Genomic DNA, 56,118 nt, shown 5'->3' with positions numbered 1-56,118 from the left:
CGCGGCGTCTTCGGCCCGGACTGGGCCCTGGTGCACCTGGAGACGGCGACGCTGACCGCGCTGTTCCCCGGCGGCGAGCGGGACCTGCCCTGCTGGCTGGCGACCGCACGACGCTCGTGACCGGCGACCGCACAACGCTTCTGACCAGCACGGACGACAACGGGAGGAACGAATGATCATCGACCTGGCCGGCAAGAAGGCCCTGGTCACCGGCGGCACCAGAGGCATCGGCCGAGCCGTCGTGCTCGGCCTGGCGGCGGCCGGCGCCGACGTGGTGACCTGCTACCGACAGCAGAGCGAGGCGGTCGAGGCGCTGACCGAGGACCTGGCGAAAACTCCCGGCGACCACCACGTACTCAAGGCGGACGTGAGCCGGGGCGAGGACGTGGACCGACTGCTGGCGCACTGCCAGAGCGTGTACGGGTCGCTGGACGTACTCGTCAACAACGCCGGGGCCATCTCGCACGTACCCTTCGGCGAACTGCCCCGGGACGAGTGGCGCCGGGTGCTGGACACCAACCTGACCGGTGTCTTCACCGTCACCCAGCAGGCGCTGTCGCTGCTCACGCCGCGCGCCTCGATCGTGCTGATCGGGTCGAAGGCGGCCGGGGTGGGCATCCCGCTGCGGGCCCACTACACCGCCTCGAAGGCCGCGCTGACCGGCCTCGCCCGCAGCCTGTGCAAGGAGCTGGGACCGCGCGGCCTGCGGGTCAACGTGGTCGCCCCCGGCATCGTCGACACCGTCGAACTTCCGCCGGAACAGGCGGCCAAGTACTCCTCGATCATCAGCCTCGGCCGGCTGGGCCGGCCCGAGGAGATCGCCAACGTCGTCGCCTTCCTCGCCAGCGACCTGGCCAGTTACGTGACCGGCACCACCATCAACGTGGACGGAGGCACCTGAGATGTCGTACCGCACCCCGGGTTTCCGGGTACTCCTGCGGATGCGGATCCACCCCGGCCTGGAGCAGGGATTCGAGAAGGAGTGGCACACCGTCGCCGAGGCGGTCACCGGGCATCCGGCGAACCTGGGCCACTGGCTGATGCGCGACAGCGGCGCGGACGAGCCGGTCTACTACATCGGCAGCGACTGGGTGGACGAGCAGCAGTTCCGGCAGTTCGAGGCGAGCCCGCAGCACCTCGCGCACCGGGCGCGGCTGCACCCGTACCGGTCGGACGGGTCGATCGCGACGATGCGGGTACTCGACCACATGCCCGGCGCCGCGGCGGACCTCGGATGACCACGACCGGCCGGTCCGCCGCACCCGGCGGACCGGCGGGCCGGGTCCGGGTACTCGTCTGGCACCGGGCGCCGGCCGACGGCATCGCCCCGGTGCTGGCCGCGTACCGGTCGATCAGCCGGGACCTCGCCGACACCCCGGGGCTGCTCGGCAACGAACTGCTGCGCGCTCCCGGCGACCCGGGCAGCGTGGTGGTGGCCAGCGAGTGGAGCAGCCTGGACGCCTTCCTCGCCTGGGAGCGCAGCGCCGGCCACCGGACGACCACGGCACCGCTGCGCCCGTTCCGGGACAGCGACCGCGAGCCGCCGTACGAGGTACTGGAGGTGCTGACCGGCTACTGAGGACGGTCGCCGGTCCCGTCCGAGGTCCGTGCCCTGCCGGGTGTCCGCTCCCCCGGCAGGGCACCGGCGGTCAGCCGACCGGCCCGGACCAGCGGCCGGACCTCCCCGGCCAGCAGCACCAGTACGCCGACCGAGACGCCGGCCGCCAGCACCGATCCCGGCCAGCCGACCGAACCCGGGTCGACGACCGCCCGTTCGAGCAGGATCAGCAGCGCGAGGGCGAGACTGGTCGCCAGGGCGCCGCCGGCCGCCAGCCCGGCCCGGTAGCCGAGCAGGCTGCCCCGGCGCCACGTGACGCCCCGGGCCCGACGGCCACCGAGCAGCACCCCGACCGCCGCGCAGACCGCGCCGAGGGCCAGCAGGGTCATCATCCGGCCGGCGAGCTCGATCTCGATCGGCACGTCGCTCGGCCACGGATCGGGCGGGCCGGACAGCAACGTCAGGCTCCAGGCGGCCACCGCCACCGGTGCCGTGGCGAGTACGGCCACCGAGAGGCGCCGCCCGCCGGAGTGCAGGGACTCGTACGCGAAGTCCCGTACCACCACCGCCGCCGGCCCCCACTCGGTGACCGCCAGCCGCTCCGCCTCGATCCGGGAGCCGCCCAGCGACCGGTGCCGGTCGGCCGCGTCCTCCAGCCCGTACCGCAACTCGTCGAGCACCTGGCTTCGCCACCTCGGCCGGGCTCCGGTCAGGCCGCGCTCGATCTGCCCGAGGTAGTCGTCGATACCGCCGGCGTCCATGCTGGGTCTCCATCCTGCTTCCGACGGATCGGCCCCGGCCGGGATCCATCGACCCGCCGGCCGGGAACCGACCCGGTACGCGGGGTTCAGCGGAACGGCACCCACCAGTCGAGCGGGTCCTCCAGCGGGACCCGGAGGCCCGGTACCGCCCGGTCCGGGTGCAGGGTGCGGTAGGCGCCGCCGTAGTAGACCAGTGGCTCCGCGTCCGGCTCGTCGGCCGCCCACGCCTCGACCACCCGGCCGATGACGATCTCGTGGTCCCCGGCCGGAACCCGGCGCGGCGCCACGCATTCGAGTACCGCCAGCGGGTCGTCGAGCAGCGGTGCGCCGCTGCGGCCGTACCGGGGGGTCAGCTCGCCGAAGCGGTCGAGGCCGGGCCGGGCGAACCGCTGGGACAGGTCCCGGTCCCGCTCCCGCAGCACGTTGACGGCGAAGGCCGGCGCCGAGGCGAACACCGGGAAGAGCCGCGAGTGCCGGTTGACGCAGAACAGCACCAGTGGTGGGTCGAGGGACAGCGACGAGAAGGAGTTCGCCGTCATCCCGGTCGGCCGGCCGTCCGGGGTGACGGCGGTCACCACCACCACGCCGGTGGTGAAGTGACCGAGCACCGTACGTAGTCGGCGCTGGTCGATCGGGTCGGACACCACGGTCTCGGTCACCGCACACTCGCCTCCTCGACGGGGGTGGCCGGCTCCACCGCCGGCCGGAAACGGTCACCGGCCAGCGCCGGGGCACCGGCCGGCCGGGTACGGTTTCCCGGGCTGCCCGGATCCCGGACCGCCGTCGGGCGCACCCCTCGCCATCGCGTACGACATCGACCCGCACGTGGTGTCCCGGACCTGGTCCCACGCTACGGCGGTGGCCGGCGCCGGTCTTCCGCCGCGCTGACGATCCCGCCGCTCCGCCGCTCGGGCGGCGCCTCCTCCCCCGGGCGGAGGCGGACCGGGAACGCCCCCGCCGTCGCGGTTGCCGCCAGGCGGCACCGGCCGGCGTCCAGTCGCCGTCGACACCGCGCCGCCCGGCGGCAGTGGTCACCGCGGTGGACCGGCGACACCGATCAGGTTGCCCTCCGGATCGGTGAAGTGACCGACCGCAATGGCGCCGCCGCTGGTCGGGGCCGGACCCAGGATGCGCTCGCCGCCGAGGCTCTCGGCCCGTTGGAGCGCCGCTTCGACGTCGGGAACACCGACGTAGAACAGCACCCGGGGCCGGTGTCCGGTACCGCCCGCGACACCACCGTTGATCCCGGTGCCGTCGCCGGTGGTGCCGCCGTCGACGAAGCCGTACTCGCCCGGCGCGGAGACGGCGTCGGTGGCGGCGTCACCCACACCGAACGTCCAGCCGAACAGGTCGCCGTAGTAGCTCCGGAGCGCCGCCGGATCCGTACCGATGATCTCGAAGTGCACGACGGGCTGTCCCATGGTTTCCTTCCCAGGTAAGACGTGGCGCCTCGGCGCCGATCGGGGTGGCACCTGACCGGTGCCGTACACCGCAGAGGTCGGAGCCGGATCCCGGCTCTCGACGTCCACGGCGCTGCCCGTCCGGCGGACGCCGGCCGCGACCCGGGCGAGGCATCCGGAGCCGCCAATACCGGCTGGCCAGAGAGTCCGTCAGGTCGTCCCGACGGATCCCGGTGATACAGTCCACCGGCCGGGCTGGCCATCGGCACGCCCGCGACCAGCATTCGGGGAGGGAACGATGGCCATCACGGCCGACGAGAGCAGCCGCTTCGCCGCGTTGCTCGACAGCCACGCGGCGCGGCTGGTTGAGCGCTGGACCGAGGTCACCGCCGCCTCGGTGCGCGGCCGGATGACGGAGGCGGAGCTACGCCAACAGGTGCAGGAGCTGCACCGGGCGCTGCGCGCCGCGCTCGCCGAGGGGCAGTTCGACCTGGCCGCCGACGCGTCCGGCGCGCTGCGGGCCACGCTCTCCGAGATGTCCCGAAGCCGGGCGCAGCAGGGCTTCACCGCCACCGAGACCGCGGTGAGCGTCTTCGCGCTCAAGGACGCGCTTGTCGACGTGCTCGACGTACGCTCCGGCGACCAGCGGGCGCTGGCGGACTACGTCACCGCCTCCGGGGTGGTCGACCAGTTGGGCCTGTTCACCTTCGAGCGGTACGCCAGGTCGCGGGAGGAACTCCTCGCCGACCAGGCCGAGCAGCTTCTCGAACTCTCCACCCCGGTGGTGAAGCTCTGGGAGGGCGTGGTCGCCATCCCGCTCGTCGGCACGCTGGACTCGGCCCGGGCCCAGGTCGTGATGGAGCGGCTGCTGCAGACCCTGGTCGACACCGGCTCGCCGTACGCGATCATCGACATCACCGGCGTGCCGGCGGTGGACACCCAGGTCGCGCAGCACATCCTGAAGACGGTGGTGGCCGCCCGCCTGATGGGCGCCGAGTGCATCGTATCGGGCATCCGGCCGCAGATCGCCCAGACGATCGTGGCGTTGGGCATCGAGTTCGGCGACATCGCCACCAAGGCGACGCTGGCCGACGCGCTCCGGCACGCGCTACGCACGATCGAGCAGTCCCGCCGGGGCAACGGCAGCGCCGCACGCGGCGCGCGGGAGGCCTGATGCACCGGGTACCGGTGCTCAAGATCGGTGACCTGCTGCTGGTCTCGATCCAGGTCGACATGGAGGACCAGACCGCGCTGGCCCTGCAACAGGACCTCTCCGACCGGATCGTGCAGAGCGGCTGCCACGGGGTGATCATCGACATCACCGCGATGGACATCGTCGACTCGTTCGTCGGCCGGATGCTCTCCACGATCGCCGCGATAGCCCGGGTACTCGACGCCGAGACCGTGGTGGTCGGGATGCGGCCGGCTGTCGCGATCACCCTCGTCGAACTGGGCCTGTCGCTGAACGGCATCCGGACCGCGCTGAACGTCGAACGCGGCATGGAACTGCTGGCCCGGTCCCGGCAGGACGACGCGGACCACGTACGCGGGTCGGACTCGGACACGGCGTGGATGCTCGCTCTCGGCCCGGACCCCGACCACCCGACGGCGACCGCGTCTTGACCGGCCGGCCCGACCTGTCCACCCCGCAGGTCGTGACGATCAACTCGGACGCCGACGTGGTGCGGGTACGCCAACTCGTCCGTACCGCCGCCGTCGCGGTCTCGCTCTCCCTGGTCGACCAGACCAAGCTGGTCACCGCCGCGAGCGAGCTGGCCCGGAACACCCTGGTCTACGGCGGTGGCGGCGGCGCCGAGGTCGGTGTCGTGGACAGCGGTCGCCGCAAGGGCATCCGGATCGTCTTCTCCGACGAGGGCCCCGGCATCGCCAACCTGGAGCTGGCGCTGACCGACGGCTACACCTCGGGCGGCGGCCTGGGGCTGGGCCTCGGCGGCGCGCGGCGGCTGGTCGACGAGTTCGAGGTGCAGACCGGCACCGGTCAGGGCACCCGGGTGACGATCACGAAATGGGCGCGATCGATGTGAGCGGCGACGACCGGCTTGTCGACGAGGGCGCGTGGTTCCAGGTCGAGGAGTTGGGTGCGGTCGGCACCGTCCGCCGGGCCGCCGAACTGTTGGCCGGCCGGATGGGTTTCGACGAGGCCCGCGCCGGCGCCGTGGCCATCGTCGCCGTCGAACTGGCCAGCAATCTCGTCAAGCACGCCGACAACGGACTGCTGCTGATCCGGCCGGCCCGAAACGACCGGGTGGCCGGGGTGGAACTGCTCGCCCTCGACTCCGGCCCGGGGATGACCGACGTGGTCTCGTCGACCCGGGACGGTCACTCGACCGCCGGCTCCCTCGGCATCGGGCTCGGCGCGATCGGCCGGCAGTCGAGCTGGTTCGACGTCTTCTCGCTGCCCGGCCGTGGCACGGTGACCGCCGCCCAGGTCTGGCCGGGGGAGGCGCCGGAGCCGGGCCGGGTCGCCGGGGTGAGCCGACCGATGAGCGGCGAGCAGTCCTGCGGCGACGGGTTCGCGGTGCGTACCGTCGAGGGCCGGCGGCAGGTGCTGGTCTGCGACGGGCTCGGGCACGGGCCGCTCGCCGCCGTGGCGGCCCGGGCCGCCGTGCACGCCTTCCACCTGGCTCCGGCGGCGCCGCCGGCAGCGGTGCTCGAACACCTGCACCGGGCGATCAGCCACACCCGGGGCGCTGCCGCCGCCGTCGCCGAACTCGATTCGGCGGCCGGGCTGGTCCGGTACGCCGGGCTCGGCAACATCGCCGGCTCCGTGCACCACGACGCCGACCGGCGTGGCCTGGTCTCCATGCCCGGCATCGTCGGCCACCAGCGGCGGACGGTACGCGAGTTCGACTACCCGTTCCCGGACGGCGCCTGCCTGGTCATGCACAGTGACGGGGTGACCGACCGGTGGCGGCTGACCGACTACGTCGGGTTGGCCGCGCGCTCGCCGCAGGTGATCGCCGGCACCCTGCTGCGGGACGCCGCCGTACGCCGTGACGACGCCTGCGTCCTCGTCGCCCGGACCGCGCCGTGACCGGGCCACGTCTGGACGGGAAGCCGTGACGACCGCGCCACGCCGGGCCGGAGCAGCGGCCGTGACCGGGGAGCGGTCGTGACCGGGCCATCGGCCACCGGTCCGGTGCTGCTGCGGATGACGCTGCGCGCCGAGCCGGACGTGTTCCTGGTCCGCCAGCGCGGCCGCGAGGTGGCCGCCGCCGTCGGCATGGAGCACCAGGACCAGGTACGGCTCGCCACCGCGCTCAGCGAGATCGGCCGCTACCTCGTCGTCACGCTGGCCGTACCGGCGCGAGCCGAGGTGACCTTCGCGGTGACGGTCGACGCCACTCCGCAGGTGCTGGTCACCGAGGTCACCGCCGTACCGCCGGCCGGCACGACGGAACAGACGCTCACCGAAGCCCTGGTGCTGGGCCGGCTGGTCGACACCTTCAGTGTCGCCCGGGACGGTGCGGCGCTCGTACTCCGGATGACCCGCCGGATCCCCGCCCCGACCAGCCCGCTCACCCCGGATCGCCTTGACGTGATACGCGACAACCTGAACGCCTCGGCCGCCAGTACTCCGCTGGAGGAGATGGCCGAGCAGAACGAGCAGCTCCTCGCGGCCCTGGAGCAGACCCGGGCGCAGCGCGACGAGCTCGTCCGGCTCAACGAGGAACTCGCCGAGACCAACCGGGGCGTGCTGGCGCTCTACACGCAGCTCTCCGAGGAACTCGACGAGACCAACCGGGGCGTGGTCGCGCTGCACGCCGAGTTGGAGGAGCGCTCCGTGCAGCTCCGCGCCGCCAGCGAGGCGAAGAGCCGGTTCCTGGCCAACGTCAGCCACGAACTCCGCGCGCCGGTGACCGCGGTGATCGGGCTGACCCGGCTGCTGCTGGACCCGGCCTCCGACCCGCTCACCGCCGAGCAGCGGGAGCAGGCGGAGCTGATCCGGGGCTCGGCCGCCGACCTGCTGTCGCTGGTCAACGAGCTGCTGGACCTCGGCAAGGCGGAGTCCGGGGCGATCGAGCCGAACTGGACCGACGTCGAGCTGCGGACCGTCTTCGGCCAGCTCCGGGGCACCGTACGGGCGATGGCCACCCGGCCCGAGGTGGAGCTGGTGGTGGTCGACCCCGCGCCGCCGGCGCTGATCCGCACCGACGAGGTGCTGCTCACCCAGGTGCTGCGCAACCTGCTGCACAACGGGCTCAAGTTCACCGCGCGGGGCGAGGTCCGGATGACCGCCGAGGTCGACGGCGACTGGTGGGTCGTCCGGGTCAGCGACACCGGAATCGGCGTACCGGCCGAGCTACAGGAGCGGATCTTCGAGGAGTTCTACCAGGTGCCGGGGCGTCCCTCGCCGACCGGCGCCCGGGGCACCGGCCTCGGCCTGCCGTACGCCCGGCGGCTGTCCCGGCTGCTCGGCGGCGACCTGCGGATGACCAGCGAGCCCGGCGCCGGCAGTACGTTCACCGTCCACCTACCGCTGCGGCCGACACCGTGAGCGGCGCGGAACAGGTCGGCTCCGGCGCGACGATCCTGGTCGTCGACGACAGCGCCGCCAAGCGCTACCTGCTGGTCAGTTGGCTCACCAGGGCCGGGTACACGGTCGTCCAGGCGGACAGCGGCGGTGCGGCGCTGGACCGGATGGAGCGGGAGGAGATCGACCTGGTCGTCCTCGACGTACGGCTGGGCGACATGAGCGGCTTCGAGGTGAGCGAGCGGATCAAGGCCGATCCCCGGCACGCCTCACGACCGGTGATCCACGTGTCGGCGCACGCGGTGAGCGTTTCCGACCGGGCGCAGGGCCTGACCCGGGGCGCGGACGCGTACCTCGTGGAACCGATCGAGCCGGACGAACTGATCGCCACCACCCAGGCGGCGCTGCGCTACTACCGGGCCCGGAGCCGCGCCGAACTGCTGGCCGCCCGGCTCGCCTCGCTCGCCGAGACCACGCTGGCGGTGAACGCCGCCCCCTCGTTCACGCCGCTGCTCACCTCGGCGGCGCACGGGGCGTCCCGGATCTTCGGCACCGGGGCGCTGGTGGCCGGGCAGGACGCCGACGGTCGAGGCTGGGCGGCACTGGTCGGCGAACCCGGTGGACCGGTGACGGTCCGGCAGTGGCCGGTCGACCTCCGGGCCGTGCCGGTCGGGGTCGGGATGCACGCCAAGCCGTCGGCCGACTGGCCGGTGCCGGTACGCCCCGGCGAGCAGGTCTGCGTCGCCACCGCCCGGCTCCGGGTGGACCGCCCGGCGGTGCAGGTGGCCGTACCCGAGTCGGCCCTGACCACCGAGTCCGCCGTACTCAGCCAACTGGTGCAGGCGGTGGCGACGGCGGTCGAGGCGCAGCGCTCGTACGACGAGGAGCACCGGATCGCGGTGACCTTGCAGCGCAGTCTGCTCCCCCGCCGGCTGCCCACGGTGCCCGGGCTCGACCTCGCGGTCTGCTACGAGCCGGCGAGCGCGCAGACCGAGGTCGGCGGCGACTTCTACGAACTGGCGATGATCGACGGCCGGCTGGTCGCCGCGATCGGCGACGTCGCGGGCCACTCGCTGCACGCGGCGACCGTGATGGCCGAGCTCCGGCACGCGATCCGGGCGTACGCGGTGGAGCGGCATCCGCCCGGCGCCATCCTGGACCGGGTCGACGAACTGCTGCGTACCCTGTTGCCGGCCGAGTTCGCGACGCTCTGCCTGCTCACCCTGGAACCCGCCACCGGCCGGATCCGGCTGGCCAGTGCCGGGCACCTGCCGCCGCTGGTGGTCACCGCCGACTCGACCGAGTACGTCGAGCACCGCGCCCCGCTGCTCGGGGTCCGCGCGAACCGCCCCGACGACCTCGAATTCGTGCTGCCCCGGGGCGCGACCCTCGTGCTCTACACCGACGGCCTGGTCGAACGCCGGGACGTGGACCTGGACCGGCGGCTGGACGACCTGGCCGGCACGGCGGCAACCGTCGAGCAGGACCTCGACGCGTTCTGTCGGCGGCTGCTGGCCGAACTCAACCCGACGGAGATCACCGACGACATCGCGGTGGTCGCCCTGCGCCGGCACTGAGTCACCGCAGGCCGGGCGAGCCGGACCCCGCACGGCGGGTTCGTAACCGAGAATGCACCATATGTCGACATCTTCCGTGCAACCGGCCGGGTCAGCCGCCCCGCAGCCCGGCTCCGCAGCCGTACGCCGCTCGGAGCCGGCGGGAACGGTCCTGGTCGCCTCCCCGGCGCGGTCGCCGGCCACCGACCACCGGGCGGCGGTCCCGGTACTCGACTACTACCTGATCCACCCGCCCAGGCGCGACGAGCCGGAGCCGAGCCGCCCGGCGGGACTCCTGGTCGAGGAGTTCGGGCTCGGCGCGGACCGTTCGGCGGTCCGACTGGACAGTGCCGGCTGGACGCCGGGCGTTCTGCGCTGGCACGGCGCCTCCGCCTTGAGCCGCGAGCTGCGCGTCGACGCGCACCTGCGCGACCGGGTGGTCGGGGTGTCCCGACAGGAGGCGGCGGTGGTCTACCACCAACTCGCCGGGGCCGTCCTGCCGGACGAGGAGACGCTGCGCGGCTACTTCGACGGCGGCACCGTGCTGCCCACCTCGGCGCCACTGTGGCTGGACACCGCTCGGGTGACGGCCGGATTCGCGCAGACCCGGACGTACCGGATCCTGTTCGCCGCCGGGCCCGACCCGGACAGCCTGGCGAAGCTGCTGAACAACGCGGGGATGACGGTGGTACCCGACCTCGCCGACCCGCAGGCCCGGGTCGTCGCCGTCGCTCGGCGGCGCGTCGGTGGCGACGCCTTCACCTGGAAGTTGCGCCGGATCGGCGCCGGTGCCGCCTGGGGCCTCGACGTCACCGCCGACCTGGTCGGCGGCGGCGACGCCGCCGTCGCACCGATGCTGCGCGAACTGACCACGGCGGCCCGGCTGGCGGGGCTGATCCCGGTGACGATCGAGCGGTTCTGCTGAACCCGGGCCCCGAGCCCTGCCGGTTGGTCGGCCGGTAGCGACCGGGTCGGTCGCCGGAGCCGCCCGGCAGCGACCGGGTCAGCGGGTGGCGGCCGGCGCCGCGTACCGGTGCCGGGCGTGCCAGAGCCAGCCGACGTCCCGGCCGAAGGACCAGCAGAGCAGCGCCAGCGCCAACCCGACCGACGCGTACGCCAGCGGGCCGGGCAGCACCCCGGACGCCGCCACCGCCAGCACGATCCCCTGCATCGCGGCGACGGTCTTCCGGGAGAACCGGTGCGGCAGCGCCGCGTTGAGCCACGGCAGCACCCAGGCGGCGGCGACGAAGACGTACCGGAGGGCGCCGATCGCGAGTACCCAGCCGCCGAGCGACTGTGCGAGATAGGCGCTCAGCACCAGGATCAGGAAGGCGTCGACCTCCATGTCGAACCGGGCACCGAGCGCGGTGGTCGTACCGGTGCGCCGGGCGACCTGGCCGTCCACCCAGTCCAGCGCCAGCGCCACGCTCGCCACGGCGACCAGCAGCCCGACCGGGGCCGGTGACCAGAAGGAGGCCGCCACCAGCGCGGTCACCCCGCCGACCAGGGTGGCCCGGGCCAGCGTGACCTGGTTGGCGGCGCCGAGCATCCGCGCCCCGGAACGGCGCAACGCACGGCCGAGCAGCAGCCAGGTGACCACCGCGTACGCCGAGCCGGCAAGCCAGCCTGCGGGACCGAGCCCGACCGTCGCGCCCAGCGCCGCCAGCAGGACGAACTGGACCGCCAGCCCTACCGCCGGCCCGTCCACCTCCGCCGAGGTACGCCGGTCGACCGGTACGGCGGAACCGCCGTCGCGCGGCACGGGACGTACCCGCAGCCGCGCCGGTCGCAGCCGGACCAGAGATGCCGCCATCGGATGTTCACTGACAGTCAACGTTCCTCCGTCACGGTTTGGCGCGATCAACGCGCCGCGTATCGTTGCCGCTGCCCACCCCCGTGGAAACGGAAAACATCCGCGTTCGGTTCATCGCGCCGGGAAAGGATCTGATGACATTGCGTGCCCGGTCCTTCTGGCTTGCCGCGCCCGGCCGGGGCGAGATCCGGTCGATTCCGCTGGCCCCGCCCGGTGCCGACGAGGTGCTGGTCCGCACGCTGCACTCCGGATTGAGCCGGGGTACCGAGACTCTGGTCTTCGCCGGCAAGGTGCCGCCGAACCAGTACGCGACGATGCGCGCCCCGTTCCAGGACGGCGACTTCCCCGGCCCGGTGAAGTACGGCTACCTCAGCGTCGGCGTCGTCGAGGCGGGGCCGGCGCACCTGCTCGGCCGTACCGTCTTCTGCCTATACCCGCACCAGACCCGGTACGTCGTGCCGGCGTCGGCGGTCACCGTCGTACCCGATCGGGTGCCGGCGGCCCGCGCGGTGCTCGCCGGCACCGTGGAGACCGCGGTGAACGCGCTCTGGGACGCCGTCCCCCTGGTCGGCGACCGGATCGCGGTGGTCGGTGCCGGGATGGTCGGAAGTTGCATGGCCGGGATCCTGGCCCGGTTTCCCGGTGCCCGGGTGCAACTGGTCGACGCGGATCCCGGCCGGGCGGGGATCGCCGCCGCGCTCGGCGTCGACTTCGCACTGCCCCGTGACGCCGACGGCGACCGCGACCTGGTGGTGCACGCCAGTGCCACCTCGGCCGGGCTGACCCGGTCGCTGGAACTGCTCGCCCCGGAGGGCACCGTCGTCGAACTGAGCTGGTACGGCGACCGCCAGGTCAGCGTGCCGCTCGGGGAGAACTTCCACTCCCGCCGACTGGCCATCCGGAGCAGCCAGGTGGGTACGGTGTCACCGAACGTACGCGGACGACGCAGTTACGCGGACCGGCTCGGGCTGGCCCTGGACCTGCTCGCCGATCCCGCGTTCGACGCGCTGATCAGCGGCAGGAACGACTTCGAGGAGTTGCCCGAGGTGCTTCCCCGGCTGGTCAGCGGGGAACTACCCGCCCTGTGCCACCTGGTCGACTACCCCGACCCGGCCACCGACCAGTAGCTCCGAGCCGATCGTCCCGACCGGGACCGACCAGAGGAGAATCCTTGTTCAGCATCACCGTCCGTGATCACATCATGATCGCGCACAGCTTCCGGGGCGAGGTCTTCGGCCCCGCGCAGAAGCTGCACGGCGCGACCTTCGTGGTGGACGCCACGTTCCGCCGGCCGGAACTCGACGACGACAACATCGTGGTCGACATCGGGCTGGCCAGCGGGCAGTTGGCCGAGGTGCTGGGCGAGTTGAACTACCGCAACCTGGACGACGAGCCGTCGCTGGCCGGGATCAACACCTCGACCGAGGCACTCGCGCAGATCATCGCCGACCGGCTGGTCGACCGGGTGCACGCGGGCGCGCTCGGCGAGGGAGCACGCGGGCTGACCGGGATCACCGTCACCCTGCACGAGTCGCACATCGCCTGGGCCAGCTACGAGCGGACCCTGTGATCCGACCGGATCCGGCAGCCTCCGCCGGGTGCCCGACGGTGTCGGCGACCCCGCCGATCCTCGCGCCCCTGCCGATCTCGGCGACCCTGGCGGGCCCGGTGACCCGGGCGGCGCGGTGAGCGCCGGTACCGCGTGGTTGGTGCTGCCCGGGGACATCGACGACCCGGGCACACCGAGCGGTGGCAACGCCTACGACCGGCAGGTCTGCACCGGGCTGACCGACCTCGGCTGGCAGGTGCGGGAACTCGCCGTACCGGGAAACTGGCCCCGGCCGGCCGACGGCGAACGGGCGGCGCTGGCCGGGGCGCTCGCGGGCGTACCCGACGGCGAGGTGGTGCTGCTCGACGGGCTGGTCGCCTGCGGCGTACCCGAGGTCGTCGGTCCGGCCGCCGAGCGGCTCCGGCTGGCGGTGCTGGTGCACCTGCCACTGGCCGACGAGACCGGGCTGTCCCCCGAGGTGGCGGCCCGGCTCGACGACCTGGAACGGCTGACCCTGCGGGCCGTACCGGCGGTGGTCGCCACCAGCGCCGGGACGGGACGCCGGCTGGTCGAACGGCACGGCCTGCCCGTCGCGCGGGTGCACGTCGTACCGCCCGGAGTCGCCGCCGCACCGCTGGCCCCGGGTACCGACGGCGGCGCGGAACTGCTCTGCGTCGCCTCGGTCACCCCGCGCAAGGGGCACGACGTACTGGTCGAGGCGCTGACCACCCTCGCCGACCGGCCGTGGACCTGCCGTTGCGTCGGCCCGGTCGGCCGCGATCCCGGGTACGTCGACGGACTGCGCCGGGTGGCCGAGGCGGCTGGGCTGGCCGACCGGGTCCGGTTCACCGGCCCGCTCACCGGCGCCGACCTGGCCACCGAGTACGCCGCCGCCGACCTGCTGGTGCTGCCCTCCCGGGCCGAGCCGTACGGCATGGTCGTCACCGAGGCGCTGGCCCGGGGCATCCCGGTGCTGGCCAGCGGGGTGGACGGGGTGCCGGAGGCGCTCGGGCGGGCACCCGACGGCACCGTACCCGGTCTGCTGGTGCCGCCCGGCGACCCGACGGCACTGGCCGGGGCGCTGCGGCGCTGGCTCGACGAGCCCGACCTGCGGCACCGGCTCCGGACCGCCGCCCGGGACCGCCGCGCCGTGCTGCCCGGCTGGGACGTCACCGCCGCCGGCCTCGCCGAGCTGCTGAACACGATGCGGAACGGCATGACCGGACGCGGCGCGGGGATGACATGACCGCACCGCCAGGAAGACGAGATGACTGTACGTGGCGAGAGGATGACATGACCGAGCACAGCGGGCGAACCGGCCAACTCGACGGCACGGACGGGGACGACGATTCGCCGTACAGCCTGGCCTGGCTCGGCCTGCGGGAGCCGGCCGACGCCCGGGCCCGCGCGGGTGAGCTGCTCGGGCCGCTGCGCGACCGGCTGCCCGGCACCGGCCCGGCGGTGATCCGGGACCTGGGCTGCGGCAGCGGTTCGATGGGCCGTTGGCTCGCCGGCCAGTTGCCCGGCCCACAGCACTGGGTGCTGTACGACCGCGAAGCCGGGCTGCTCGACCACGCCCGGGAACACCTGCCGGCGACCGCCGCCGACGGCGCACCGGTCAGCGTGCAGACCCGGGAGTGCGACCTCACCCTGCTGACCGCCGACGACCTCGCCGGGGCGTCCCTGGTCACCGCGTCCGCGCTGCTGGACCTGTTCACCCTGGCCGAGGTGGAGCGGCTGGTCGCCGCCTGCGTCTCCAGCGGCGCACCGGCGCTGCTGACCCTCTCCGTGCTCGGCGAGGTGGACCTCTCCCCGGCCGACCCGCTGGACGCCGAGATCGTCGCCGCGTTCAACGCGCACCAGCGACGCGGCAGCGGCGACCAGCGGCTGCTCGGCCCGGACGCGGTCGACGCGACCGCCGAGGCGTTCCGCCGGCTCGGGGCGACCGTGCAGGTCCGGCCCAGCCCGTGGCGGCTCGGCCCGGCCGAGGCGGAGCTGGCCGCGCAGTGGCTGCGCGGCTGGGTCGGTGCCGCCGTCGAGCAGCGACCCGAGCTGGCCGCCCCGGCCGCCGCGTACCTGGAGCGCCGGCTCGCCGCCGCGGCAGCCGGCGAACTACGGGTGGTCGTCGGGCACGCCGACCTGCTCGCCACGTACGGGTGAGCCGGTACCGGGCTGGTCGGCGCGCACGGACCAGCCCGTAGCCAGCAGGTCGGCAGGCACGGTTTCGCCCGTATCGACCCGCTCGGCAGGCCCGGGCGAGCCCGTACCGGGCCGTCCGGCAGGCACGGATGAACCGCAGCCCCGGTTGCCTCGTATAACTGGCGAGAACCGATCGAAGGAGGGTCCGGATGTGCGGGGCGAGGACGTCGCGGCGGGTACCGGCGGACCGGGCGGCGTCGTGAGGCGTACGTTCTGGGCCTGGGCGCGGATACTCGGCGGAGCCGCCATCCTCGGGTTCCTGCTGTGGCGGCTCGGCACCGGGGCGTTCCTGGACGGGCTCCGGGTGATCGACGTCGGTACCCTGCTGGCCGCGCTCGGCATCGGGCTGCTGACCACGGTGTTCAGCGCCTGGCGTTGGTGCCTGGTGGCCCGGGGTCTCGGCATCCGACTGCCGCTGGGCCGGGCGGTCGCGGACTACTACCGGGGGCTCTTCCTCAACGCGGCCCTGCCGGGCGGGGTGCTCGGGGACGTACACCGGGCGGTGCGGCACGGCAAGGACGTGGACGACGTGGGCCGGGGCGTCCGGGCGGTGGTGCTGGAACGGTCCGCCGGGCAGATCGTGCTGTTCGCGGTCGGAGCGGTGGTGCTGCTGCTGGCCTCCCCCGCCCTGCTGCCGGCCGGGTTCGGCCCGACCGGGCGGCTCGCCGCCGTCGTCGCGGCGGCGGCCGGAGTGCTCGGCCTCGCCGGCTGGCTCGTGCTCCGGTCCCGACGGCGCCTCGACCGGTCGCCAGCGGCCAGCACCGAGTCGGGACCTACCGACGTCAGGTCAGCAACGGCCGGCGCCGAATCCGCACCCGGCCTCGCCACAGGAACGGCTGGCATCGCGTCCGGAACGGCCAGCATCGAAGCCGGACCCAGCCGTGCGTCAGGAACGGCCGGCATCGGAGCCGGACCTGTCGGCGTCGGCTCGCGGTGGCGTCGCGGATGGCGGACGGCGGTCTCCGACGTACGGCTCGGGCTGCTCGCCCGGGACACCTGGCCGGGCATCGCGCTCTCCTCCGCCGTGGTGCTGGCCGGACATCTCGGTACGTTCGTCGTCGCGGCCCGGGCCGCCGGTTCGTCGGCGCCGCTCGGCCGGCTGCTACCGCTGATGCTGCTGGCCCTGATCGCGATGGCGCTGCCGCTGAACGTCGGTGGCTGGGGACCTCGGGAGGGGGTCACCGCCTGGGCCTTCGGCGCGGCCGGGCTGGGCGCCTCGCTCGGCCTCACCGTCGCGGTGGTGTACGGCGTGCTCGCCTTCGCCGCGAGCCTGCCCGGGGCGGCGGTACTGGTCGCCCGCTGGCTCGGCGGACTCCGCGCCGTACCCGCCGCCGCGCCGACCGGCGGACCCGGCAGCCGCCTCCCGCTACCCCGAGCGGTCGCGTGACCAGCGTCCGGCTGGATGTCGGAGGGTCAGGCTACGGTGTGAACGCCGCTGCCCAGAGCGCCTCCGGCAGCGGCGAACCGTTCCGAGAGGGCGTAGCGCAGCAGCACCACGTCGCCGATCTGGCACACCTCGGCCAGCTCCGCGCGACGGTCAGGTCCCCACGGAAACCGGCCGTCGCCGACGAAGCGCGGCGCCCGGGAGTCGCCGACGAAGAACGGCGCGATCACCAACTGCAACTCGTCGGCGAGGCCGGCGGTGAGGAACTGGGTATGTATCGTTCCGCCACCCTCGACCATCAGCCGCCGCACACCCCGGGTGTGCAGGTCGGCCAGCACCAGTTCGAGGTCGACGGGGTCGCCGCTGTCCACCACGGTCGCCACCTCGCCGAGCCGCTCGTGCGCGTCGTCGAGGCTCGCGCTCGCGCAGTAGACGAGCTTGTCGATCTCGCCGGTGACGAAGAAGTGGGCGGCCGGGTCCAGGTCGGCCCGGCCGGTCACGGTCACCTTCAGCGGCGTCGGCCGCAGGCCCCGGGCGACCCGTTCGGCCCGGCGGGACGGCGAGCGGACCAGCAGTCGCGGGTTGTCCTGCCGTACGGTGCCGGCGCCGACCAGGATCGCGTCACATTCGGCGCGTACCGCATCGACTCGGTCGAAATCGGCATCGTTGGAGAGCAGCAGCCGGTTTCCGGTGGCGCTGTCCAGGTAACCGTCGATTGACATGCCGCAACTCAGCAGTACGTACGGCCGGTCACTCACTGATCACACCTCTCCGTCGATGAACAGCCCGCGCGGGAGGTCAGTCTTCCGCATCGTCGGCGCCCGTCCCCGCCGACCTCGCCCCGGTGCCGGTCCGGTGACCCCCGCCGGATGACCGCACACCCGTCACCAGCCTCCACGCTCCAACGATGCGGCGGGCAGACCCCCGACAGAGGCACCCTAGATCTTCAGGGCGTACGCACCCGACCCCAAGAGGGAGAACTGATGCCGCACACACCGCCCCAGGTAACCACCGCCGAGGCGCCCGAAACGCTCAACGGCCACGGCCACGGCCACGGGCCGGCTCCGGCCGCGACCGTCCGCCGGCAGGTGACCGTACCGCTCCGCTTCGCCGACGGCTTCACGGCGACCGCGAGCGTGTTCACCTTCGACGGGCTGGTGGACGGCCGGGAGCACCTCGCGCTCGGCCTGGGTGACTGGCGGAACACGGCGGGCTCCGCCGACGGTGGCACGGCTCCGCTGGTACGCCCGCACAGCGAGTGCCTGACCGGCGACGTCTTCGGCAGCCAGCGGTGCGACTGCGGCCCGCAACTGCGGGAGGCGGTGGAACGGATCAGCGAGCACGGCGGCTTCCTGCTCTACCTGCGGCAGGAGGGCCGGGGCATCGGCCTGTACGCCAAGCTCGACGCGTACGCCCTACAGGACGTGGGACTGGACACCTACGAGGCGAACGTGGCACTCGGGCACGGCGAGGACGAGCGCGACTACACCGTCGCGGCGCAGATGCTCCGTACGCTCGGCGCGGACCGGATCGCGCTGCTGAGCAACAACCCGGACAAGGCCGACCAACTCGGTCGGCTCGGCGTGGAGGTCACCGAGCGGGTGCCGACCGGGGTGCACCTCTCCGCCGCCAACGCCCGTTACCTGAAGGCGAAGGCCAGCCACACCGCACACACCATCGAGCTGCCCCTCGCCGACTGAGTGGTGGACGGTGGTCGGCGTTCTCGACCGGGCCGGGCCGATCCCCGCCGGCCGGAATCCGCCGACCCGACCGGGCCGGGCGCGGTCAGACGACCGACGCCCGGTCCAGGTCGGTGATGTCGACGTCGTGCCGTTCGAGGAGTTCCTCGAGCGCCTCCGGGCCGTTCTCCTCGGCGTAGTCCGCCTCGGCCGCGCTGACCGGTACGGCGAGCAGCCAGGCGACCGTCTTGGCGCCGACCACCATCGAGCCGAACTCCCGCTCCCAGAGGTAGGGGTCGGTGAGGAAGAAGTGCGGAAACCGGGTCTCCGGCAGGTGCATCCGGAGCACGTCGCGGAAGCAGGCGCCCGGCTCCGGCTCCCAGCCGTCGTTGATCCAGAAGAACGCGGCGGTGCTCAGCGCCTCGGCGAACTGCGCCTGCACCGCCGAGTCGCTGACGGCGAGCAGCTCGACCCCGAGCGGCGGGTTGACGTCCCGGGGGATGGCCAGGTCCGACAGCCCGATCGTGCAGTACGCCGTCACGTCCGGCCAGGGGTGGTCGGTGGAGTGCAGGATGGCGACCCGGCTGGACCCGTCGGCGTCGAGGTACTCCACCACCCGTGGACTGCCGCCGAAGACCGCCGCGACGGTCTTCGCGATCGCCTTGTTGTCGTTGCTCACGTTCGGCATGTTCACGGTCCCAGGTAGTCGTCGGTAAGGTCCTCACCCGCGTGGCCCCGGTTCGACGATGGTAGCTCCGGCCGGTAGTGCGCCGGGTCGTTGTGCTCGTCGAGGAACTGCTTCCGGCTGATCCGTCGCAGGCGGGCGCTGGCCTGGTGCTTGCGGAACTCGTACCCCGGCTTGTGCCCCATGTCCCAGCGCGTCCACCGACGGATGACCCTGCCGGTCAGCGGGTCCCTGACCTTGCCGTCCGGGCCCTTGTTCGCCTGCCACACCTTGTCCCGTACGCCCCGACGGAAGTTCTTCGGCCGCCGGTAGGGGTCCCGGCGCAGCTTGGCGCGGACGCTCCTGGAGACCGGCGTCAGCTTCTCGCCGTCCTTGACGACCGACCGGAGCGATCGCATGACACCCTTGGCGACGGCGCCGGCCAGCCGGCGCCGGACCCGGCGTCTAACCATTGGCGATCTTCATGATCGCCTCGTTGAGCAGCCAGTCCAGCAGCCGCCGCAACGCCTCGCGGAGCAGCGCGACCCCGGCCGCCGCCAGGCCACCGGTGGCGATCGCCGCCGCGATGGCCAGCACCGTCAGGCTGGCCTGGGCGATGATGTTGAGCTTGAGCGCCAGGACGATGGCGGCACAGGTCAACAGGCCCGCGCCGACGATGTCCGCCCCGGTGGCACCGCCGGCCAGCCGGGACGCCGGGGCGGCGTCCCGGGTCCAGCTCGCCCGGAACACGTCCGCCGTCTCGGCCTGGGTCGCCGTCCAGACTCCGGCCGCCGCGCTGTTGGCGGCCTTCACCTCGGTGTCGAGCTGGCTCGACAGGCCGCCCCAGGCCCGGCCCAGCTCCAGCAGTTTGGTCTCGTCGCTCTCCGGCCAGTGGAAGCCGATGGTGGAGAGGATCTCCACCAGGCTGGCCGGCAACTGGATCCCCATCCGGGTCCCCTTACGGCTGGGGCCACCCCTGGCTGTCCAGGAGGGCGCGGGCTGCTGCCTTGCTGTCCTGATCGGCGGTCTCGAAGAGGAACGCCACGATGTCCAGCCGCTCGACGTACTCGTCGATGGTGTCGAGGTTGGAGGTGTAGCAGTTCATCACCATCGCGTGCGCGCCCTGGTAGACCTCGGCGATGACGCCGCCCAGCTCGTCGTTTCCCCACGGCGAGTCGACGGCGTCCAGCCGCTGCTGGAATGCCTGGAGCAGGGCGTCGGTGCGGTCGACCATCTCGGCGAGCTGGTCGGCGGAGGCGCGCAGTCCCTCCGGGGAGACCTCGGTCGTACTCACCGGGCCCGCCGCTCGATCCGGGCCATGGCATCGGTCAGCGAGTCGGTTATCGCCCGCATGTTCCGGATGCCCTCCTCACGCACCTCGCGGAGCTGTTCCGCCAACGCCGCCGGATCCACCACACCGTCGGCGACCGCCGCCTCGTCGGCGGAACGCGCGGCGAGCCACGCCTGGTTGAACGCCTGCGTGATCCCCTCGGCCAGCTCAGCCGCGCGCAGGTGCATCGCGTCGTCGGCCAGCCGGAGGTCGTCCACCCGCCCGTCGGCGGTCAGCCGGACGCGTACCCGGCCGTCGAGGGCGCTGCCGGTGGCCGGCTCCCGGGTCGCGGGCCGGTCGCGGGCCGCCTCCGCCTCGCGCTGGACGGACTCCATCAACCGGTCGATGTCACCCAACACGTGCCACAGGTCAGACAACCCACGCCTCCCGGTGCCGGCGGCGGAGACCGGGCGCCTGCCGTCTCCGCCGGGACCTCGAACCTAACGGGCCGCCGATACCGGGGCAATCGTCAATCCCGGCGCTTTCCGGCAGAGTCCGACCTGCCGATCCCGACGCGCTTTCCGGCAGAGTCCGAACCGCCGGTCCCGGCGGCTTTCCGGCGGAGTCCGACCGGCAAGGCAGCGCAGGTCGGGACGGGGCCGACCGGCGGACGACGGGCAGCCGCCCGGGCGCTACCCTCCGGCTTCGGGACGCTCCGGCTCGCGGCCGGGGCCGCTCGCCGGGCTGCACCACAGCCGGCGACGACGAGAGGAGACGGCCATGCTTGTCGACTGGCCACTGGACCGGTTGCGCGACTACCTGCCGGAGCGCGACGAACCCGCCGACTTCGACGACTTCTGGGCGAAGACCCTGGGCCAGGCCCGGGACGCCGGCGCCCCGGCCCGGTTCGAGCCGTACGACGCCGGTCTGTCCACGGTGGAGGTCTTCGACGTCACGTTCTCCGGCTTCGCCGGTCAGCCGGTACGCGGCTGGTTCCTGCTCCCCCGGCACAGCACCGGCCGGCTCCCCTGCGTCGTGGAGTACATCGGGTACGGCGGCGGGCGCGGGCTGCCGCACGAGTGGCTGGCCTGGAGCGCCGCCGGCTACGCCCACCTGGTGATGGACACCCGGGGCCAGGGCAGCAACGGCTACCTGGTCGGCGACACCCCTGACCCGGACCCGGTCGGCCTGCCGCAGACCCCCGGCTTCATGACCCGAGGGCTGACCGACCCGCAGTCCTACTACTACCGTCGGGTCTTCACCGACGCGGTCCGGGCGGTGGAGACCGCGCGGGCGCATCCCCGGGTCGACCCGGACCGGGTGGTGGTGGCCGGCACCAGCCAGGGCGGCGGGATCAGCATCGCCGTCTCCGGCCTGGTCGACGGGCTCGCGGCGGTGCTGCCGAACGTGCCGTTCCTCTGCCACTACCGGCGGGCCACCGAGATCAGCGACGCCTACCCGTACCAGGAGTTGGTGACGTATCTCAAGACGCACCGGGGCGACGTCGAGCAGGCGTTCCGCACGCTCGGCTACTTCGACGGGGTCAACTTCGCCAGCCGGGCCACCGCGCCGGCCCTCTTCTCGGTCGCGCTGATGGACGCGGTCTGCCCGCCGTCGACGGTCTACGCCGCCTTCAACCACTACGCGGGCGCGGAGAAGGACATCACGGTGTGGCCGTACAACGGGCACGAGGGTGGGGCCGGCTTCCAGTTCCCCCGGCAGGCCGAACTGCTCCGCCGGCTGTTCGGCGCCCGTGAGTAGCCCGGAACGGAGAACCGCCGGGCCGACCGACGGCTACGGCGCCGCGTTCGACCGGCTCTTCGACCGGGGCCGCGCGGCCGTGCTGTCCGGTACGCACTACCGCGACTCGCCGCCCGTCGACGGCGGCTGGTGGGGCATGTCGGTGGTGCTGCCGCCGGATCCGGGCTGCACCGGCCGGCTGGCGGCGGTCACCGCCGAGGCACTCGCGGTCGCCGGGCCACGGCACTGGCCGACCGGCGCACCGCAGGCGGCGCACTTCACGGTACGGGCGATCGAGGCGCACCGGACCGCGGTGCCGGGGACCGATCCACTGGTACGCCGGGTCCGGTCAGCCCTGCGCCGGGCCGCGACGGCGTGCCGGCCGGTACGCCTGGAACTGCGTGGGCTGACCCTGACCCCGTCCGGCGTGATGGCCTGCGCGTACCCGGTCGACTCGGCGGCGGACGACTTCGCGGCGCGACTCGGTGCCGAACTCGGCGACGACGCCTGGTTCGAGGCCGACTTCTCCCGGGACATCTGGTACGCCACCCTGGTCCACTTCACCGGCCCGCTGCGCGATCCGGCCGCCCTGGTGGACTGGGTGGCCGCCCGTCGCGGGACCGACCTGGGCGAGGCGGCGATCGGGGCGGCCGAACTGCTGCGGTTCCGCTTCGACGGCCGCCAGCCGGTACGGCTGCCGCTGACCAGCGCACCCTTCGGCGCCACCCTGCGCTGAGCCGCGGCAGCACGCCCCCGGATCGTCGGCGAAACGGTCCGGTTCGGCAACGGCACGGCCCGGATCGTCAGCGGGACAGTCCGTCCCGATCGGCAACGGCACGGCCCGGATCGTCGGTGGAACGGTCCGGGTCGTCGGCCGGACGGTCCCCCGCGTACCCGATCGTGGTCATATGATTACCCGGCTCCTCCGGCCCGGTCGCCGCCGACCCGTCCGCAGCACGGTCGACGACGACTGTCAGATCCACGTCCGCCGCTTTCCTCGGGGCGCCCGTGAGGAAACGATGGTCCGGTAGTCACGGGAGGAAGTCATGGACTCCGACAGCGTCGATCCGGGCCGCCCGGCGGAGCCGCTGCCCGCCGAGTTCGGCTCCGCCGAGCAGAACGCCGACGGCGGCGACCGGGCGAGCCCACTCTCGCCGGTACCCGCCTCGCCGAGCCTGGTCACCGACTCGGTGATCGCCCGGCCGTTGCAGGAGCGGATGCGTGAGTCCGGCGACGAGCCGATCGGCGTGGTGATCGAGCTGCGTACCCGTTATCTCGGCGGGGTGCGGCGGGCACAGTCCCGGGTGCAGGCGCTGATCGGGGCGGTCGCCGACCCCGAGACGCCGGTCTGGCCGATCGGCTCGTACGTCAGCACCGCGCTGACCGCCGCGCAGATCCGCGCCCTGGTGGCCGCCGACGCGGAGGAGGCCGAGGAGGTCGCCCAGGAGCAGGCGGAGGCGGAGGCCGGGTTGGCCGAGCAGGCGCCCCGCCCGGGTCCGGCCGCCGAGGACCCGTCGGCGTCGACGGTCGGCGCCGGGCCGGCTCCGCGCTCGGCGATCCACCGGATCTGGCCCAACTTCGAGGTCCAGCCGCTGATCCACCGCTCGGTGGTGACCACCAAGTGCCAGGCGGCGCACCGTGCCTTCAACGCGTACGGGCAGGACATCGTCTGGGCGGTGCTCGACTCCGGTATCGACGCCGAGCACGCGCACTTCCAGCGGCACGGCAACCTGACGTTGGCCCCGCCACTGGCGCACCGGTCCTTCGTCGGCGACGACGACGCCGACGCGATGCGGGACCGGGCCGGGCACGGCACGCACGTGGCCGGGATCCTGGCCGGTGAGCAGATCGTCGGCGACGACGAGAATCCGCTGACCGCGGCCACCTTCTACCAGCCGGACGCGGGTGACCTGCGCAGCGAGCGGTTGCACCTGCGGTCGATCAGCGGGATGGCGCCGCGCTGCCGGCTGCTCTCCTGCAAGATCCTGCGGGACGACGGCTCCGGCGACATGGCGGCGGTGCTGGCCGCGCTGGAGTACATCCAGGAACTCAACGACTACGGCCGGGAGTTGCTGGTGCACGGGGTCAACCTGTCCGTCGGCTACCCCTTCGACCCCACCTGGTTCGCCACCGGGCTCAGCCCGATCTGCCGCGAGGTCGACCGGCTGGTGCAGTCCGGCGTGGTCGTCGTCGCGGCGGCCGGCAACACCGGGTACGGCTACGTCATCGACGCCGGTGGCCGGCGGATGCGTACCGCGTTCGACCTGACCATCAACGATCCCGGCAACGCCGAACTCGCGATCACCGTAGGCGCCACCTCGTGCCGGCCGCACGCCTCGGGCATCTCCTACTTCTCCTCCAAGGGGCCCACCGGGGACGGCCGGGCCAAGCCGGACCTGGTCGCGCCGGGCGAGCGGGTGATCAGCGCCGGTACCGGTCGGCTGCTGGAGCAGGCGCTCAGCGGCGTGCCCGGTGCGACCTACGTGGAGAACTCCGGTACGTCGATGGCGGCGCCGCACGTCTCCGGGGTGGCGGCGGCGTTCATGTCGGTGCACCAGGAGTTCATCGGCCGCCCGCACCGGGTCAAGCGGGCACTCCTCGACTCCGCCACCGACCTCGGTCGGGACCGCTCGTTCCAGGGCCGTGGGCTCGTCGACGCGATGCGGGCCCTTCAGTCGGTCTGACCACTCGCTCCGGAAGGGGTGCGCAGATGCAGTTCCCGTACGCGGAGGTGGAGATCGAGTCCACCGGTGCGATCCACGACGACGCCCAGCGGCGGAACGCGTTGGGCCTGGTCGCCGCGTCCGGCGCCACCGACGTACTCGTGCTCTGTCACGGCTGGAACAACGACATCCCGCAGGCCCGCCGCCTCTACCAGCGGCTGACCGACAACCTGGCGGCGGTACGCCCGGCGGTGCCCGGGGCGGCGTCCCGGACCCTGGCCGTGGTCGGCGCGCTCTGGCCCTCCATCCGCTGGTCGGACGAGGACGAGGTGGCCGGCGGCGGGGTCGGCGTCGAGGACGAGGCCGCCGCGCTGATCGGGGCGATCGCCACCCGGATCGAGGATCCGGCCCGGGCGAGCCTGCTGACCCGGCTGGTGCCGAGGCTTGCCGAGTCGGCCGACGCCCGGCAGCGGTTCCTCGACGCGCTGCGGGAGCAGTTGCCGAGCGCGCCGCCCGAGCCGGCCACCGACGCCGCGAGCGTGGACGAGGACCCGCCGCCACCCGCGCTGCTCGACGGCGACGAGGAGACGGTCTTCCAGGCGATGGGCGGCCCCGAGTTCGACGCCGGCCTGCCGGAGCGGACCGGCGGTGCGGCCGACGTCGGGGCAGGCGGTGCGGGCGAGGTGGCCGGCGGTGCGGCAGACGTCTCGTTCGGCGGTGCGGTCGGAATGGCCGGCGGTGGGGCGGCCGGGTTCGGGTTCGACCTGGACGGCGTACTCGCGAAGGCGCGCGGGGTGCTGAACGTGACCACCTACTACACCATGAAGGACCGGGCCGGGAAGGTCGGCTCCGGCGGTATCGCCACCCTGCTGGCCGGGCTGGCCGGGGCGCCGCAGGGGGTACGGCTGCATCTCGCCGGGCACTCGTTCGGCGCCCGGGCGCTGGCCGCCGCCGCGGCCCGGCACCAGCGGCTGCACTCATACACCCTGTTGCAGGGCGCGTTCAGCCACCACGCCTTCGCGGTGAACTTCAACGGGCGGGGCGAGAACGGCATGTTCCGGACGGTGCTGGCCGACCGGCGGCTGACCGGGCCGATGCTGGTCACCCACACCGTCAACGACCGGGCGGTCGGCCTGGCGTACGCGGCGGCGTCCCGGCTGGCCCGGCAGGCCGGCGCCGGCCTCGGCGACGCGAACGACCCGTACGGCGGGATCGGCCGGAACGGCGCGCTGAAGACGCCCGAGGCGGTACAGCCCGGTGCCGAACTGCTGGACGTCGGCGGCGGCTACCAGTTCCAGCCCGGCCGGGTGCACAACCTGAGGGCGGACAGGTTCGTCAGCTCGCACGGCGACGTCAGCGGCCGACAGGTCGCCTACGCTCTGTATTGCGCCATTGCCAGTCAGTAACAGAACGTGATAGCCGTCACGTCGGACGACCCGCGCGAGGCCGCCCGAAACACCTCGGAGGTCGAATATCCGGTCGTCTCTGATTGACTCGGTCACCGGTGGGTACGGTCCGCGCTGTACCCTGACGGGTCCGGTGACCTTGGAGGCGCCATGACGGACGGTCCGTTGCACGATCAACGGACGGAGACACAGCATGGTCCTCTGTTGCTCCAGGCCGATTTCGAGGCCGAACAGGTCGCCGACCTGCGCCGCAGGCTGACCGACTGCCTCTCCGCCGCCGGCCTGGCCGGTGAGCGCCTGGACGACTTCGTGACCGCCGTCAACGAGGCGATGACCAACGCGGTCCGGCACGGCGGCGGAACGGGTGAGCTGCGGCTCTGGCGGCACCAGCACCTGGTCTGTGAGATCCGGGATCGTGGCGACGGCTTCGCCGACCCGCTGCCGACCATCCCGACCAGCCGGCCCCGACCCTCCGCCAACGGCGGGATGGGCCTGTGGCTGGCCCAGGAACTCGCCGACTCGTTCGAGGTACACAGCGGCGCCGACGGTGTCCGGGTACGGCTGACCATGGCCGTCACCGAACCGGTCGCGGCACCAACCGCCGTCGACGAGGGGGCCGGCCCCGGCGGGCCGGGCCGCGCCCGGATCGATCAGGCCGGGTAACCGTTCGTCCAGTTGATGTTCGTTTGACCTCGATCACCTCGGCCGGAAGTGTGGCTGGTGTTTCCCGTCCCCGACCCGGAGGCACTGGCGTTGTTGTCACACGATCGTTCCCACCGATCTCATAAGCTGCTGGCCGCCTCGGCGTTCGGCCTCGTCCTGGCCGTCGTCGCCGGCACGTCCCCGGCCGTCGCGGGCCCGGTGGCCGGCACCGCACCGGCGATCTCGGCGGCGCCGGGCACGCTGGCGCCCGGAGTGACGTACCGGGAGTTCGCCCGTCCCACCGGCGGCGCCGAGATACCGCTCCATCTCGTCGAGGTCGACCTGCGCAATCCCCTGGTCACTGTCGATCTGATCACCGCTGGTGCGGTCGCGGCCCGGGCACCGATCTCCGTGCAGGCGGACAGCCGACAAGCGATCGCGGCCGTCAACGGCGACTTCTTCAACATCAGCAACACCCAGCCGGGCGTCGAGGTGACCGGGTCGGCGGTCGGCCCGGCGATCTCGGGCGGGGACGACCTGAAGGCCGCCGTACCGAACGGGCAGCGGTTCGGCCCGGGGCTGCCGCCCGGCACGTCCACCTCCGACGTACTAGGCGTCGGGGTGGACCGGGTCGGCCGGCTCGCCCGGGTCGACCTGCGGGGCACCGTCTCGGCCGGCCGGGAGAGGTTCCCGGTGACCGGCTTCAACCAGTACGCCCTGCCGGTCGGCGGGGTCGGGGTCTTCGACAGCGACTGGGGGTCGGTCTCCCGCAAGCGGCCCACCTGCGGTACCGACACCGATCGCGCCGCCGCGTGCAGCACCGAGACGTACGAGGTGAGCGTGCGGCACGGCCGGGTGACCCGTACCGGCACCGAGCCGGGTGCCGGGGCAATCGCCCGGGACACCGTCGTGCTGGTCGGCCGGGAGCAGGGCGCCCAGACGCTGCGCCGGTTCGCGGTCGGCGACCGGGTACGCGTCGACTACGACCTGGTGCCGGAGGGCCCGATCCCGTTCCGGTTCGCGGTCGGCGGGTTCCCGATCCTGCGCGACGGCGAGCCGCTGGCCGGGCTGGACGCCCGTACCGCCGCCATCCGCACCGCCGCCGGGGTCAGCGCGGACGGCCGTCGGCTCTACCTGCTGGCCGTGGACGGCGCCGGTCCGGGGCTGACCATCCTCGACCTGGCCCTGACCCTGCGCGAGCTGGGCGCCGCCAGCGGGGTCAACCTCGACGGCGGCGGGTCGACGACCCTGGTCACCCGGGCCGTCGCCGATCCGGCCGTGGCGGTCCGCAACCATCCGTCCGGCGGCGTCGAACGGCCGGTACCGAACGGCATCGGGGTCTTCTCCCGGCTCTCCCGTTAGCAGTTGACGGAAACGGGCCGCACCACTGCCGGTGCGGCCCGTTTCTCGTGCTCCTGCCCGCTCCCTGCCCCGGCGGGCGGCCGTCGCGGCCCGGGTGGCGGGAACTAGCGGAGGAACTCGGCCAGTCCGGCGAGGTCGTCGGTGTTGATGTGGTCGACGTCTGCGGCCCGGAGTTCCCGCCAGATCGCGTCCCGCTCCGGACCGGGCAGGTCCGGCGTGGCCCAGAAGCGCACCCGCTGGCCGTCCCGGTGCGCGGTCCGGACGAACGAACGCAGCCGGGTCCGCTCCGCGTCCGGCATCGCCCCGACCCCGCGCCAGGCGAAGAGGTTGGTCCAGTTGTCACTGATCAGCGGGATGAACGAGGCCGGCGCCCCGGAGCCGAGGTCGGCAGACCGGCCGTCGTAGAAGGCGTACCTGACCCGCTGGGCGGCCATCAGCTCGCGCGGCCGGTCTCCGCTGACCACCACGGTCACCGCGCCCGGTCGTACCCGTCCGTTGGAGTACGTGGTCAGCATCCGCTGGTAGCCCCGCAACACCCGGTGCAGCTCGGTGTAGGTGTCCGCGCCGGTGTTCTTGATGTCGACCAGCAGTTGTAGCTGCTGGCGGCTGTGCGCGAAGACCCCGCCGTGGTTGGCCCGTACCCGCCTGGCCAGCGGTTCGAGATAAAGGCTGCTCAGGGTACGACCCGGTACCACGTCCTCCGGGTCGTGGCCGACCAGCAGTTCGCCGTCGACCAGGTAGATGTCGGCCTCCACGCTGGTGAAGCCGTGGCCGAGCGCGTCGAACAGCGGGCGCTCGTGTTCGTAGTCGTTGTGCGCGTGGGCCTGCGGCAGCGGACGGGTCCTCGCACCCGGCCGTCCACTCCGGACGTTCTCCGACGGGTGCCCCTGGACCGGGCCGGCCGCCTGGGCGGCCGGCGCGCCGAGGCCCAGCACGGCGCCGGCCAGCGCCAGGGAACCCAGCATGCGACGCTTCATCGCGTTCGCCTCCTGCGTAGTCGATCATGTGAGATCGATCCGCACCGTATCCGGGCAGGTCTGCGCCGCCACGGCTCCGTGGTGAACCCCGGATGAAGAGGCCCCGACACCGGGCGGGGACAGCGGCGTGGGACGCGCCGGCCCCGCCCGGTGTACGTGCGGGGCCGGCATCCTGCCCTACGGCCCGGCCGGGCGGGGCAGCCGCCCCTGCCTCCGGCCTGTGGTCCCGGCGACGGACGCCCCGCCCCCCTGGACCACCGTCGGCGGCCTGGTCAACGGGGCGACTCGCCACCACCGATCACGCCCGGCGGCCTGGTCAACGGGGTGACCCGCCACCCTGGACCGCACCCGGCGGCCTGGTCAACGGGAAGACCCGTTGTCCTGGACCGCGCTCGGCACCGGCTGGTAGCCGTTGGCCCGGGTGCTGAACGTTCCCCGGCCCTGGGTCCGGCTGCGCAGTCGGGTCGCGTAGCCGAACAGCTCGGCCAGCGGCACGGTCGCGGTGACCAGCACGTCGCCGGCCCTGGCGACCGAGCCGGCGACCCGGCCGCGCCGGGCCGCCAGGTCGCCCAGTACCGCGCCGACGGCGTCGTCCGGCACGGTCACCGTCACCTCGACCACCGGTTCCAGCAGGGCCAGCTCGCTGGCGCCGAGGGCGGCCCGCAGCGCGAGCTTGCCCGCCGTACGGAACGCCAGCTCCGACGAGTCCTTCACGTGCGTGGCACCGTCGGTCAGGGTCACCCGCAGCCCGATCACCGGATGGCCGCCGAGCGGCCCGTCGGCGAGCGCGTCCCGGCAACCGGCCTCCACCGCCCGGACGTACTCCTTCGGCACCCGGCCGCCGACGACGGTCGAGGCGAACTCGAAGTCCGGTACGTCGCCGTCCGGCGTCGCGCCGCCGGCCAGCGGTGCCACGTCGAGGACGACATGGGCGTACTGGCCGGCGCCGCCGTCCTGCTTGACGTGCCGGTACAGCAGGCCGGAGACGCCGCGCACGACCGTTTCCCGGTACGCCACCTGCGGCCGGCCGACGTTGACCTCCAGTCCGACGTCCCGGCGGATCTTCTCCACCGCCACCTCCAGGTGCAGCTCTCCCATTCCGGAGAGCACGGTCTGGCCGGTCTCCGGATCGGTCCGGACGGCCAGCGACGGATCCTCCTCGACCAGCCGGGCGAACGCCGTGGTCAGCCGGCCGCTGTCGGTGCTTCGGCGCGCCTCGACGGCGACCGAGACCACCGGGTCGGCGGCGCTCGGCGGTTCGAGCAGCAGCGGCGCGTCGGGCGCGCACAGGGTCGCGCCGACCCGCGCCGACTTCAGCCCGACCACCGCCACGATGTCGCCGGCCACCGCCCGGTCCACCTCGGCGTGCCGGTCGGCCTGCACCCGCAGGATCCGGCTGATCCGCTCGGTACGGCCGGCTCCGGCGTCCAGCACCACGCCTCCCTTCTGGATCGTGCCCGCGTACACCCGCAGGTAGCTGAGCCGGCCGGTGGCGGTCGAGTTGACCTTGAACAGCAGTGCGGTGAACGGTGCCGACGGGTCGGCGGGCCGTTCGCGCTGCTCGCCGCCGGCCGTGTTGCCGCGTACCGCCGGCACGTCCAGCGGCGACGGCAGGTAGGCGACCGCCGCGTCCAGCAGCGGCTCGACGCCCCGGTTCTTGTACGCCGAGCCGCAGAGCACCACCACACCGTTCCCGTCCCGGGTCAGGTCCCGCAGCGCGCCGCGAAGCGTCTCGGCGGCCAGCGTCGACCGTTCACAGAACTCCTCCAGCGCGACCGGATGCCGCTCGGCGACCGTCTCCACCAGTACCCGTCGACGCCGCTCCGCCTCCTCCCGCAGCTCGGCCGGCACCGGACCCTCGACGAAGGTCTCCGCGCCGTCGGCCCAGACCAGCGACCGCATCGTCACCAGGTCCACCACGCCGCTGAAGTCCTCCTCCCGGCCGATCGGCAACTGCACCACCAGCGGGGTGACCCGAAGCCGGTCCCGGATCGACGCGACCGCCGTGTCCAGGTCGGCGCCGGCCCGGTCCAGCTTGTTCACGAACGCGATCCGGGGTACCCCGTGCCGGTCGGCCTGCCGCCACACCGACTCGCTCTGCGGCTCGACTCCGGCGACGCCGTCGAAGACCGCGATCGCGCCGTCGAGTACCCGAAGCGCCCGCTCCACCTCGTCGGCGAAGTCGACGTGTCCGGGGGTGTCGATCAGGTTGATCCGGTGACCGGCCCAGTCGCAGCTCACGGCGGCGGCGAAAATGGTGATGCCCCGGTCGCGTTCCTGCGGGTCGAAGTCGGTGACGGTCGTCCCGTCGTGCACCTCGCCGCGCTTGTAGGTGGCACCGGTGACGTACAGGATCCGTTCGGTGACGGTGGTCTTGCCGGCGTCGACGTGGGCAAGGATGCCCAGGTTACGCAGCCGGTCCAGGGAGTGGGAAACGGTACGGTGCAGCTCGGTACGCACGGCCGACGGCCTCTCTGGGGTGATCGGTTCGGGGACGGCGCGATTTCCGGGACGAGCCTGGGCGCGGTACGCCGACCAGGCGGACACTCCCCGAGCCGGGCAGCCTCGACCGACGCGCCTACTCTCCCGCGCAGGGCGGGAAACCGGCACGACGTCGGTAGTCGTGTGCCGGTGAAGGCCGCGAACGGTCGGGCGGGAGGGTCGCGTCGCCGGAAGGCCGGCCAGTGGGAACGACAGTTTCCGGTCGACGGCGGCTCAGGGATTCGTCACGGATCTCCGGTGTGGCCGCGCGGGCCGGCACCGGACGTCAGGAAGACGCCAGGATCACCCGGTGCTGCGACTGGGGAATGACGACAGCGGTGCGGTAACGCACGGCCGGCTCCCCTCACTCGTCGACTCGCGCGCCGGCCGTCAAATAGGCCAAGATCGCGCTGGGCTGATCACGAGTGTACTGAACGGACCCCCACCGCACAGCCCGGTTTCCCTACCGTTTCCCCGCCTGCCGCGATCGGCGGTACCCGGTTCACTTCACCGCACGATGCTGGGTGGACGGTCGTGACACGGCGTCGCCGCCGGCGAGCACGGTTCACCGGCGGCGACAGGGGTGTGTGCCGGGGCTACGGCTTCGGAATCGCCACCGCCGTGTACGTCGTCTCCGGCGTCGGCGGGGTGCTGAACCGCGCGTTCGGCAGGTAGAGCCGGTTGCCGTACGAGGCGACGGTGGTCGGGATGTCGAACCGGGGATCGGTGAGCCGTTCGACGATCCGCCCCGAGCGGCCGTCCGACGACAGTCGCAGTACGGCCACCGTGTTGAGGCGGTTCAGCACGGCGTAGAGCGTGCGGCCTTCGAGGAGCAGGCCGTCGCCGTTGGTGAGCAGTTCCCCGCCCAGGTCCACCTGCCGGGCCACCCCGGTCGACGGGTCCACCCGGAACAGCAGACCGGTGTTGGACTGCACCACCAGCAGGGCCCGGCCGTCCGGCGTACGGCAGATGCCGTTGGCGTTGTTGCCGGTGGTGTAGACGATGTCGCCGGTCAACGGCAGATTGCGGACGGTCGCGCGGCGGCCGGTCGACACGACGTAGAGCACCGGGTTCAGCGAGTCGGTGAAGTACGCCGATCCCGGGGTGAGCACCACGTCGTTGACGAAGCTCGTACCGGTGGTGAAGCTGAGGTCGGTCAGTAGTTTGCCGCTCCAGGCGTCCACGATCCGGCCGGTGCCGGCCCCGCCACCGGCGACGAAGAGCCGTCCCTTGCCGTCCAGCTTCAACCCGATCGACGGGAAGCCCGCGCCCGGCCCCTGGCTGAGCACCCGACCCTCACCGCTGGCCAGGTTGACCCGGTAGATCGAACCGTCGGCCCGGGAACCGAAGTACGCGAACGGCAGCGCGCCGATCGTGATCCCCTCCGGCATCCAGCCGTTCGGCAGGTCGAACGTGTCGGGGAAGAGTTTCTTGCCACCTGGGCCTGCGGGATGTGCGCTCGCCTTCTCCGGGGTGCCGACTGCGGCGGCGATCCCCAGCGCGGCGAAGCCGGTCAGGACATTACGTCGGATCATGGGCGTGTCTCCATCCGTACTCCTGAGGGTGTGTCGCAGTGCCGGAGGGCACTGTTCGCGGGAGAAGACACGCACGGGCGGATCGACGGGTTCAACTGTCGCCGAGATCGACCGACTTTCGGGACAGCGCGGCGGCGGTGGCGGTGGCGAGTTGGCGGGCCGCCTCGGCACGCTGCGCCGTCACCTCGGCGTCGGGCTCCGTGTCGTCGTCCCCGGCGCTGATCAGGGCGAAGAGAGCCGGGTGGGTGGCGACGTCGGGACGGCGGCCGGCGTACCGGAGCAGGGTGTTGGCGGCGTGGTAGCGGACCAGGTAGTGGCGCTCCCGGACCGCCAGGGCCAGCGCGTCGACGAGTCGCGGGGTCGGGGCGAAGCCGACGAGCGCCATCCCGGCATCGATCCGGTCACCCCAGTGCGCCCCTTCGGCGAGTACCGACGCGATCTGTTCGGCCCACGCCTCGTCGCCGGTCAGCACGTGCAGGGCCTGGGCCACCCGGACCAGGAACGTGCCCGAGGCAGTCGGCAGCACGGCCCTGAGCAGCACTTCCGCATCGGGCGGGGCCAGTCCGTCGTCGGCCAGTACGGCGATCGACTCGGCGGCCAGCGGGTCAGCTTCGGCGATCCCGGCAGCGAGCATCCGGGCCACGGTCGCCCGCCCGCCCTCGCCCTCGCCCTCGTGCTCGCCCCCGCCCTCGTGCTCGTGCTCGTCCCGGGCGACGGTCAGCAGCCGGGTGAAGTCCGGACCGTCGTGCCAGACCAGGTACGGATCGCCGAACACGTCCCGCCGCCAGTCCGGCCACCGCACACCGCTGCCCACCATCACCTTCCTGTCCGTTCCCGCGCCGAATGCTCGGGCACGGGTGCCGACTACTCGTCGCCCGCGTCGTGGGCATCGTGGGCATCGTGTGCGAGCAGCGCGAGCTGGATCCGGTTGTCCAGGTCGAGCTTGGCCAGCGCGCTGGAGACGTACGCCTTGACCGTGCCGACGGAGAGGAACAGCCGGTCGGCGATCTCGCCGTTCGACAGCCCCTCCGCCACCGCGACGGCGACCGCCCGTTCCCGTTCGGAGAGCTGCCCGAACCGTTCCCGGGCCTGTTGGCGGCGCCCGTCGGGGCGACGGTGCGGGGCGACGCCCGCCACGTGGTCGATCAGGGTACGGGCGACCGTCGGCGAGAGCACCGGCTCACCGGCGGCGGCCCGGCGTACCGCGTCGACGATCTGCTCCGGCGGGGTGTGCTTGACCAGGAACCCGGCAGCGCCGTTGCGGAGCGCGTCGAGGATCGTCGCGTCGGCGTCGAAGGTGGTCAGCACGATGACCTCGGGACGCTGCCCCGACCGGGCGGTGATCGCCCGGGTCGCCGCGATCCCGTCCAGCAACGGCATCCGGACGTCCATCAGTACCACGTCCGGGCGCAGCCGGGTCACCGCGTCGGCGACGTCGGCACCGTCCGCCGCCTCGCCGACGACCTCGATGTCGGGCGCCCCGCCGAGCATCAACCGCAGCCCGGTCCGGACCAGCGCGTCGTCGTCCACCAGCAGAACCCGGATGGCCCGCTCGACACCCTGCGCGGTCGACTGCCGCTCCGGCGCGGCCGACTGGCCCTCCGGCACGTCGCCCGACGCCAAGCCGCCCGACGCCAAGCCGCCCGACGCCGTGCCGCCCGGAGTCGCGCCGCCCGGAGTCGCGCCGCGCGGAATCATGCCGGCCAGGGTAGCCGGGTGCAGAGCCGGAACGTCCCGCCGACCACGCCGTGCTCGATGGTCCCGCCGTCCAGGGCCAGCCGCTCGGCGAGCCCGGTCAGCCCGGCACCGGCCCCGGGCAGGTCACCGGCCGCCTGCGGGGACGAATCCGCCATCCGTCGGCGAGCATCGGCGGGCGGCATCGGGTTGGTGACGGTGGCGACGACGCCGACGCCGGGATCGACCTCCACCCGTACCGTCACCTCGGCCTGACCGGCGTGCTTCCGGGCGTTGGTGAGTCCTTCCTGGACGGTGCGATAGACCGTACGCTGCACTGCCGGCCGGAGTGACTCGGCCGCACCGGGTGCGCAGACCATCTCGAACGCCACCCGCTGACCGGCCGCCTGTGCCTCCTGCACCAGTCGGAAGATGTCGGCCAGCCTCGGCTGCGGCGCCGACCGGTGCGGTGCCGCCGGTTCGGCCGTACCGGCGTCCGGGTCCGGCCCGCCGCCGCCGTTCCGCTCCCCCAGCTCCGGCCGCAGTACGGCGAGTACGTCGCCCAGCTCGACCAGGGCCTGCCGGGCGTTGTCCCGGATCACCTCGATCGCCCCGCCGACCTCACCCGGCTTGAGCGGGGCACCCGCCCCCGCATCGGCCTGGGTCGTCCGGTACGCCAACGCGCCCGCGTGCACCGAGATCAGCGAGATCCGGTGCGCGAGTACGTCGTGCATCTCCCTGGCGATCCGTTCCCGCTCCGCCCGACGGGCCCCGGCCAGCCGGCGCTGCTGCTCGCCGCGCTCCCGGTCGACCTCGCGGCGCAGGTTGGCGATGAGTTCCCGCCGGGCCCGGACCGCGATCCCCCAGCCGAGCGGCACCAGATACATCAGCAGGATCAGCGTGAGGTACGCCCACCGGGTCACCCCGGGCGGCGGGTTCTCGTAGCCGAACATCAGCGAGGGCACCAGGTGCAGCACGGTGACCAGGGTCGCCGGCAGCCAGTTGCGGTGCACCGCGACGGTGAGCACCATGACCAGGGCCGCACCGAGCCCGGTCGCCGCCAGCGCCAGCACCAGCACCGTCGCGACGCCGAGGATGATCGGGAAGCGCCGCCGCCACCACAGGGCGAGGCAGCCGAGCGCACCGATCCAGGGGTCGATCGTGACCATCCAGCCGGGGATCGTGTCGACGTAGTGCAGCGGTGCACTGTGCCAGGTCCACGCCCAGTAGAGCACCGCCAGGCCGAACAGCACGGAATCCACAACCCAGTCCCGGAGGGTACGTCCGCTGCTGTCGTCGGCGGCGGTCCCGGGTGGCGCGGCGGTGTCGGTCCGGCCTCGGCTGGGCAGGCGAAGGCGTCGAGCCAGCTCCATGCGCCGAGAGTACAAACGGACCGCCCGCCGCCGATCTGGTCGACCGGCCAACAGCGCTGGCCAGCCGACCAGAACCGATGGCCGACCGGCAGCGGTGCCCGGCGCGATCCATGCCGCAACGTCCAAGGATGGGACAGCAGCAGTCGCGTACCGGCCCACCACCGACCACCCCGGAACCGGACCCCGACCCGAACTTCCGTCCACCCGTCGACCGTGCCTGCTCTGGAGGAAGATTGTCACCGCGTCGATCGACCCGAGTGTTGCTCTGGTGTGGAGTGGTCGGCCCGCCGCTGTTCGTGCTGGTGCTCCTGTTCGACGGTGCTACCCGGGCCAACTACGACCCGACGTACCACCCGGTGAGCGCGTTGAGTCTCGGGTCGCGTGGGTGGATCCAGATCACCAATTTCGTACTGACCGGGCTGCTGGTGCTCGGCTTCGCCGTCGGGCTGCGCCGTGTTCTGCATCCGGGGCGGGCCGGGGTCTGGGGGCCGTTCGCGGTTGGCGTGTTCGGGCTCACGCTGCTGCTCTCCGGCGTCTTCGTGATGGATCCGGCGCGCGGCTATCCGCCCGGTGCACCGGTGGACGGTGACATGAGCAGTTGGCCGGGCGTACTGCACGACAACTTCGGCATCGTGGTGTTCGTGTCCGTGCCGGTCGCCTGCTTCGTACTGGCCCGCCGCTCCGCCGGCCGTCCGACCGGTCGCGCCTGGGTCGGGTACGACCTCCTGACCGGACTCGCCGGCCTAGCCCTGTTCGGCATCTTCGGTACGGCGTGGGAGGCCGACCACCCGTCGACCGGCCTGATCCAACGAGCGATGATCGCCGTCGACTGGACCTGGATCACCGTGCTTGCCCTACGACTGCTCTGCGAGACCCGGGGCCGGACGGACGAGCGGGCCGTAGTCGGCCGTCGGCTGCCCGAGCACCTCTAGTGCCTGCCCGTGCCCGAGGCGCTCCTGATAATCGCTGGAACCGGTCATCGGGTCTGTTTCCTCAGCCCGGCTCGTCCTCGTCGTCGCTGACTGGCGGTCGAGGCTGGCGGTGCTTCTTGATCCAAGCCTCGACCTCGGCACGGACCCAGACGGACCCGCCGATAAGCGTCTGGTAGGGCTCCGGGAAATTCCGCTGGTTGATGATCTGCCGTGCCCGCGACCTGCCAACGCCCAGCATCGCCTGTATCTCCGCAGGTCCGACGAGCGGACCGGGCAACTTGGCCATGGGCGCGACCGTACTCACCAGCATGGCCTACCCAATCTTCTCCGGTAGATTCATCTGACACATTGCTCTACACACTTGCGCAGGGGCGTGCCTTCGCGGGACGATCGGGCAGGGCCCCCGTCCGGGTAGCCATTGCGAGCGGTCGGGCGGGGCGCTGAACGGGAGCTGCCGCCGGTCCTCTTCCAGTCCTCCGGCGCCCGGCGGCAGCCCCACCCGCCCACCTGCCGAGGAGAGCAAGCCCGTGCGACTGGACGAGTACCCCGACCCGCCACCCCCGACGAGGCTGAAACAACAGAACGAGCGCCTGCAAGCCGAACTTGCCTCCTGCCAGCAGGCCCTCCGCCTCCTTGAGGCACGGCTGACCGAGGCCAAGGTCCGGCTCGGCATGATCAGCCGGATCGTCCAAGACGCCGACCGAACCAGACGTGCCCCAGCCGTCTCCTTCGCCGCCGTCCGAGCAGCCCTGTACGTCCAGCCGGACCGGCTCCGCGATCTCGGGGCCGATCTACCCATCTTGTAGCTCGGGATGGCCCTTGCTCAGATCGAGGGCTCCCGCAGCCGGGGCACCCGAACGCATCCTCCGCTTCCCACTGCTCAGTTCTCCTTGGCGACGCGGCCGAGGCGGAGCGCCGAGACAAGGAAGAAGATGCCGCCGGGGATGGCGTATCCGGCCACGTTGGTCAGCGTGGCACCGTCCGCTCCGGCCATCACGATGAACGAGGTGCCGGCGAGCGCGGAGATGGCGCCACTGATGATCATTGGCCACTGGCCGCCCATCTTGCGGCGGTTGATGGCCACGATCAGCTGTACCACCCCGGCCACGATCGCCCAGGCGCCCCAGACGCGCAGGACCGCGGGGATTCCGGACGCGGAGGCGATGGCCACGCCGACAGCGGTGAGCAGGCTGACAGCGACGTTCACGTGAAGACCGAGCACCGGTCCGGTGGCGCGCGACGAACGAGCGTCGACGAGCGCGGCGAAGACGTCGAACAGCGGATACAGCACGAGCAGCGTGACAGCGAGCGGACCGAGGTGCGACGCGGTCGCGAACATCACGACGGCCCAGACGACGGCGAACGCAAAGCGGACGAGGTACAGCCGCCGCAGGGCGGATGCCGCTGCCGGGATGGCAGGTGCAGCAAGAGGGGTCACGGTGATCCTTCCGATATTGCTCGGTTCGGGCCTGCGGTCAACGGACTCCACAGACGAATCGGGTGAACAGCCCTCCTGCGGCGAATTCGACCCTGCCTGCACGAAGCCGCATGCCCCGTCAACAAGAACGAACGTTCTGTCTTGGGCAACGATGACACCGCGACCGGACGGCGTCAAGACCGAACGTTCTATCCGCTACTATGGGAGCCATGGCGCGTGGAGAATCCGGAGGCCAGCCGTCCGAAGCCCGGTCCCGGCTGCTCAACACGGCGACAAGGATCTTTTACGGAGAGGGCATCCACTCGGTCGGCATCGACCGCATCGTCGCCGAAGCGCAGGTGACCCGGTCCACCCTCTATCGGCACTTCCCCGGCAAGGAGGATCTCGTTCTGGCCTACCTGAGCCAGGTCGACCAGGCCATGCGCGCCCAGGCGGACAGGGCTGCCGACGGCGCGCTATCGGCGGCCGACACCCTCCGGGCTCTCAGCGAGTCGATCGCCCAGGGCATCCAGTCTCCCGGTTTCCGCGGCTGCGCCTTCCTCAACGCCGCTGCCGAGTATCCCGACCCCGATCACCCGGCGCACCGGGCGGTGCTCGCCCACCGCCAGTGGTTCCTGGAAACCGTCACGGAACTGCTGGCACGCATCCACGAAGCGCCCGCCGAGGCCGCCGCCCGACACTTCGTCATGCTGCGCGACGGCGCCATGGCCGCCGGCTGCCTGTTCGACTCGACGCTGGTCTGCGACACCTTCCTAGACGGCGTCGAGGGACTGCTGCGGGCTCATGCCGCGTCCAATCCTGCCAACCCGGCGGATGCCTGATCCCGCCCACAAGACAGGTGAGTTGGCACAGCTTCGGGGACGACGGAGCGCTTCAGTAGCTCGCGCGATCACGCCTCGGATCCGTGATTGCCAGGCTTCTCCCGCCCGATCGGCGAGGCGGATTCCTCCAGCGGCCGATGCCGACTTCGCAACGCTTCGAGCAGCGCGACAAGGGCCAGCACCCCGGCCGCCGCGCTCAGCCCGACCATCGGCGGCCAGCGCACCAACCCCGCGACGGCCAGCAGCAGGACTACCAGGCCGATCATCTGCGAGCGGGAAACCCGGCCGAAGATCTCGTACTCCAGCCGCAACCGGGCGACGAGGAATAGCGCCGGACCACCCACCACGAACAGAAGCCACGTCGGCCGCGCCTCCCCGTACGGCTGGCCGATCACCAGCTCGTAGGAGACCGCAGTGACGAGCACGCTGAGCACGAGCACCGCGTGCGTCCGTTGTGACGCCGCACCCAACCGGCCGGGTGAACGTGACCGCTCCAACGCCTGGGTCAGCAACAGGCCCGCGCGGTAGAAGTAGATCCGCCACAGCAGCACGCTGGTGATGAAGGCGACCGTGAAGGCGGCGGCCCGCCCTGCGGAATAGCCCACGCCGCTGAAGATGATGCCGATGACCCAGATCGATTCGCCGAGCGCGATAAGGAACATCTGCTGGTGACGTTCGGCCAGATGCTCCCCGGCGATCCGCCAACCACCCACCGTCGCCGCTCCCAGCCACGGCAGCGGCCAGCCCAGAGTCCAGCCGAGGTAGTCCACGGCGAGCGCGGCAGCCCAGAGCGGCAGGCGGAGCTCGTCCGGGCCCAGCGCGCCGACCAGCCAGAGCGGCGCGGTCGCCGCCGCCCACGGGGCGAGCCGGAGCGCCACCCGTCGGCGCGGATGGCCCCGCAGCGCGGCGGCGATCACCAGGGGCCGGATCACCATCACCACCAGGTACGCGACCGCGAACGGCAACGCCCGCTCCTCCATCGCGCGCGGCAGCGCCACCGCCATCACCAGGCTGGCGAACATGGTGCCGACCACGATCACCTGGATCATCGACCGCTCCGGCTCGTAGCGACTGGTGATCCAGGTGGTGTGCGACCAGACCAACCAGAGCGCGAGGAACAGCAGCAGGGTACGACCGAGCCCGGTGACGAGCGCCCAGCCGGCCTCGTTGCCGAGGTCGGCGAACCGTTGCGAGACCCGGGTGAGGGCAAAGACGAACGCCAGGTCGAAGAAGAGTTCCAAGAACGAGGCGCGACCCGAACTCGTCGCCGAGCGCAACAGCCCGGCACCGCCTCCCGCCACCATCGCCCGCCCTGTCCGCCCCTGTCCCCTCCCCCGTGGGCACCAACGAATCGCCCACCACCAGGGTTGCGCGGGCGGCCGGGGCACCTGGAGATCGTGCTAGTTCAGCGAAACAGTTCCTACCGCCCCATCGGGAAGGCACTATTTCCCTTAAACAGCAGGGCCTTTGCTCCAGGTGAACGCCCGAGCCGGCGCGTCGACCATGATCCGGCGTAGGACGTCCGGGCCGAGGTGCGTGCGCAGGCGGGGTAGGAAGCGGTTCGGGAGGTAGGCCAGCCCCGGCATTCCGCCGTACCCGACGTACCGGCTGCGGCGGGCGACGTCGCCGCCGAGCAGCAGGTGACCGGCCATCCCCTCCCCGCACACCGCCTCGATCAACTCGATAAGCGCACTGTCCGGCCGCTCCCGATGCCGGGCCATCCCGTCATAGCCGAGGTACGCACCGCGCTGGGCGAGTTCCACGTGTAGCCCCGGATCCGGGTTCCGATCCGCGTGCGCCAACACCACCCGCCCCGCCTCGACACCATCCGCCCCCAGCAGATCAAGCACCTCGTGAGCAGCACTCCCATGCTCCAGGTGCACCATCACCGCAGCACCCGTCAACCGGTGTGCGGCAGCCACCGCCCCCAGCACCCGACGCTCGAACGTGCTGATCGACCAGTACCCGATTCCCGCCTTCAACAGCCCGGCCCGCACCGGCCGCCCCTCCGGACCCAGCGCCACACCCGCACCACCGAAAGCGTCCAACGCGCCCGTCGTACCCGCAGATTTTGATCCGATGTCGCGGACCGGGCAGCCGTCCACGAGGTCGGCGTGGAATCGGGCGGCCAGGTCTGCCTCGGCGGCCGTGACCAGCGGATGGTCCGGCCCGTAGTGCGCCTCCCGGTGCGCGCCCGTCGTCGCCACCACCCGCATCCCGGTCGCGGCGCTGATCCTGGCCACCGCCACCGGATCCCGCCCCAGCCCGACCGGCGTCGCCTCGACCATCGCGGTGATGCCGGCGGCGAACAACAATCCGGTCTCCGTCCGACTGGCCGGCTCGTCGTCCAGTTCGTCGCCGGGCAGCAGCGGGGTGACCTGGAACAGGTGCTCGTGGTAGTCGGTCGGACCGAGCAGTTCCGGCGGCACGTCGCCGAGCACGGTCCGAACGAAACTCACGAGCTGACCCCGCTCACCGCACCGCCTCGGCCGCCGCCGACAGCCGCCGGACCGTCGGCGGATCCACGGGTACGCCGAAGATCTCGGCGATCGCCTGGCTCCAGCCGTGGATGAAGTACCGCCAGCCGTCGACCACGGTCAGCCCACGCTCGTCCCGTTGCGCGACAGCCTGGTGCAGGAACTCCAGGCTGCCCCGGTAGTTGAAGTCCCAGGCGTAGCCGTCCCGGGGCAGTCGGGCGCCGGGCGGCAGCGGCGTACCGGGCCGATCTTTGCCGAGGCCGGTCGCGTTGACCACCAGGCTGCCGTCCGGAAGCGCGTCGAGCAGCGCGCCGATATCGCCGGAATCGGCAACCAGCCGGTACCCGACGAGGTCGGTCGGCAGGCCGCCCCGCTCGACAACGCCGCGCAGGTGGGCGAGCCGGCTCGGGTCGGTGTCGGTGCAGACGATCCGGCGCGGCCGGTCGGCCCGCTGGCCGAGATACCAGACCAGCGCCGTCCCGGCGCCACCCGCACCCAGGCAGACCACCTCGGCCCCGGTCGCCCCGAAATAACCATCCGGCAGGAAGTCCTGCACGGCGAGGCCGGCGGTTATCGGGTCCTTGGCGCCCCCGACCAGCTTGCCGTCCCGCTTCGCGATGCTGGAGATCTCGCCGCAGAGCTGCGCGAACTCGTCCACCTCGTCGAAGAGGTCGTGCGCCGCCTGATAGAGCCGCAGCTTGTGGGTGGTCACCAGCGCGCCCAGGTGCGCCGGGTCGTCGCGGATCCGCTTGACCAGGTCCCGATACTGCGCGTCGTCGGCGTCCAGCGGCAGGTCGTGCCCGACCAGCCGGTCGGTCGGCAGCCCGAGGATCTCCGCCCACCTCGGAAAGACCCGGTTGATCGACGAGCCGCCGGTGGTCACCCCGACGAAACCCATGTAGCCGGCGCCGTCCGACCCCCCGTCAGCCGATCCGGTACGTCCGCCGCCGTCGGTCCCCGCCGAGTCCACCACTGATCCCCCTCTTGCCCTTGCCCTGGTCCTCGCCCACACCCGGTAGCCGCCGCCAGCCGCTCACCCCGAGCCCGAACCCAGGCCCGAACCCCAGCCCGAGCCCGAGCCCGAACCCAAGCCCGAGCCCGAATCCGAATCCGAATCCGAGCCTGGCCCGTCGGCCGTCCGGACGGGATGCTTCGGAGTGTCGCCGCCGAGCACCGCCAGCAGGTCGGCCACGGCGAGCGAGCCCATCCGGTCGATAGCCTCCACGGTCTGCGCCCCGAGGTGCGGGGTCAGGACAACCCGGTCGGCCAGATCCTCGGCGAGCAGCGGCGAACCGGCACCGGTCGACTCCGTGTCGAGGGTGTCGGCGGCGTACCCGGCAATCGTGCCGCTACGCAGTGCCTCCACAAGAGCCGGCTCGTCGACGAGGTCGGCGCGGGCGGTGTTGACCAGGATCAGCCCGTCCCCGGCCCCGGCCAGCCAGTCGGCGTCGACCAGCGGCCGGCTGCCGCCGGGGGCGTGCAGCGAAACCACGCTACAGCGGCGGGGCAGGTCGGCCAGGTCCGCCGGTTCGGCACCCGCCGCCCGGATCGCCGCCGCGTCCAACATCGGGTCGTACGCCAACAGCTCGGCCCCGAACCCGCGCAGCCGCGCCGCCACCGCCCGCCCGATCCGGCCGTACCCGACGAGCCCGACCGTCGACGCGCCGAGTTCCCGGCCCCGGGACACGCTCCACTCCCCCGCCCGAACCCGACGGTCCCCGGCCGGGATGCCGCGCAGTACGGCGAGCAGCAGTCCGATGGTCAGGTCGGCCACCGCCTCGGTGTTCGCCCCCGGGGTGTTGGTCACCACGACACCGTGTGCCGCCGCCGAGGTCAGGTCCACCGCGTCGACCCCGACGCCGTACCGGGCCAGGATCGCAAGTCGGGGGGCGGCGGCGAGGTGTGCCTCGGTCACCGGGGCGGTGCCGGCGATCCAGCCGACAGAGTCGGCCAGCAGTGGACGCAGCGCGTCGAGCCGGTGGTCGGTCGGGCCGCGTACCACCGTCAGGCCGGCGGCGTGCAGCTCGCCGAGCAGGTCCCGGGAGCCGGACGAGAACGACCGCGAGGTGACCAGCACGTTCCGCCCGCTCACGCCGACCCACCGCCCGTCGACCCGCCACCATCCGACCCGCCCGCCGACTCGCCGCCCGCCGACCCGCCCGCCGACCCGCCGCCTGCCGACCCGACCGCCGGCTCTCCGCCCCGGGCCGCGTTCCACGGTTCCAACCGCCGGTACGCGTCGAGGAAGATCGCGTGCCGGCGCCGGTAGTCGGCGTGTCGCCCCGGATCAGGGGTGAACTCGGCGGTGACCTCGGAGAGTTTCCCGGCGGCGCCGAAGTCGTCGACCAGGCCGAGCCCGACCGCCGCCGTCACCGCCGCCCCGAGACTGTTCGCCTCCTCCACTATGGAACGTCGGCGGACGGTGGCGCCCCAGACGTCGGCGAGGATCCGCAGCCACACGTCACTGGCCGCACCACCCCCGATCGCGTCCACCCGATCCACCGGCAATCCATGCTCCCGGAACGCGTCGACGCAGGTGAGCAGGTTGAACGCCACCCCCTCCAACACCGCCCGGACCAGGTGCGCCCGGTCGTGGTGCCGGCGGAGCCCGACGAACGCCCCGGCCGCCTCCGGGTCCCAGTACGGCGACCGCTCGCCGAGCAGGTGTGGCAGGAAGTAGAGCCCGTCCCCGGCCGCCGTGGCGGTGTCGGCCGCCTCGACCAACCGGTCGAACCGGTCCCCGTCACCGGCTGGCTCCAGCACGTCGGCGATCCACTCCAGCGATGCCCCGCCGGCCTGCATGGTGGCGGTCGGCACGTAGTGCCCTGGTACCACGTGGTCGAAGGTCATCGTCCGCATGGCCGGATCGTGCAGCGGGCGCGGCGCGGCCAGCGAGACCCAGGACGACGAGCCGAGATAGCAGTACGCGCCGTCGGCCGGCGACACCACTCCGGCGCCGACTGCCGCCAGTGGCCCGTCCCCGCCGCCCATCAGCACCGGGGTACCGGCCTGCAGCCCGGTCGCCTCCGCCGCCGCCGCAGTCACGGTGCCGACCACGGCGGTGGCGGGGACGATCTCCGGCAACAGTGCCGGATCCAGCCCGGCGGCGCCGAGCACCACGTCCGACCAGGTCCCCCGCTCCTGGTCGTACGCGTTCGTGGACGAGGCGTCGGACGGGTCGGTGGCGAGTCGACCCGTGAGCCGGTAAACGGCGTAGTCCTTGGCGAGGCAGACGTGCCGCACCCGCCCGAACACCTCCGGCTCGTGGTCGCGTACCCACATCACCTTGGTCAGCGAATACGTCGGGTTCAGCCGATGCCCCAGCAGCTCGTACGCCCGCTCCGCCCCGATCCGCTCGACCAGCTCGGCGCACTGCGCCCCGCTCCGGGTGTCCGCCCAGATGATCGACGGCCGCACCGGCTCGTACGCCGAGTCGAGCAGCACCGCGCCCATCATCTGACCCGAGATCGCCAGCCCCCGCACCTCGGCGGGCTGCACGTCGTGCCGGGCCAGCAGTTGCCGGGTCGCCTCGGCCAGCGCCGTCCACCAGTGCGCCGGATCCTGTTCGGCGATCCCGCCGGGGGCGTACCGGGTCGGATAGGTGACGGTGACCGCGCCGACCAGGGCGCCGGTGTCGGTGTGCAGCGACGCCTTGTCGCCGGTCGTACCGAGATCGTGTGCGATCAGCATCGCTCGCTCACGCTCCCCGACGTACGCGCCGCCGACCCTGCAACTGGTCGACCCCCACCGCTACCAGGATCAACGCCCCGATCGCCACCTGCAACCAGAACGGGTCGATGCCGAGCAGCGTGCCGCCGTTGTTGAGCAGTCCGACGATCAGCGCTCCGACCAGGGCGCCGAGGGCGGAGCCCCGGGCACCGAAGAGGCTCGCCCCGCCGATCACACAGGCGGCGATGGCCTGGAGTTCGTAGCCGGTGCCGGCGGTCGGCACCCCGTTGCCGAGCCGGGAGGCGAGCAGAATCCCGCCGAGTGCGGCCAGCGTGCCGGCCAGCGCATAGACGCTGAGCAGCACCGCCCGGACCGGTACCCCGGTCAGCCGGGCCGACTCCGGGTTGGAGCCGACCGCGTAGATGTAGCGGCCCCAGATCGTCCGGCGCAGCCCGAAGCCGACCAGCAGCGCGATCAGCACGGTCAGCCAGATCAGGTTGGCGATGCCGAGGAACTCGCCCCCGGCGATCGAGGTGAACGAGGACGGCAACGGCTGGATGGTCCGGCCGTCGGTGTAGAGCAGGGTGAGTCCCCGGGCCATGCCCAGGGTGCCGAGGGTGACGATGAACGGCGGCATCTTCAGGATCGCCACGAGTATCCCGTTGACCAGCCCGATCGCCGCTCCGGCCAGCAGCGCCAGCAGCACGGCGAGCAGCACCGATCCGCTGCCGGCGGTGTCGAAGACCGCCTTCGCGGCGATCACTCCGGACAGGCCGACCACCGAGCCGACCGAGAGGTCGATGCCGGCGGTGAGGATCACCAGGAGCTGCCCGATCGCGATGATCGCGTAGATCGAGACCTGGCGTCCGAGGTTGTCCAGGTTGGTGCCGGTCAGGAAGGTGTCGGTGGCCAGGCTCAACCCCAACACCAGGAGCACGAGTACGGGAAGTCCGCCGAAACCCCGGCCGAGCAGACTGCCCAGCCCGAGTACCTCCGGCTCGGCCGCAGTGCCCTTCCCGGCCGCGCCCTCTCCGGCTGCGCTCGTCCCTGCTGTACTCGTCCCGGCTTCGGTCTCCGTCGGGGACTCGGGTCCGGCGGCGGGCTCGGTCACTTCTCTGTCGTGGGTGGTCATCAGGACTCCAGAGGGGCTGGCGAGGTCGTCGGGGACATCGGGGCCGCCGGGGCCGACAGGTCGGCGGCGGAGCTGGCCGGACTGGTGAGCCGGAGGATGCCCTCCTCGGTCGCCTCGGCCGCCGGCAGCTCGCCGACGACCCGGCGCTCGCGTACGACCACGATCCGGTCGCAGAGCCCGAGCAGTTCGGGCAGGTACGACGAGACCACCAGTACGGCGATCCCGTTGCGGGCCATCTCGGCGATCGCCTGGTAGATGTCGGCCTTGGCGCCGACGTCGACGCCCTTGGTCGGCTCGTCCAGCAGCAGCACCTTGGCACCGGTGCCGAGCCAGCGGGCCAGCAGCACCTTCTGCTGGTTGCCGCCGGAGAGCGAGGTGACCGGGTCGTCGAAGGAGCCGTACTTGAGGCGCAGCCCTTCGACGGCCTGCCGGACGTGCCGGCGTTCCCGGGCGCCGCGCAGCACCGGCCCGCTGGCGACCCGGCCGAGGCTGGCGATCGAGACGTTCGCCTCGATGGAGAGTTCCAGCAGCAGCCCGGATTCCTTGCGGTCCTCGGTGAGCAGCGCGATCCCGTGTCGGGCCGCCGCCCGGGGCGAGCCGGCCGGGATCGGCGTGCCGTCGACCCGGACCTGCCCGCCGTCGACGGGATCGGCGCCGAAGACCGCCCGGACGATCTCGGAACGGCCGGCGCCGAGCAGTCCGGCCAGCCCGACGATCTCGCCCCGGTGCACGGTCAGCTCGACCGGTGCGGCGAAGCCGGGAATACGCAGGTCGCGTACCTCCAGTCGGGGCGGGCCGATCTCGTGCCGCTCACCGGGATAGAGGTTCTGCACCGGGCGGCCCACCATCGCCTGGATCAGCGAGTCGTGGTCGTACTCCCCGATCGGCCGGGTCGCCACCAGCCGGCCGTCGCGCAGCACGGTGACCCGGTCCCCGACCTCGAACATCTCTTCGAGTCGGTGGGTCACGTAGAGCACGGTGTGGCCGGCGTCCCGCAGTGCGGCGACCCGGTCCAGCAGCGCCGCCGCCTCCCGTTCCGAGAGTGCGGTGGTCGGCTCGTCGAAGATCACCAGCTTGGCCCGGGTACCGAGCACGCGGGCGATCTCGACGAGTTGGCGGGTGGCGGTCGGCAGGGCGCGTACCGGCTGGTCCAGGTCGAGATCGGCCAGCCCGACCCGGTCCAGGTGGTCCAGCGCGGTACGCCGCTGCGCCGCCCGGTCCACGATGCCGAAGAGCCGGCGCGGGAACCGGCCCATGGTCAGGTTGTCCAGCACGCTGAGGTCGGGCAGCAGACTCAGCTCCTGGTAGACCACGCCGATCCCGGCGTCCCGGGTCTCGACCGGGGACGGGCGTGGCCCGAGCGGCACCCCGGCAACCGAATAGTCGCCCCGGTCCCGGGCCACCGCACCGGTCAACACCTTGATCAGAGTCGACTTGCCGGCCCCGTTCTCCCCGGCGAGGCAGTGCACCTCGCCGGGAAGCAGGTCCAGGTCGACGTCGCCGAGCGCCGTCACCGGCCCGTACGTCTTGGTGACCCCGCGCAGCCGTACCACCGGCTCGTCGCTCATCACACCTCCTCGCGGATACCTGCCAGGTCAGCCCTTGGTCTTCGGCGGGTTGAGCAGCGCCTGAAGTTCCTCGGCGTCCACGTTGGACTTGTCCACGAGTACGGCGCCCGGGTCCAGCCGCTGCGGTGCGTTGCTGCCGGCAACCGCCATCGCCGCCTCCACCACGCCCTGGTACCCGAAGAAGAACGGGTTCTGTACGACGATCGCGTCGATCCCGCCGGACCGTACCGCCTCCACCTCGGCCGGGTCGGAGTCGAACGCCACCACCGCGACCCGGTCGGCGGCACCCTTCTCCTGCACCGCCTTGGCGGTACCCACGCCCGAGGTGTTGTTGTCGGCGAAGATCCCGGCCAGGTCCGGTACCCGGGTCAGCGCGTCGTTGACCTGCCCGACCGCCTTGTTCAGGTCGTTGTCGTTGACCAGGGTCTGCACGATCGTCGCCTGCGGGCACTTCTCCGCGAGCCCCTGCTTGAACCCCTCGAACCGGTCGATCAACACCTGTACGCCGGAGACCGCCGACTCGTGCAGCACCTTGCCGTTCGGCTTGCCGGCCTGGGTGATCAGTTCACAGAGCCGCTGCCCCGCCTGGGCGCCCGCCTTCACGTTGTCCGTACCGATGAAGCCGTCGCTCTTGGTCTGTACCGCGTTGTCGACGACGATCACCTTGATTCCGCCGGACCGGGCCCGGTCGATCACCCCGTTCAGCGCGGTGGACGAGTTCGGGGCCAGCACGATCGCCTTGGCGCCACGCGAGATCGCATCCTCGACCAGCCGTACCTGCGGTTCGATGTCGGCCTCCGAGGTGGGGCCGAACAGGTCGAGTTCGACGCCGAGGTCGGTGCCGGCCTTCTTGGCGCCGGCCAGCATCGACTGCCAGAACTCGGACTCGGTCGCCTTGACGATGACGTCGATCTTCGTACCGGCGATCGCCGCCGTACCGGCGTTTCCGCCGCCGCCGTCGTCGTCCGAGCCGCCGGCGAAAGCCCGGCCGGCGACGACGCCGACGGCCAGGGTGACGACCGCGGCGAGCCCGGCCGCGCCGAGTGAGACGCTCTTCGTTGCCATGGGGTCTCCTATCCGTGGAGCGGGCGGTGGGTCAGGGCTTGCCGGTGCGGTGTCTGCCCGCTGGCGTGCCGAACGGGACGAGGTCGAGGTCGCCGGAGTCGGCGGCCCGGCGGGCCCGCAGGCCCATGCCGTGTTCGAGCACCCAGCCGTAGTCGTGGCCGGCGCTGCCGGGATAGACGGCGAGGAACTTGTACGGCTCGTCGCCGACGTTGACGCTGCGGTGCGCCCAGCCGGGCGGGATGTAGCCGATCACTCCCGGACTCATGTCCAGCCACTCGGCCCGCTCGCCGTCGAAGAGCAGCAGGCCGCCGTGCCCGGCCAGGCCGAGGTAGATCTCGCCCTGCGGGTCGGGGTGCTGGTGTCCCTTGGTCATCCAGAACTCGCCGGCGGTGAGGCCCGGCTGGATCGTGGTGATCGACTGCGGCAGCTCCCGGGGCACCTCGGGCACGGGTGACGAGACGACGGTGTAGACCACCGGATCGCCGTCGGCGACCGCCCGCGCCCAGGCGTCGGCGTCGGCGAAGAGCCCTTCGAGGTCGGACATCCGCCGGGTCAGGACCTGGCCCTGCGGTTCCAGCGTGGCGTTGTCCGCGCCGAAGGTGATCGCGAACGGCTGGATCGGCGGGGTGGCGCTGATGCTCACGTCGTCTCCCGTCTCGGTTCTCACGTGCTCGGTTCTTACGTTCTCGGGTTCTTGCGCTCGCGGTTCGTAGGCTCTCGGTTCTACGGCTTCGGGTTCTCGTTTCGGCCGTGTTTCGGGATACTGTCGTCCTGTCATTACAGGATGTCAAGAGGTGAGCCGGAGATCGGCGGAGCAGGGCACGTCCTCGCGGCGCGGCCGGCCAGCCGCTATCTCTCGTGCACACTGTCGAGCTGGGCGCACAGACGGGGCGGGACATTTCGGGCGGTTTCGTGGGCGCACAGACGGGGCAGCTCGACAGCCGCGCGGACGGATGCCTTCCCCGCGCCGCCGCCCGCCCCGGCCCGCCCGCAGCGCGGATGGCAACACCGCTGGCGGCCAGACCGCTCGGCGCGTTCCGATCGCGGCCCGGGCGGGGGACGCGTCAGGCTTTTACGAGTACCAGCGGAGTGCCGGGCCGGCCGCTGGCCGTCGCTCGGGTCAGCTCCACCTGGAAGCGACTGCGGTCGCCCCGGTGCAGCGCGAGGAAGCTCTCCACCGGGCGACCGGACTCCCCGATGCTGATGCTGCGCAACGCCAGCACCGGATCACCACGTCGGATGCCGAGCAGCCTCGCCTGGGCGGCACTGGCCACTGCGGCCTCGACCGAACGCACGCCCCGGACCAGCCGCACCCCGTAGGACGACTCCAGAACCTGGTAGAGGGAGCGGTCGGTGAGGTCCTCGTCGACCAGCCCGGGGGCGAGACCGGCCGGCAGGTGCGTGACGGTCCAGACCCACGGCTCGTCGTCGACGAAACGCAGCCGTTCCAGGTGGATCACCTGCTCACCCGGGTCGATCTCCAGGTCGGCGGCGACGGCGGCGTCGGCCGGCAGCACCTCGGCCCGGCGTACCTCGCTGCGCAGGTGGCCACCTCGGGCGGCGACGTCCTCGAAGAGCCCGGTGAGCGACTGCACCAGCCCTTCGGCGGTCTTCGGATGGGCCACGAAGGTACCCCGGCCCTTGACCCGCTCGATCACGCCCTCGTTCTCCAGGTCGGTGAGGGCCTGCCGGACGACCGTACGCGAGACGTCGTATTTGGCGCACAGCTCGTGGTCGCCGAGGAGGCGGGCGCCGGGCTGGAGGCGACGACCCTCGATGTCACGGACGATCAACTGCTTGAGCTGGTAATACATCGGCAGCGGCGAGCCGCGGTCGATCCGGTCCCCTGCCTGCATGTCATGAGAGGATAACAGGCTGCTCCAGACTCGCCGTGGATGGCGTACTCGCCGGACTCGGGCTTGCGTCGCCCGCTGAATGGGCGATGGTCAAGGGCGGTCAGGCCAGGGGATGCCTCGTAGGCGCCAACTGAGGGCCAGAGTCAGGAGTGCCAGGGTAATGGTGATCCAGTAATTGGTGTGCCAGGAACGGCCGGTGGCGAACTCGTCGGTGAGAACCGAGTGGGGTACCGCGTGCTGGGCGACCACGAAGCCCGCGAAGAGTGCCGGGGTAACCACGGCGGAGGCCAGCGGGCCGAGAGCCAGGCACAGCATGGTACCGACGCACGAGAAGGCGGCCACGTTGCCGATCAGCCCTTGCAGGGGCGGAAACTGTTCGTCAGGGTGAGCTGCGGTGATCGTCCAGTACCAGATCGTCAGGACGGCCACCGGTGCGGCGAGGGTGGCCATGGAGTAGGCCAGGTGCCCGAGTCGGGCCGACGGTCGGGCGGTGAGTTCGCGGCCGTCGAACCGTGTTCGAACCTCGACGATCCCGGTCACTCAAACCTCTTGCCCTTGTCGTAGTGGGACTCGTGGTGGAGTCAGCAGCGCGTGGCGCGCGACGACGCCGCCGACGCCCCGGTGCTCGACTTGAAATCAGAGTAGTAGCTACCACGGCCGTTGCCGCAGGATCCGTCGACCGCGCGACCGGCAGATGCCCTGCTCGGGAACAGTTCACCAATCAAGGCCGAATGCCAATTCCCGCAAGCGCGGATAATCGCTTGACGGCTCGCGCCATCTCCGATTATCAGATCAACTGTCGCAACGCCGACCACAGCCCGGCGTAAAAAGAGAACCCGCCCCACCCACCGGAGGCGATATCCGTTTCGATCGTGGTTGGTCACGGCATCACCGACAAGGCTTCCGGCACCGCGTCCGAACGGCTGACTCCGGCGACCTGGCGCCACACCCCGGGCATGGCGCCAGGTCGTCGGCGTACCGGTCAGGATTCCAGTTCGTCCTCGGCGTTGCCGGCGGCGGTGATGATGTCCCAGCGCTCGTCCCGGGTGAGCAGGCCGGCCTGCACCCACTCGTTCGAGGTCCGGGAGACCTTGGTCATGAACTGACTGTGCGACTTGAACGGTGCCGCCGCCCAGACCTCGTCGAGGAACGACGTACCGTCCGGACGCTTCCGGTTGGGGACGCCGGAGTCGTGCGAGCCGAAGGCGATCGCCGGTTCGGAGCGCCGGAAGTAGACGTGCTGCGCCTGGGTGTCGCCGACGTGGAGCGGGCGCAGGGTGTGCGCGTTGGTGGTGAAGGTGCCGTCGCCGACCGGTACGACCGCCCGGGACAGGTCACCGGCCAGGGTGAAGTGCCGGTAGAACGAGAACTCCTTGAACGTGTTGCCGGTGCCGAGTGCCGGGAGCAGCACCGGACCGTTGAAGATGGCCTGTACGTCCGGGTCGTCCAGCGCCTTCTCCAGCCGGAGTACGAACGGGATCGTCACCTCGATGGTGTCGCCGGGCTTCCAGTTCCGTTGGATGCTCAGGTAGCTGCCCGGGGTCACCCTGCCCTTCCGGGCCACCCCGTTGACCTTGACCGAGAAGTCCTTCGCCCAGCCCGGCACCCGCAGCCGGATGTCCAGCCGGCCCCGGCCCTGCACCGTCAGTTTGCTCTGCTCGCTGCGCGGATAGTCGGTCTCCTGCCGGACGATGAACCCGTTCGCCTCCCAGGTCAGCACCGAGGCGACGTAGAGGTTGACGTAGAGCGTCGAGTTGTCCGCCGACCGGAAGTAGACGGATTCCTGGTATTTGGTGTGGTTCTCCAGGCCCGAGCCCCCGCAGCAGGTGCCGGTGTTGCCGTAGCCACGGGTGCTGCCCGGGGTCAGCGGCAGGAAGTAGGTGACGTTCGGGGTGGTGGCGGACTCGTTGTCCCGCTTGGACCCGAGGATGTGGTTGAGCAGGGTGCGCTCGTAGTACTCCATGTAGACCGGGTCCGGGTCGTGGAAGAACAGGTTCCGGGCGACCTTGAGCAGGTTGTACGACGTACATGTCTCGGCGCCGTTCCCGGCGATCGAGTTGGCGATGTTGCCGCGCGGCTGGAACAGTTCGGCGTTGGTGTTCGCCGGCAGGTCCGGGGTGGCCGGCCAGGTGCCGCTGGTGCCGCCGTGCGCGTACATCCGGTGTGGCACCACCATGTGCCAGAAGTTCTCCGTCGCCGCGTGGTACGTCTGCTCGGCCCCCTGGTCGAAGACCCGCAGGTAGCCGACGAACTGCGGTACGTGGGTGTTGGCGTGCAGCCGGGTGATGGTGTCCCGGTCCTCCACACAGGCGTCGAAGAGCGACTGCCGGTTGTCGAAGCACTTCGCGGTGGCGAGATACTTCGCATCCCCGGTGAGGGCGTGCAGGTCGGCCATCACCTCGTTCATCCCGCCGTACTCGCCGGCGATGTAGATGGCCCACATCCGGTTCAGGGTCTCCCGGGGCAGCACCGAGAGCCGGCTGTGCACCCAGTCGCCCATCGCGGTGACCACGGTCAGCGCCTGCGCGTTCCCGGCCAGCAGGTACGCGTCCAGCAACCCCCGCATGATCTTGTGACAGGTGTAGTACGGCGCCCAGATCGTCGGGTACGTGGCGAACGACTCCAGCCGGACGAACTGGTCCTCCGGATAGGCGGCCAGGAACCCGGGGTGGCTGAACCGGCCGCTGGCCGCCATCGCCGCCTGGCAGGCGACCAACTCGGCGACGATGTAGTCCACCTTGTCCCCGTAGACCGAGTCGCCGGTGGAGGCGTACGCCTGGGCGAAGGCGGTGATCAGGTGTCCGCTGTAGTGCCCGCGCAGGTTGCCGGTGGCGTCGTCCCAGCCGCCGGGCGGGGTGGAGCCCTCCGGCAGCGTCAGCCCGGCGGTGACCCGGAAGTTGTGCAGCACCCGGTCGGCCGGATAGGTCCGGAGCAGGTTCAGAATCCGGTCCCGCTTCTCGGCGAAGAGGCTGCCGTCGAGCAACTCGACCTGGTCCAGCCCGAACGGCTTCACCGTCCAGCGCGGGTTGCGGTCGTAGAAGTCGCCCTGGGACAGCGTCGCGGCGGCGGTCACCGCGGCCCCGTCCGGTGCGGCGACCGGAGCCGGGCCGGCGAGCGGTGCCGTTTCGGCTGGTGCGGCCGATGCCGCCGCGCCGGGCAGTCCGGTGGCGGCGACGGTGCCGGCGGTCACCGCTCCGACGGTACGCAGGAAACGACGACGGTCGAGTGCGTGCTGGTCTGCGACCACTGAACCTCCTCGGGTGGTGGCTCCGCCTGCCATCCCGGGGCGCACGCTGACGCCTCGTCACCCTTCGGCAGGTCGGTGCCGATGTGATCGCTCACATTCAACCAGAGACATGGCCGACCATGATTGCGACAGTTGTCGAAATTCCCCAGTGGAATCGACACCGGTACTGCGGGGTGGAGCGGCGGGTCAGGCCGGCGCCGGCCGCGCCGACGGTTCCGGCCGATCGGGTACGGGCGGCAGCCACGGCCGCGACCCGAAGGTCAGTTTGGACGGCTGGACCCGCCAGCCCGGCAGGTTCGGCTGTTCGGTGCGGTGCCGCTTCAACTCGAAGAAGTTGTCGTACCGGGCGAGCCAGGACAGGTGCCGCCAGATCTTGACCGCGTCCTCGTCGTCGGGCAGTTGACTGAGTACCGGCCCGAAGATGGCCGGGCCGGCGCCGCCGTCCAGCACCAGCGTGGGCAGGCCGATCCCGCCCTTGTCGACGACCAGGTGCCGGTGCTGTTCGAGTACGTCCAGCCAGGTCTGCGGGTCGGCGAGCGCCTCGGTGAAGAGCGAGCGGTCGAAGCCGGCCGCCTCGACCGACTCCGCCACCGCGAGGTCCCGGTCCTTGGCCGGCTCGCTGGTCTCCCAGACCCGGTCGCCGAGGGCCCGGTAGAACCGCCCGATCGCCTTCGAGTTCTCCTTCCGGCCGATCGCGGCGGCGGCCCGCAGCGCGGTCGCGGAGCGGGCGGTCTCGCCGAGCGGTACCGGGTCAGCGCCCTCGGGCAGGTTCGCCACCTCCAGGCAGTACAGCGCCCAGTCGAGTTCGATCTCGCCGAGCGCCTCCAGCCGCCGCGCCCAGCGGCTGGCCTGGTAACACCACGGGCAGCGCGGGTCGAAGTAGAACAGCACCTTCTCCATCTGGCTTCCTCTCCTCCGTCGACGGTCGCGCCGGACCTGGACCGGTCCGGCGCGACCGCACGCCGCTAGCTGGCCGCGCGGGAGACCTTCTCCCAGGCCACCCAGGGAACTCCCTGGTCGAGCCCCTGGACCGTCTTCGCCGCCACGTTGAACGTCTGCCGGGTGAAGAGGATCTTGTTGTACGCCTTGTCGTTGAGGATCTTGAACGCTTCCTGGTACGCCGCGGCGCGGGTCGCCTCGTCCTTCCCCTGCCGACCCCGTTCCAGTACGGCGTCCAGGGCCGGGTCCTTGACCCCGCTGTTCAGCCCGTCCGACCCGAAGTACCGGTCGATGCTCAGCCCGAGCGCCGGGTCGTAGTTGCCGACGAAGGCGAAGTCCAGCACCCAGTTGTTCGAGGCGAAGTTGTCGTTACGGGTCTGCAACGGCTCCTGGTTGATCGCCTTGACGGTGATCCCCGCCTCGCCCCACATCGTCTTGATCGCCTCGGCGACCTGCATCTCCTCCTGGGCACCGCCGAGCATGATCTCGACCTCCAGGCCGCCGAGCTGCTGCACCAGCTCCTTCGCCTTGGCCTGGTCGAAGCCCCGGTAGCCGTCGATGCTGGCCTGGTAGAAGAGCCCACCGGGCGCGGTCGGCGTCTCCGCCTTCTCGTTCAGGCCGCCGAACAGCACCTTGTTGATGGTCTCGGCGTCGGTCGCGTACGACAGCGCCTCCCGGGCCCGCTGGTCGTTCAGCGGCGCCTTCAGGGTGTTGTACTGCAACTGCCACACCGAGACCGCCGCCACCGGCGCCAGGGTGAACTGCTGCTTCGCCTGGGTCAGCAGCGGAACGG

At 72.2% G+C, this 56,118-nt stretch carries 59 protein-coding genes (2 of these 59 only partly in view); 26 read left to right on the top strand and 33 right to left on the bottom strand.

Annotated elements, in window-relative coordinates:
* The 4 genes in view from Pen02_RS34795 to Pen02_RS34780 are tightly spaced (at most 52 nt apart) and all read left to right on the top strand, a layout consistent with a single transcriptional unit that may run on beyond the window.
* A protein-coding gene (locus tag Pen02_RS34795; RefSeq protein ID WP_203870410.1) for a class I SAM-dependent methyltransferase crosses the window boundary here: on the top strand, positions 1–120 show its end. The gene continues 504 nt to the left of window position 1, outside the view; the window shows 120 of its 624 coding nt (coding positions 505–624); its start codon lies beyond the left edge, outside the window; its stop codon occupies positions 118–120.
* A 52-nt stretch (positions 121–172) separates the two neighbouring features.
* Positions 173–901 (top strand): SDR family NAD(P)-dependent oxidoreductase, encoded by a 729-nt coding sequence (locus Pen02_RS34790; protein WP_203870409.1) that lies wholly within the window; start codon positions 173–175, stop codon positions 899–901.
* A 1-nt stretch (position 902) separates the two neighbouring features.
* Positions 903–1,238 (top strand): antibiotic biosynthesis monooxygenase family protein, encoded by a 336-nt coding sequence (locus Pen02_RS34785; RefSeq protein WP_203870408.1) that lies wholly within the window; start codon positions 903–905, stop codon positions 1,236–1,238.
* On the top strand, positions 1,235–1,579 hold the full coding sequence (locus Pen02_RS34780; RefSeq protein WP_203870407.1) for an antibiotic biosynthesis monooxygenase family protein: 345 nt from the start codon (positions 1,235–1,237) through the stop codon (positions 1,577–1,579). Before Pen02_RS34785 ends, Pen02_RS34780 begins: the two co-directional genes overlap by 4 nt.
* On the opposite strand, the gene Pen02_RS34775 is transcribed toward Pen02_RS34780, so the two are convergent.
* From Pen02_RS34775 to Pen02_RS34765, 3 genes are all read right to left on the bottom strand, one after another.
* Positions 1,573–2,319, bottom strand: a complete 747-nt coding sequence (locus tag Pen02_RS34775) for a hypothetical protein (protein WP_203870406.1) — start codon at positions 2,317–2,319, stop codon at positions 1,573–1,575. The genes Pen02_RS34780 and Pen02_RS34775 overlap by 7 nt on opposite strands.
* Before the next feature lie 86 nt (positions 2,320–2,405).
* Entirely contained in the window at positions 2,406–2,978 is a 573-nt protein-coding gene (locus Pen02_RS34770) for a flavin reductase family protein (protein ID WP_203870405.1), read from the bottom strand.
* 372 nt (positions 2,979–3,350) lie between these two features.
* Complete coding sequence (locus tag Pen02_RS34765; protein WP_203870404.1) at positions 3,351–3,740, bottom strand: VOC family protein; 390 nt, start codon at positions 3,738–3,740, stop codon at positions 3,351–3,353.
* Positions 3,741–4,017: 277 nt separating this feature from the next.
* On the opposite strand from Pen02_RS34765, the gene Pen02_RS34760 reads away from it, so the two are divergent.
* The 7 genes from Pen02_RS34760 to Pen02_RS34730 all read left to right on the top strand — a co-directional run bounded on the left by Pen02_RS34760 (position 4,018) and on the right by Pen02_RS34730 (position 10,695).
* Entirely contained in the window at positions 4,018–4,893 is an 876-nt protein-coding gene (locus Pen02_RS34760; protein WP_203870403.1) for an STAS domain-containing protein, read from the top strand.
* Entirely contained in the window at positions 4,893–5,342 is a 450-nt protein-coding gene (locus tag Pen02_RS34755) for an STAS domain-containing protein (protein ID WP_239141779.1), read from the top strand. The genes Pen02_RS34760 and Pen02_RS34755 overlap by 1 nt, the downstream gene beginning before the upstream one ends.
* Positions 5,343–5,374: 32 nt before the next feature.
* A complete protein-coding gene (locus tag Pen02_RS34750) occupies positions 5,375–5,764 on the top strand; it encodes an ATP-binding protein (RefSeq protein WP_239141777.1) in 390 nt (129 codons plus the stop codon).
* Positions 5,746–6,774: a SpoIIE family protein phosphatase gene (locus Pen02_RS34745; protein ID WP_203870401.1), complete on the top strand. Its 1,029-nt coding sequence runs from the start codon at positions 5,746–5,748 to the stop codon at positions 6,772–6,774. The genes Pen02_RS34750 and Pen02_RS34745 overlap by 19 nt, the downstream gene beginning before the upstream one ends.
* A 78-nt stretch (positions 6,775–6,852) precedes the next feature.
* Complete coding sequence (locus Pen02_RS34740; RefSeq protein WP_372445725.1) at positions 6,853–8,238, top strand: sensor histidine kinase; 1,386 nt, start codon at positions 6,853–6,855, stop codon at positions 8,236–8,238.
* The gene (locus Pen02_RS34735) at positions 8,235–9,791 is read left to right on the top strand and encodes a fused response regulator/phosphatase (protein WP_203870400.1); all 1,557 of its coding nucleotides are present in this window, start codon (positions 8,235–8,237) and stop codon (positions 9,789–9,791) included. Before Pen02_RS34740 ends, Pen02_RS34735 begins: the two co-directional genes overlap by 4 nt.
* A gap of 61 nt (positions 9,792–9,852) precedes the next feature.
* Complete coding sequence (locus Pen02_RS34730) at positions 9,853–10,695, top strand: hypothetical protein (protein WP_239141775.1); 843 nt, start codon at positions 9,853–9,855, stop codon at positions 10,693–10,695.
* Between the two features lie 78 nt (positions 10,696–10,773).
* Here the strand turns inward: Pen02_RS34730 and Pen02_RS34725 are convergent, their stop codons facing one another.
* The gene (locus Pen02_RS34725; RefSeq protein ID WP_203870399.1) at positions 10,774–11,583 is read right to left on the bottom strand and encodes a CDP-alcohol phosphatidyltransferase family protein; all 810 of its coding nucleotides are present in this window, start codon (positions 11,581–11,583) and stop codon (positions 10,774–10,776) included.
* A 134-nt stretch (positions 11,584–11,717) separates the two neighbouring features.
* On the opposite strand from Pen02_RS34725, the gene Pen02_RS34720 reads away from it, so the two are divergent.
* The 5 genes from Pen02_RS34720 to Pen02_RS34700 all read left to right on the top strand — a co-directional run bounded on the left by Pen02_RS34720 (position 11,718) and on the right by Pen02_RS34700 (position 16,718).
* Entirely contained in the window at positions 11,718–12,710 is a 993-nt protein-coding gene (locus tag Pen02_RS34720) for a zinc-dependent alcohol dehydrogenase (protein ID WP_203870398.1), read from the top strand.
* A 44-nt stretch (positions 12,711–12,754) separates the two neighbouring features.
* Positions 12,755–13,153 carry a 6-pyruvoyl trahydropterin synthase family protein gene (locus Pen02_RS34715; protein ID WP_203870397.1) on the top strand — a complete coding sequence of 133 codons (399 nt, stop codon included), beginning with the start codon at positions 12,755–12,757 and terminating at the stop codon, positions 13,151–13,153.
* A 115-nt stretch (positions 13,154–13,268) separates the two neighbouring features.
* Positions 13,269–14,378, top strand: a complete 1,110-nt coding sequence (locus tag Pen02_RS34710; protein WP_372445729.1) for a glycosyltransferase family 4 protein — start codon at positions 13,269–13,271, stop codon at positions 14,376–14,378.
* 47 nt (positions 14,379–14,425) lie between these two features.
* The gene (locus Pen02_RS34705) at positions 14,426–15,292 is read left to right on the top strand and encodes a class I SAM-dependent methyltransferase (RefSeq protein WP_203870396.1); all 867 of its coding nucleotides are present in this window, start codon (positions 14,426–14,428) and stop codon (positions 15,290–15,292) included.
* 190 nt (positions 15,293–15,482) lie between these two features.
* Complete coding sequence (locus Pen02_RS34700) at positions 15,483–16,718, top strand: lysylphosphatidylglycerol synthase transmembrane domain-containing protein (protein WP_203870395.1); 1,236 nt, start codon at positions 15,483–15,485, stop codon at positions 16,716–16,718.
* Between the two features lie 26 nt (positions 16,719–16,744).
* Here Pen02_RS34700 and Pen02_RS34695 read toward each other — a convergent pair whose 3' ends face one another.
* A complete protein-coding gene (locus Pen02_RS34695; RefSeq protein ID WP_203870394.1) occupies positions 16,745–17,473 on the bottom strand; it encodes a RibD family protein in 729 nt (242 codons plus the stop codon).
* A gap of 225 nt (positions 17,474–17,698) precedes the next feature.
* On the opposite strand from Pen02_RS34695, the gene Pen02_RS34690 reads away from it, so the two are divergent.
* Positions 17,699–18,415 (top strand): GTP cyclohydrolase II, encoded by a 717-nt coding sequence (locus Pen02_RS34690; RefSeq protein WP_203870393.1) that lies wholly within the window; start codon positions 17,699–17,701, stop codon positions 18,413–18,415.
* 85 nt (positions 18,416–18,500) lie between these two features.
* Here Pen02_RS34690 and Pen02_RS34685 read toward each other — a convergent pair whose 3' ends face one another.
* Genes Pen02_RS34685 through Pen02_RS34665 form a run of 5 tightly spaced genes read right to left on the bottom strand, consistent with a single transcriptional unit; the run spans position 18,501 to position 20,765 of the window.
* On the bottom strand, positions 18,501–19,073 hold the full coding sequence (locus Pen02_RS34685) for a suppressor of fused domain protein (protein WP_203870392.1): 573 nt from the start codon (positions 19,071–19,073) through the stop codon (positions 18,501–18,503).
* Between the two features lie 11 nt (positions 19,074–19,084).
* A complete protein-coding gene (locus Pen02_RS34680; RefSeq protein WP_203870391.1) occupies positions 19,085–19,531 on the bottom strand; it encodes an HNH/ENDO VII family nuclease in 447 nt (148 codons plus the stop codon).
* Positions 19,524–20,006 (bottom strand): WXG100-like domain-containing protein, encoded by a 483-nt coding sequence (locus tag Pen02_RS34675; RefSeq protein WP_203870390.1) that lies wholly within the window; start codon positions 20,004–20,006, stop codon positions 19,524–19,526. The genes Pen02_RS34680 and Pen02_RS34675 overlap by 8 nt, the downstream gene beginning before the upstream one ends.
* Positions 20,007–20,016: 10 nt before the next feature.
* Positions 20,017–20,352 carry a hypothetical protein gene (locus Pen02_RS34670; protein WP_203870389.1) on the bottom strand — a complete coding sequence of 112 codons (336 nt, stop codon included), beginning with the start codon at positions 20,350–20,352 and terminating at the stop codon, positions 20,017–20,019.
* Positions 20,349–20,765 carry a YbaB/EbfC family nucleoid-associated protein gene (locus Pen02_RS34665; protein ID WP_203870388.1) on the bottom strand — a complete coding sequence of 139 codons (417 nt, stop codon included), beginning with the start codon at positions 20,763–20,765 and terminating at the stop codon, positions 20,349–20,351. The genes Pen02_RS34670 and Pen02_RS34665 overlap by 4 nt, the downstream gene beginning before the upstream one ends.
* A 343-nt stretch (positions 20,766–21,108) precedes the next feature.
* On the opposite strand from Pen02_RS34665, the gene Pen02_RS34660 reads away from it, so the two are divergent.
* Complete coding sequence (locus Pen02_RS34660; RefSeq protein WP_203870387.1) at positions 21,109–22,089, top strand: acetylxylan esterase; 981 nt, start codon at positions 21,109–21,111, stop codon at positions 22,087–22,089.
* A complete protein-coding gene (locus tag Pen02_RS34655; RefSeq protein ID WP_203870386.1) occupies positions 22,082–22,804 on the top strand; it encodes a hypothetical protein in 723 nt (240 codons plus the stop codon). The genes Pen02_RS34660 and Pen02_RS34655 overlap by 8 nt, the downstream gene beginning before the upstream one ends.
* A gap of 67 nt (positions 22,805–22,871) precedes the next feature.
* Here Pen02_RS34655 and Pen02_RS34650 read toward each other — a convergent pair whose 3' ends face one another.
* On the bottom strand, positions 22,872–23,051 hold the full coding sequence (locus Pen02_RS34650; protein WP_203870385.1) for a hypothetical protein: 180 nt from the start codon (positions 23,049–23,051) through the stop codon (positions 22,872–22,874).
* A 63-nt stretch (positions 23,052–23,114) separates the two neighbouring features.
* Here Pen02_RS34650 and Pen02_RS34645 point away from each other — a divergent pair, with 63 nt between their 5' ends.
* The 4 genes from Pen02_RS34645 (at position 23,115) to Pen02_RS34630 (ending at position 28,141) form a co-directional block, all read left to right on the top strand.
* Entirely contained in the window at positions 23,115–24,752 is a 1,638-nt protein-coding gene (locus Pen02_RS34645; RefSeq protein ID WP_203870384.1) for a S8 family peptidase, read from the top strand.
* Positions 24,753–24,778: 26 nt separating this feature from the next.
* The gene (locus Pen02_RS34640) at positions 24,779–26,137 is read left to right on the top strand and encodes a hypothetical protein (RefSeq protein WP_203870383.1); all 1,359 of its coding nucleotides are present in this window, start codon (positions 24,779–24,781) and stop codon (positions 26,135–26,137) included.
* A gap of 204 nt (positions 26,138–26,341) precedes the next feature.
* Positions 26,342–26,800 carry an ATP-binding protein gene (locus Pen02_RS34635; RefSeq protein ID WP_372445724.1) on the top strand — a complete coding sequence of 153 codons (459 nt, stop codon included), beginning with the start codon at positions 26,342–26,344 and terminating at the stop codon, positions 26,798–26,800.
* A 57-nt stretch (positions 26,801–26,857) separates the two neighbouring features.
* Positions 26,858–28,141 carry a phosphodiester glycosidase family protein gene (locus Pen02_RS34630; RefSeq protein ID WP_203870381.1) on the top strand — a complete coding sequence of 428 codons (1,284 nt, stop codon included), beginning with the start codon at positions 26,858–26,860 and terminating at the stop codon, positions 28,139–28,141.
* 104 nt (positions 28,142–28,245) lie between these two features.
* On the opposite strand, the gene Pen02_RS34625 is transcribed toward Pen02_RS34630, so the two are convergent.
* The 6 genes from Pen02_RS34625 to Pen02_RS34600 all read right to left on the bottom strand — a co-directional run bounded on the left by Pen02_RS34625 (position 28,246) and on the right by Pen02_RS34600 (position 36,181).
* Entirely contained in the window at positions 28,246–29,118 is an 873-nt protein-coding gene (locus Pen02_RS34625; protein WP_239141773.1) for a phosphatidylinositol-specific phospholipase C/glycerophosphodiester phosphodiesterase family protein, read from the bottom strand.
* A 360-nt stretch (positions 29,119–29,478) separates the two neighbouring features.
* Positions 29,479–31,578: an elongation factor G gene (gene fusA / locus Pen02_RS34620; protein ID WP_239141772.1), complete on the bottom strand. Its 2,100-nt coding sequence runs from the start codon at positions 31,576–31,578 to the stop codon at positions 29,479–29,481.
* 617 nt (positions 31,579–32,195) lie between these two features.
* Entirely contained in the window at positions 32,196–33,134 is a 939-nt protein-coding gene (locus tag Pen02_RS34615; RefSeq protein WP_203870380.1) for an SMP-30/gluconolactonase/LRE family protein, read from the bottom strand.
* Positions 33,135–33,225: 91 nt separating this feature from the next.
* Positions 33,226–33,951 (bottom strand): hypothetical protein, encoded by a 726-nt coding sequence (locus tag Pen02_RS34610; protein WP_203870379.1) that lies wholly within the window; start codon positions 33,949–33,951, stop codon positions 33,226–33,228.
* Positions 33,952–33,998: 47 nt separating this feature from the next.
* Positions 33,999–34,832 (bottom strand): response regulator, encoded by an 834-nt coding sequence (locus tag Pen02_RS34605; protein WP_203870378.1) that lies wholly within the window; start codon positions 34,830–34,832, stop codon positions 33,999–34,001.
* Positions 34,829–36,181: a sensor histidine kinase gene (locus Pen02_RS34600; protein WP_203870377.1), complete on the bottom strand. Its 1,353-nt coding sequence runs from the start codon at positions 36,179–36,181 to the stop codon at positions 34,829–34,831. The genes Pen02_RS34605 and Pen02_RS34600 overlap by 4 nt, the downstream gene beginning before the upstream one ends.
* 257 nt (positions 36,182–36,438) lie before the next feature.
* On the opposite strand from Pen02_RS34600, the gene Pen02_RS34595 reads away from it, so the two are divergent.
* Positions 36,439–37,113, top strand: coding sequence for a DUF998 domain-containing protein (locus Pen02_RS34595; RefSeq protein WP_203870376.1), 675 nt, complete (start codon positions 36,439–36,441; stop codon positions 37,111–37,113).
* 61 nt (positions 37,114–37,174) lie between these two features.
* Here Pen02_RS34595 and Pen02_RS34590 read toward each other — a convergent pair whose 3' ends face one another.
* The gene (locus tag Pen02_RS34590) at positions 37,175–37,399 is read right to left on the bottom strand and encodes a helix-turn-helix transcriptional regulator (protein WP_203870375.1); all 225 of its coding nucleotides are present in this window, start codon (positions 37,397–37,399) and stop codon (positions 37,175–37,177) included.
* A 241-nt stretch (positions 37,400–37,640) separates the two neighbouring features.
* Between Pen02_RS34590 and Pen02_RS34585 the strand changes: the two genes are divergently transcribed.
* Complete coding sequence (locus Pen02_RS34585) at positions 37,641–37,919, top strand: hypothetical protein (RefSeq protein ID WP_203870374.1); 279 nt, start codon at positions 37,641–37,643, stop codon at positions 37,917–37,919.
* Between the two features lie 74 nt (positions 37,920–37,993).
* Here Pen02_RS34585 and Pen02_RS34580 read toward each other — a convergent pair whose 3' ends face one another.
* Entirely contained in the window at positions 37,994–38,551 is a 558-nt protein-coding gene (locus tag Pen02_RS34580; protein ID WP_203870373.1) for a DUF308 domain-containing protein, read from the bottom strand.
* Positions 38,552–38,760: 209 nt separating this feature from the next.
* Between Pen02_RS34580 and Pen02_RS34575 the strand changes: the two genes are divergently transcribed.
* Positions 38,761–39,372, top strand: a complete 612-nt coding sequence (locus Pen02_RS34575) for a TetR/AcrR family transcriptional regulator (RefSeq protein WP_203870372.1) — start codon at positions 38,761–38,763, stop codon at positions 39,370–39,372.
* A gap of 68 nt (positions 39,373–39,440) precedes the next feature.
* On the opposite strand, the gene Pen02_RS34570 is transcribed toward Pen02_RS34575, so the two are convergent.
* The 14 genes from Pen02_RS34570 to Pen02_RS34505 form a co-directional block, all read right to left on the bottom strand.
* Positions 39,441–40,676, bottom strand: coding sequence for a low temperature requirement protein A (locus Pen02_RS34570; protein WP_203870371.1), 1,236 nt, complete (start codon positions 40,674–40,676; stop codon positions 39,441–39,443).
* 147 nt (positions 40,677–40,823) lie between these two features.
* Entirely contained in the window at positions 40,824–41,831 is a 1,008-nt protein-coding gene (locus Pen02_RS34565; protein ID WP_203870370.1) for a phosphotriesterase family protein, read from the bottom strand.
* A gap of 13 nt (positions 41,832–41,844) precedes the next feature.
* On the bottom strand, positions 41,845–42,819 hold the full coding sequence (locus Pen02_RS34560) for a shikimate dehydrogenase family protein (protein ID WP_203870369.1): 975 nt from the start codon (positions 42,817–42,819) through the stop codon (positions 41,845–41,847).
* 63 nt (positions 42,820–42,882) lie between these two features.
* Positions 42,883–43,941, bottom strand: a complete 1,059-nt coding sequence (locus Pen02_RS34555) for a phosphoglycerate dehydrogenase (protein WP_203870368.1) — start codon at positions 43,939–43,941, stop codon at positions 42,883–42,885.
* Complete coding sequence (xylB, locus tag Pen02_RS34550) at positions 43,938–45,539, bottom strand: xylulokinase (RefSeq protein ID WP_203870367.1); 1,602 nt, start codon at positions 45,537–45,539, stop codon at positions 43,938–43,940. The genes Pen02_RS34555 and xylB overlap by 4 nt, the downstream gene beginning before the upstream one ends.
* Positions 45,540–45,546: 7 nt before the next feature.
* Entirely contained in the window at positions 45,547–46,650 is a 1,104-nt protein-coding gene (locus Pen02_RS34545) for an ABC transporter permease (protein WP_203870366.1), read from the bottom strand.
* A complete protein-coding gene (locus Pen02_RS42695; RefSeq protein ID WP_203870365.1) occupies positions 46,650–48,218 on the bottom strand; it encodes a sugar ABC transporter ATP-binding protein in 1,569 nt (522 codons plus the stop codon). Before Pen02_RS42695 ends, Pen02_RS34545 begins: the two co-directional genes overlap by 1 nt.
* Positions 48,219–48,245: 27 nt before the next feature.
* On the bottom strand, positions 48,246–49,283 hold the full coding sequence (locus tag Pen02_RS34535) for an ABC transporter substrate-binding protein (protein ID WP_203870364.1): 1,038 nt from the start codon (positions 49,281–49,283) through the stop codon (positions 48,246–48,248).
* 31 nt (positions 49,284–49,314) lie between these two features.
* A complete protein-coding gene (locus tag Pen02_RS34530) occupies positions 49,315–49,926 on the bottom strand; it encodes a glucose-6-phosphate isomerase family protein (protein WP_203870363.1) in 612 nt (203 codons plus the stop codon).
* 421 nt (positions 49,927–50,347) lie between these two features.
* Positions 50,348–51,139 (bottom strand): GntR family transcriptional regulator, encoded by a 792-nt coding sequence (locus tag Pen02_RS34525; RefSeq protein WP_203870362.1) that lies wholly within the window; start codon positions 51,137–51,139, stop codon positions 50,348–50,350.
* 90 nt (positions 51,140–51,229) lie between these two features.
* Complete coding sequence (locus tag Pen02_RS34520; RefSeq protein WP_203870361.1) at positions 51,230–51,679, bottom strand: hypothetical protein; 450 nt, start codon at positions 51,677–51,679, stop codon at positions 51,230–51,232.
* A 442-nt stretch (positions 51,680–52,121) separates the two neighbouring features.
* A complete protein-coding gene (locus Pen02_RS34515; RefSeq protein WP_203870360.1) occupies positions 52,122–54,386 on the bottom strand; it encodes a glycoside hydrolase family 127 protein in 2,265 nt (754 codons plus the stop codon).
* Positions 54,387–54,572: 186 nt separating this feature from the next.
* A complete protein-coding gene (locus tag Pen02_RS34510) occupies positions 54,573–55,286 on the bottom strand; it encodes a mycothiol-dependent nitroreductase Rv2466c family protein (protein ID WP_203870359.1) in 714 nt (237 codons plus the stop codon).
* Between the two features lie 65 nt (positions 55,287–55,351).
* Positions 55,352–56,118: the final stretch of an ABC transporter substrate-binding protein gene (locus Pen02_RS34505; protein WP_203870358.1), read on the bottom strand. It continues 790 nt past the right edge of the window; the window shows 767 of its 1,557 coding nt (coding positions 791–1,557); the start codon falls outside the window, past its right edge — the gene reads right to left on this strand; it ends in the stop codon at positions 55,352–55,354.

The organism is Plantactinospora endophytica (assembly GCF_016862915.1).
In the GTDB taxonomy this organism is placed as follows: domain Bacteria; phylum Actinomycetota; class Actinomycetes; order Mycobacteriales; family Micromonosporaceae; genus Plantactinospora; species Plantactinospora endophytica.
Note: the sequence above shows the minus strand (reverse complement) of the source record. Positions and strands in the feature narration are given on the sequence as shown.

Bases quoted from the DNA above. Each gene is read 5' to 3' on its own strand.
- Pen02_RS34790 (WP_203870409.1), top strand. From the start codon at position 173: ATGATCATCGACCTGGCCGGCAAGAAGGCCCTGGTCACCGGCGGCACC.
- Pen02_RS34785 (WP_203870408.1), top strand. From the start codon at position 903: ATGTCGTACCGCACCCCGGGTTTCCGGGTACTCCTGCGGATGCGGATC.
- Pen02_RS34780 (WP_203870407.1), top strand. From the start codon at position 1,235: ATGACCACGACCGGCCGGTCCGCCGCACCCGGCGGACCGGCGGGCCGG.
- Pen02_RS34775 (WP_203870406.1), bottom strand. From the start codon at position 2,319: ATGGACGCCGGCGGTATCGACGACTACCTCGGGCAGATCGAGCGCGGC.
- Pen02_RS34765 (WP_203870404.1), bottom strand. From the start codon at position 3,740: ATGGGACAGCCCGTCGTGCACTTCGAGATCATCGGTACGGATCCGGCG.
- Pen02_RS34760 (WP_203870403.1), top strand. From the start codon at position 4,018: ATGGCCATCACGGCCGACGAGAGCAGCCGCTTCGCCGCGTTGCTCGAC.
- Pen02_RS34755 (WP_239141779.1), top strand. From the start codon at position 4,893: ATGCACCGGGTACCGGTGCTCAAGATCGGTGACCTGCTGCTGGTCTCG.
- Pen02_RS34745 (WP_203870401.1), top strand. From the start codon at position 5,746: ATGGGCGCGATCGATGTGAGCGGCGACGACCGGCTTGTCGACGAGGGC.
- Pen02_RS34730 (WP_239141775.1), top strand. From the start codon at position 9,853: ATGTCGACATCTTCCGTGCAACCGGCCGGGTCAGCCGCCCCGCAGCCC.
- Pen02_RS34725 (WP_203870399.1), bottom strand. From the start codon at position 11,583: ATGGCGGCATCTCTGGTCCGGCTGCGACCGGCGCGGCTGCGGGTACGT.
- Pen02_RS34720 (WP_203870398.1), top strand. From the start codon at position 11,718: ATGACATTGCGTGCCCGGTCCTTCTGGCTTGCCGCGCCCGGCCGGGGC.
- Pen02_RS34705 (WP_203870396.1), top strand. From the start codon at position 14,426: ATGACCGAGCACAGCGGGCGAACCGGCCAACTCGACGGCACGGACGGG.
- Pen02_RS34690 (WP_203870393.1), top strand. From the start codon at position 17,699: ATGCCGCACACACCGCCCCAGGTAACCACCGCCGAGGCGCCCGAAACG.
- Pen02_RS34680 (WP_203870391.1), bottom strand. From the start codon at position 19,531: ATGGTTAGACGCCGGGTCCGGCGCCGGCTGGCCGGCGCCGTCGCCAAG.
- Pen02_RS34675 (WP_203870390.1), bottom strand. From the start codon at position 20,006: ATGGGGATCCAGTTGCCGGCCAGCCTGGTGGAGATCCTCTCCACCATC.
- Pen02_RS34660 (WP_203870387.1), top strand. From the start codon at position 21,109: ATGCTTGTCGACTGGCCACTGGACCGGTTGCGCGACTACCTGCCGGAG.
- Pen02_RS34645 (WP_203870384.1), top strand. From the start codon at position 23,115: ATGGACTCCGACAGCGTCGATCCGGGCCGCCCGGCGGAGCCGCTGCCC.
- Pen02_RS34640 (WP_203870383.1), top strand. From the start codon at position 24,779: ATGCAGTTCCCGTACGCGGAGGTGGAGATCGAGTCCACCGGTGCGATC.
- Pen02_RS34625 (WP_239141773.1), bottom strand. From the start codon at position 29,118: ATGAAGCGTCGCATGCTGGGTTCCCTGGCGCTGGCCGGCGCCGTGCTG.
- Pen02_RS34615 (WP_203870380.1), bottom strand. From the start codon at position 33,134: ATGATCCGACGTAATGTCCTGACCGGCTTCGCCGCGCTGGGGATCGCC.
- Pen02_RS34610 (WP_203870379.1), bottom strand. From the start codon at position 33,951: ATGGTGGGCAGCGGTGTGCGGTGGCCGGACTGGCGGCGGGACGTGTTC.
- Pen02_RS34605 (WP_203870378.1), bottom strand. From the start codon at position 34,832: ATGATTCCGCGCGGCGCGACTCCGGGCGGCGCGACTCCGGGCGGCACG.
- Pen02_RS34600 (WP_203870377.1), bottom strand. From the start codon at position 36,181: ATGGAGCTGGCTCGACGCCTTCGCCTGCCCAGCCGAGGCCGGACCGAC.
- Pen02_RS34590 (WP_203870375.1), bottom strand. From the start codon at position 37,399: ATGGCCAAGTTGCCCGGTCCGCTCGTCGGACCTGCGGAGATACAGGCG.
- Pen02_RS34575 (WP_203870372.1), top strand. From the start codon at position 38,761: ATGGCGCGTGGAGAATCCGGAGGCCAGCCGTCCGAAGCCCGGTCCCGG.
- Pen02_RS34570 (WP_203870371.1), bottom strand. From the start codon at position 40,676: ATGGTGGCGGGAGGCGGTGCCGGGCTGTTGCGCTCGGCGACGAGTTCG.
- xylB (WP_203870367.1), bottom strand. From the start codon at position 45,539: ATGCTGATCGCACACGATCTCGGTACGACCGGCGACAAGGCGTCGCTG.
- Pen02_RS34545 (WP_203870366.1), bottom strand. From the start codon at position 46,650: ATGACCACCCACGACAGAGAAGTGACCGAGCCCGCCGCCGGACCCGAG.
- Pen02_RS42695 (WP_203870365.1), bottom strand. From the start codon at position 48,218: ATGAGCGACGAGCCGGTGGTACGGCTGCGCGGGGTCACCAAGACGTAC.
- Pen02_RS34535 (WP_203870364.1), bottom strand. From the start codon at position 49,283: ATGGCAACGAAGAGCGTCTCACTCGGCGCGGCCGGGCTCGCCGCGGTC.
- Pen02_RS34525 (WP_203870362.1), bottom strand. From the start codon at position 51,139: ATGCAGGCAGGGGACCGGATCGACCGCGGCTCGCCGCTGCCGATGTAT.
- Pen02_RS34510 (WP_203870359.1), bottom strand. From the start codon at position 55,286: ATGGAGAAGGTGCTGTTCTACTTCGACCCGCGCTGCCCGTGGTGTTAC.